General features: G+C 36.0%; 56 protein-coding genes and 2 CRISPR repeat arrays (2 of these 58 running past the window's edge). Of the genes, 28 read left to right on the top strand and 28 right to left on the bottom strand.

Going from position 1 to position 57,671, the window contains the following annotated elements; translation table 11 throughout:
- On the bottom strand, positions 1-2,915 hold the 5' portion of the coding sequence (locus CVT07_RS07995; protein ID WP_107937648.1) for a hypothetical protein. It extends 904 nt beyond the left edge of the window; 2,915 of the gene's 3,819 nt are visible here — the first part of the coding sequence; it begins with the start codon at positions 2,913-2,915; its stop codon lies beyond the left edge, outside the window.
- A 202-nt stretch (positions 2,916-3,117) separates the two neighbouring features.
- Here CVT07_RS07995 and CVT07_RS07990 point away from each other — a divergent pair, with 202 nt between their 5' ends.
- From CVT07_RS07990 to CVT07_RS10405, 3 genes are all read left to right on the top strand, one after another.
- The gene (locus tag CVT07_RS07990; RefSeq protein WP_107937646.1) at positions 3,118-3,387 is read left to right on the top strand and encodes a type II toxin-antitoxin system prevent-host-death family antitoxin; all 270 of its coding nucleotides are present in this window, start codon (positions 3,118-3,120) and stop codon (positions 3,385-3,387) included.
- The gene (locus CVT07_RS07985; RefSeq protein WP_107937644.1) at positions 3,374-3,676 is read left to right on the top strand and encodes a type II toxin-antitoxin system RelE/ParE family toxin; all 303 of its coding nucleotides are present in this window, start codon (positions 3,374-3,376) and stop codon (positions 3,674-3,676) included. The genes CVT07_RS07990 and CVT07_RS07985 overlap by 14 nt, the downstream gene beginning before the upstream one ends.
- 571 nt (positions 3,677-4,247) lie before the next feature.
- Positions 4,248-4,376, top strand: coding sequence for a type I restriction-modification system subunit M N-terminal domain-containing protein (locus tag CVT07_RS10405; RefSeq protein WP_223228536.1), 129 nt, complete (start codon positions 4,248-4,250; stop codon positions 4,374-4,376).
- Positions 4,377-4,577: 201 nt separating this feature from the next.
- Here the strand turns inward: CVT07_RS10405 and CVT07_RS07980 are convergent, their stop codons facing one another.
- The 13 genes from CVT07_RS07980 to CVT07_RS07920 all read right to left on the bottom strand — a co-directional run bounded on the left by CVT07_RS07980 (position 4,578) and on the right by CVT07_RS07920 (position 16,175).
- Positions 4,578-5,993 (bottom strand): hypothetical protein, encoded by a 1,416-nt coding sequence (locus tag CVT07_RS07980; protein ID WP_107937642.1) that lies wholly within the window; start codon positions 5,991-5,993, stop codon positions 4,578-4,580.
- Between the two features lie 280 nt (positions 5,994-6,273).
- The gene (locus CVT07_RS07975) at positions 6,274-6,981 is read right to left on the bottom strand and encodes a rhodanese-like domain-containing protein (protein WP_107937640.1); all 708 of its coding nucleotides are present in this window, start codon (positions 6,979-6,981) and stop codon (positions 6,274-6,276) included.
- 34 nt (positions 6,982-7,015) lie between these two features.
- Positions 7,016-7,936 (bottom strand): metallophosphoesterase family protein, encoded by a 921-nt coding sequence (locus CVT07_RS07970; RefSeq protein WP_107937638.1) that lies wholly within the window; start codon positions 7,934-7,936, stop codon positions 7,016-7,018.
- Entirely contained in the window at positions 7,933-9,321 is a 1,389-nt protein-coding gene (locus tag CVT07_RS07965) for a sodium:solute symporter family transporter (RefSeq protein ID WP_107937636.1), read from the bottom strand. The genes CVT07_RS07970 and CVT07_RS07965 overlap by 4 nt, the downstream gene beginning before the upstream one ends.
- A complete protein-coding gene (locus CVT07_RS07960) occupies positions 9,321-9,743 on the bottom strand; it encodes a C-GCAxxG-C-C family protein (RefSeq protein ID WP_107937634.1) in 423 nt (140 codons plus the stop codon). The genes CVT07_RS07965 and CVT07_RS07960 overlap by 1 nt, the downstream gene beginning before the upstream one ends.
- A gap of 16 nt (positions 9,744-9,759) precedes the next feature.
- On the bottom strand, positions 9,760-10,695 hold the full coding sequence (gene arsS / locus CVT07_RS07955) for an arsenosugar biosynthesis radical SAM (seleno)protein ArsS (protein WP_107937632.1): 936 nt from the start codon (positions 10,693-10,695) through the stop codon (positions 9,760-9,762).
- The gene (locus CVT07_RS07950; RefSeq protein WP_159071314.1) at positions 10,692-11,654 is read right to left on the bottom strand and encodes a heterodisulfide reductase-related iron-sulfur binding cluster; all 963 of its coding nucleotides are present in this window, start codon (positions 11,652-11,654) and stop codon (positions 10,692-10,694) included. Before CVT07_RS07950 ends, arsS begins: the two co-directional genes overlap by 4 nt.
- Positions 11,632-12,336 (bottom strand): TIGR04283 family arsenosugar biosynthesis glycosyltransferase, encoded by a 705-nt coding sequence (locus CVT07_RS07945; protein WP_107937628.1) that lies wholly within the window; start codon positions 12,334-12,336, stop codon positions 11,632-11,634. Before CVT07_RS07945 ends, CVT07_RS07950 begins: the two co-directional genes overlap by 23 nt.
- Entirely contained in the window at positions 12,305-12,967 is a 663-nt protein-coding gene (locus CVT07_RS07940; protein WP_159071313.1) for a TVP38/TMEM64 family protein, read from the bottom strand. The genes CVT07_RS07945 and CVT07_RS07940 overlap by 32 nt, the downstream gene beginning before the upstream one ends.
- Complete coding sequence (locus CVT07_RS07935) at positions 12,945-13,655, bottom strand: TVP38/TMEM64 family protein (protein ID WP_103569728.1); 711 nt, start codon at positions 13,653-13,655, stop codon at positions 12,945-12,947. The genes CVT07_RS07940 and CVT07_RS07935 overlap by 23 nt, the downstream gene beginning before the upstream one ends.
- Positions 13,652-15,163 (bottom strand): TIGR04282 family arsenosugar biosynthesis glycosyltransferase, encoded by a 1,512-nt coding sequence (locus CVT07_RS07930; RefSeq protein WP_107937624.1) that lies wholly within the window; start codon positions 15,161-15,163, stop codon positions 13,652-13,654. The genes CVT07_RS07935 and CVT07_RS07930 overlap by 4 nt, the downstream gene beginning before the upstream one ends.
- On the bottom strand, positions 15,160-15,537 hold the full coding sequence (locus tag CVT07_RS07925) for a hypothetical protein (protein WP_107937622.1): 378 nt from the start codon (positions 15,535-15,537) through the stop codon (positions 15,160-15,162). The genes CVT07_RS07930 and CVT07_RS07925 overlap by 4 nt, the downstream gene beginning before the upstream one ends.
- The gene (locus tag CVT07_RS07920) at positions 15,537-16,175 is read right to left on the bottom strand and encodes a YdjY domain-containing protein (RefSeq protein ID WP_021086498.1); all 639 of its coding nucleotides are present in this window, start codon (positions 16,173-16,175) and stop codon (positions 15,537-15,539) included. Before CVT07_RS07920 ends, CVT07_RS07925 begins: the two co-directional genes overlap by 1 nt.
- A 472-nt stretch (positions 16,176-16,647) precedes the next feature.
- On the opposite strand from CVT07_RS07920, the gene CVT07_RS07915 reads away from it, so the two are divergent.
- From CVT07_RS07915 to CVT07_RS07900, 4 genes are all read left to right on the top strand, one after another.
- The gene (locus CVT07_RS07915; protein ID WP_107937620.1) at positions 16,648-18,789 is read left to right on the top strand and encodes a site-specific integrase; all 2,142 of its coding nucleotides are present in this window, start codon (positions 16,648-16,650) and stop codon (positions 18,787-18,789) included.
- A 134-nt stretch (positions 18,790-18,923) separates the two neighbouring features.
- The gene (locus CVT07_RS07910) at positions 18,924-20,123 is read left to right on the top strand and encodes an ATP-binding protein (protein ID WP_103608022.1); all 1,200 of its coding nucleotides are present in this window, start codon (positions 18,924-18,926) and stop codon (positions 20,121-20,123) included.
- 23 nt (positions 20,124-20,146) lie between these two features.
- Positions 20,147-21,727, top strand: a complete 1,581-nt coding sequence (locus CVT07_RS07905) for a DUF4435 domain-containing protein (RefSeq protein WP_103608023.1) — start codon at positions 20,147-20,149, stop codon at positions 21,725-21,727.
- Between the two features lie 407 nt (positions 21,728-22,134).
- Positions 22,135-23,316, top strand: coding sequence for an ATP-binding protein (locus tag CVT07_RS07900; protein WP_103608008.1), 1,182 nt, complete (start codon positions 22,135-22,137; stop codon positions 23,314-23,316).
- Positions 23,317-23,560: 244 nt separating this feature from the next.
- On the opposite strand, the gene CVT07_RS07895 is transcribed toward CVT07_RS07900, so the two are convergent.
- Positions 23,561-23,698: a hypothetical protein gene (locus CVT07_RS07895; protein ID WP_159071312.1), complete on the bottom strand. Its 138-nt coding sequence runs from the start codon at positions 23,696-23,698 to the stop codon at positions 23,561-23,563.
- Positions 23,699-23,864: 166 nt separating this feature from the next.
- On the opposite strand from CVT07_RS07895, the gene csx20 (CVT07_RS07890) reads away from it, so the two are divergent.
- From csx20 (CVT07_RS07890) to CVT07_RS07875, 4 genes are all read left to right on the top strand, one after another.
- Positions 23,865-24,239, top strand: a complete 375-nt coding sequence (gene csx20 / locus CVT07_RS07890) for a CRISPR-associated protein Csx20 (RefSeq protein ID WP_103608007.1) — start codon at positions 23,865-23,867, stop codon at positions 24,237-24,239.
- A gap of 95 nt (positions 24,240-24,334) precedes the next feature.
- Entirely contained in the window at positions 24,335-25,657 is a 1,323-nt protein-coding gene (locus CVT07_RS07885) for a CRISPR-associated DxTHG motif protein (protein WP_103572444.1), read from the top strand.
- A 69-nt stretch (positions 25,658-25,726) separates the two neighbouring features.
- Entirely contained in the window at positions 25,727-26,347 is a 621-nt protein-coding gene (locus tag CVT07_RS07880; protein ID WP_159071311.1) for a DUF4433 domain-containing protein, read from the top strand.
- 8 nt (positions 26,348-26,355) lie between these two features.
- The gene (locus CVT07_RS07875) at positions 26,356-27,039 is read left to right on the top strand and encodes a macro domain-containing protein (RefSeq protein ID WP_103608004.1); all 684 of its coding nucleotides are present in this window, start codon (positions 26,356-26,358) and stop codon (positions 27,037-27,039) included.
- On the opposite strand, the gene CVT07_RS07870 is transcribed toward CVT07_RS07875, so the two are convergent.
- The 3 genes from CVT07_RS07870 to cas1 all read right to left on the bottom strand — a co-directional run bounded on the left by CVT07_RS07870 (position 27,036) and on the right by cas1 (position 32,400).
- Positions 27,036-27,995, bottom strand: coding sequence for a helix-turn-helix transcriptional regulator (locus CVT07_RS07870; protein ID WP_103608003.1), 960 nt, complete (start codon positions 27,993-27,995; stop codon positions 27,036-27,038). The two genes, CVT07_RS07875 and CVT07_RS07870, sit on opposite strands and share 4 nt — an antisense overlap.
- A gap of 438 nt (positions 27,996-28,433) precedes the next feature.
- A CRISPR array of direct repeats spans positions 28,434-29,446; the repeat unit is 37 nt; unit sequence GTTTCAATCCCCTTGATCGGGTCAAATTTGTTTAAAT.
- Between the two features lie 444 nt (positions 29,447-29,890).
- Positions 29,891-30,166 carry a CRISPR-associated endonuclease Cas2 gene (gene cas2 / locus CVT07_RS07865; protein ID WP_087578414.1) on the bottom strand — a complete coding sequence of 92 codons (276 nt, stop codon included), beginning with the start codon at positions 30,164-30,166 and terminating at the stop codon, positions 29,891-29,893.
- A complete protein-coding gene (cas1, locus tag CVT07_RS07860) occupies positions 30,166-32,400 on the bottom strand; it encodes a CRISPR-associated endonuclease Cas1 (RefSeq protein WP_103608002.1) in 2,235 nt (744 codons plus the stop codon). Before cas1 ends, cas2 begins: the two co-directional genes overlap by 1 nt.
- A 572-nt stretch (positions 32,401-32,972) precedes the next feature.
- Between cas1 and CVT07_RS07855 the strand changes: the two genes are divergently transcribed.
- The 8 genes from CVT07_RS07855 to CVT07_RS07820 all read left to right on the top strand — a co-directional run bounded on the left by CVT07_RS07855 (position 32,973) and on the right by CVT07_RS07820 (position 38,672).
- A complete protein-coding gene (locus tag CVT07_RS07855; protein WP_159071310.1) occupies positions 32,973-33,140 on the top strand; it encodes a hypothetical protein in 168 nt (55 codons plus the stop codon).
- Entirely contained in the window at positions 33,121-33,957 is an 837-nt protein-coding gene (gene cas6, locus CVT07_RS07850; protein WP_103608001.1) for a CRISPR system precrRNA processing endoribonuclease RAMP protein Cas6, read from the top strand. Before CVT07_RS07855 ends, cas6 (CVT07_RS07850) begins: the two co-directional genes overlap by 20 nt.
- Positions 33,944-35,452, top strand: a complete 1,509-nt coding sequence (gene cas10 / locus CVT07_RS07845) for a type III-A CRISPR-associated protein Cas10/Csm1 (protein ID WP_103608000.1) — start codon at positions 33,944-33,946, stop codon at positions 35,450-35,452. Before cas6 (CVT07_RS07850) ends, cas10 begins: the two co-directional genes overlap by 14 nt.
- Entirely contained in the window at positions 35,449-35,859 is a 411-nt protein-coding gene (csm2, locus tag CVT07_RS07840) for a type III-A CRISPR-associated protein Csm2 (protein WP_103607999.1), read from the top strand. Before cas10 ends, csm2 begins: the two co-directional genes overlap by 4 nt.
- Positions 35,860-35,868: 9 nt before the next feature.
- Positions 35,869-36,507, top strand: coding sequence for a type III-A CRISPR-associated RAMP protein Csm3 (gene csm3, locus CVT07_RS07835; protein WP_103607998.1), 639 nt, complete (start codon positions 35,869-35,871; stop codon positions 36,505-36,507).
- Entirely contained in the window at positions 36,507-37,394 is an 888-nt protein-coding gene (gene csm4 / locus CVT07_RS07830; RefSeq protein ID WP_103607997.1) for a type III-A CRISPR-associated RAMP protein Csm4, read from the top strand. Before csm3 ends, csm4 begins: the two co-directional genes overlap by 1 nt.
- The gene (locus CVT07_RS07825) at positions 37,384-38,421 is read left to right on the top strand and encodes an RAMP superfamily CRISPR-associated protein (protein WP_103607996.1); all 1,038 of its coding nucleotides are present in this window, start codon (positions 37,384-37,386) and stop codon (positions 38,419-38,421) included. Before csm4 ends, CVT07_RS07825 begins: the two co-directional genes overlap by 11 nt.
- A gap of 107 nt (positions 38,422-38,528) precedes the next feature.
- Positions 38,529-38,672 (top strand): hypothetical protein, encoded by a 144-nt coding sequence (locus tag CVT07_RS07820; RefSeq protein WP_223231349.1) that lies wholly within the window; start codon positions 38,529-38,531, stop codon positions 38,670-38,672.
- Between the two features lie 129 nt (positions 38,673-38,801).
- On the opposite strand, the gene CVT07_RS07815 is transcribed toward CVT07_RS07820, so the two are convergent.
- The 10 genes from CVT07_RS07815 to CVT07_RS10270 all read right to left on the bottom strand — a co-directional run bounded on the left by CVT07_RS07815 (position 38,802) and on the right by CVT07_RS10270 (position 48,078).
- Complete coding sequence (locus CVT07_RS07815) at positions 38,802-41,252, bottom strand: aminotransferase (protein ID WP_103607995.1); 2,451 nt, start codon at positions 41,250-41,252, stop codon at positions 38,802-38,804.
- Positions 41,242-41,604: an NUMOD1 domain-containing DNA-binding protein gene (locus tag CVT07_RS07810; RefSeq protein ID WP_103607994.1), complete on the bottom strand. Its 363-nt coding sequence runs from the start codon at positions 41,602-41,604 to the stop codon at positions 41,242-41,244. The genes CVT07_RS07815 and CVT07_RS07810 overlap by 11 nt, the downstream gene beginning before the upstream one ends.
- 152 nt (positions 41,605-41,756) lie before the next feature.
- On the bottom strand, positions 41,757-42,302 hold the full coding sequence (locus CVT07_RS07805) for a hypothetical protein (RefSeq protein WP_103607993.1): 546 nt from the start codon (positions 42,300-42,302) through the stop codon (positions 41,757-41,759).
- Positions 42,280-42,582 carry a hypothetical protein gene (locus CVT07_RS07800; RefSeq protein WP_012001271.1) on the bottom strand — a complete coding sequence of 101 codons (303 nt, stop codon included), beginning with the start codon at positions 42,580-42,582 and terminating at the stop codon, positions 42,280-42,282. The genes CVT07_RS07805 and CVT07_RS07800 overlap by 23 nt, the downstream gene beginning before the upstream one ends.
- A gap of 538 nt (positions 42,583-43,120) precedes the next feature.
- A complete protein-coding gene (locus CVT07_RS07795; protein WP_103607992.1) occupies positions 43,121-43,993 on the bottom strand; it encodes a helix-turn-helix transcriptional regulator in 873 nt (290 codons plus the stop codon).
- Between the two features lie 174 nt (positions 43,994-44,167).
- Entirely contained in the window at positions 44,168-44,980 is an 813-nt protein-coding gene (locus tag CVT07_RS07790) for a hypothetical protein (RefSeq protein ID WP_103607991.1), read from the bottom strand.
- A gap of 4 nt (positions 44,981-44,984) precedes the next feature.
- Positions 44,985-46,664: a hypothetical protein gene (locus tag CVT07_RS07785; RefSeq protein WP_230855696.1), complete on the bottom strand. Its 1,680-nt coding sequence runs from the start codon at positions 46,662-46,664 to the stop codon at positions 44,985-44,987.
- Positions 46,665-46,794: 130 nt separating this feature from the next.
- Positions 46,795-47,181: a hypothetical protein gene (locus tag CVT07_RS07780; protein WP_103607989.1), complete on the bottom strand. Its 387-nt coding sequence runs from the start codon at positions 47,179-47,181 to the stop codon at positions 46,795-46,797.
- 94 nt (positions 47,182-47,275) lie between these two features.
- Complete coding sequence (locus tag CVT07_RS07775; RefSeq protein WP_103607988.1) at positions 47,276-47,875, bottom strand: hypothetical protein; 600 nt, start codon at positions 47,873-47,875, stop codon at positions 47,276-47,278.
- 74 nt (positions 47,876-47,949) lie between these two features.
- A complete protein-coding gene (locus CVT07_RS10270; RefSeq protein WP_258030945.1) occupies positions 47,950-48,078 on the bottom strand; it encodes a hypothetical protein in 129 nt (42 codons plus the stop codon).
- A 153-nt stretch (positions 48,079-48,231) separates the two neighbouring features.
- Here CVT07_RS10270 and cas6 (CVT07_RS07770) point away from each other — a divergent pair, with 153 nt between their 5' ends.
- The 9 genes from cas6 (CVT07_RS07770) to CVT07_RS07730 all read left to right on the top strand — a co-directional run.
- Positions 48,232-49,044 (top strand): CRISPR system precrRNA processing endoribonuclease RAMP protein Cas6, encoded by an 813-nt coding sequence (cas6, locus tag CVT07_RS07770; RefSeq protein ID WP_103607987.1) that lies wholly within the window; start codon positions 48,232-48,234, stop codon positions 49,042-49,044.
- A gap of 62 nt (positions 49,045-49,106) precedes the next feature.
- A complete protein-coding gene (locus CVT07_RS07765) occupies positions 49,107-49,850 on the top strand; it encodes a reverse transcriptase domain-containing protein (protein WP_103607986.1) in 744 nt (247 codons plus the stop codon).
- 29 nt (positions 49,851-49,879) lie between these two features.
- Positions 49,880-50,065 carry a hypothetical protein gene (locus tag CVT07_RS07760; RefSeq protein WP_103607985.1) on the top strand — a complete coding sequence of 62 codons (186 nt, stop codon included), beginning with the start codon at positions 49,880-49,882 and terminating at the stop codon, positions 50,063-50,065.
- Between the two features lie 131 nt (positions 50,066-50,196).
- Positions 50,197-52,395: a CRISPR direct-repeat array (repeat unit 33 nt; unit sequence GATACAAATTTCCCCGATCTAGGGGATTGAAAC).
- A gap of 179 nt (positions 52,396-52,574) precedes the next feature.
- The gene (locus tag CVT07_RS07755) at positions 52,575-53,243 is read left to right on the top strand and encodes a hypothetical protein (RefSeq protein ID WP_103607984.1); all 669 of its coding nucleotides are present in this window, start codon (positions 52,575-52,577) and stop codon (positions 53,241-53,243) included.
- A 147-nt stretch (positions 53,244-53,390) separates the two neighbouring features.
- Entirely contained in the window at positions 53,391-54,185 is a 795-nt protein-coding gene (locus CVT07_RS07750; protein WP_103607983.1) for a hypothetical protein, read from the top strand.
- A 3-nt stretch (positions 54,186-54,188) separates the two neighbouring features.
- Positions 54,189-55,436, top strand: a complete 1,248-nt coding sequence (locus CVT07_RS07745; RefSeq protein ID WP_103607982.1) for a TM1812 family CRISPR-associated protein — start codon at positions 54,189-54,191, stop codon at positions 55,434-55,436.
- Complete coding sequence (csx20, locus tag CVT07_RS07740) at positions 55,433-55,813, top strand: CRISPR-associated protein Csx20 (protein WP_103607981.1); 381 nt, start codon at positions 55,433-55,435, stop codon at positions 55,811-55,813. Before CVT07_RS07745 ends, csx20 (CVT07_RS07740) begins: the two co-directional genes overlap by 4 nt.
- Complete coding sequence (locus tag CVT07_RS07735; RefSeq protein WP_180999475.1) at positions 55,813-56,814, top strand: helix-turn-helix transcriptional regulator; 1,002 nt, start codon at positions 55,813-55,815, stop codon at positions 56,812-56,814. The genes csx20 (CVT07_RS07740) and CVT07_RS07735 overlap by 1 nt, the downstream gene beginning before the upstream one ends.
- A 276-nt stretch (positions 56,815-57,090) precedes the next feature.
- Positions 57,091-57,671: the 5' portion of a tRNA 2-selenouridine synthase gene (locus CVT07_RS07730; RefSeq protein WP_103642957.1), read on the top strand. Its footprint extends 49 nt past the window's final position; only the first 581 of its 630 coding nucleotides appear in the window; it begins with the start codon at positions 57,091-57,093; the stop codon falls past the right edge of the window.

The raw sequence follows: 57,671 nt of genomic DNA, 5'->3' as shown, positions 1-57,671 counted from the left end.
TCTTGAAAATCTGTATAGCTAAATCTATGAGTATATCTCATAAAGGTATATGTTGTGATCTCTGTATAGGTTATACTTAGTTTATAATACTCCATCGCCATATGAAGCCTAAAAGCATTTGAAGCTTGAATGATTAGATTAAGCTTTGAATGTTGTAAAACTACGCTTGTAGTTTTTAGACTCGTTATTAGCAAGATATATCTATCTATCTCTTTAGTCTTTCTTGCACCAAGTAGGTTTTTTACTAAATTTAATACCCCAAGCTCATCAAGAAATGTTTCTCTTAGTGCCTTTGCGTCTTTATTAAATATATAAGAGCCAAGGGATTCATATATCTTAGATATGCCATCTTCACCAACAAATTTTGAAAGTGGAAATACCTCTTCTATAGTAGTTTTTACTAATAACGAGGTTACCTCTTTATTTATATCTCTATCATTGCTATATGCTATATCTTTTAAGTTTATAGCCTCTTTTAGAGTGTTTTTATTCTTAGCAGCTATAGCCTCTTTTATAGTAGCTTCATCTTTTTTATAGTTATCATCTATCTTGTCAGCTTGTTCTATAAGAAGTTTCATTAGATCTTTTTGCAAAGGATCTTTGATATCTGCATTTTTACCAACTTCATTTTCTGCTAAAAGCTCTTCAACGCTAACTATATCCTTGTTATTTACTCCATCCATATATTTAGACATTTCTTCTATACATAGATACTCGCCACTTTTTAGTCCGCTATTTTTTACTGAGTCTTTGTAGAAAAATAACTTTAAATCTCTATCAAAAACTCTTATTATAGAGTTTGAGTGTAGGGCTTTTATTTCATCATCTTCTATTACTATATATTCATCACCATCTTTAATGCTTTTCTTTATCATTTTTTTTGAATAGCTTTTAGTTATTATAAAGTAAGCTACGCCAAGAGATAGTGCCTCTATGAAAGAGTAGCGTTTTGGGAGGGTTTGTATTATACGTTGCATTTGTGATTGGTATTCATCTGCGGTTGATGAGCCATTTTTTATATCATCTATAAGTTGGCTTGAGATACTACTATTGTTATATGCTTCAGCCTCTCTTCTGTTTAAGGCGTTTTCATTTACCTTATCAAACACTGCTTTAAAAGAGAGAGTTACCTTTTTCATATACTCTTCTTCGCTTTTTTTGATCTTTTCCATATCGTTTGGCTGCTTAGCATAAGCATTTACATGAGAGAAATTTGTCTTAAATAACTCTTCGTATTTGGTGTAATTATCAAGATAGTTAGTGTCATCTTGATAGGCGATCTCTTTAAATTCTTCCCTCTTTTGCTCTATGTTGTCTATATATTTTTTATCTATCCTTGCAAATGGGGATAAATTTAAAACAAGGGTTGATCTATTGTTTTCCTTATTGATGTTTATGCTGTACTGGCTGTAGTCCTTAATAGGACTTAGGGTCTTTATATCGGTGAATTTTTGTTTTACAAGGTTGGATTTGTTGGGTCTATTTAGCTCGTCTTCTATCACTTGATCTAGGCATTTACTTATTACTTCTTCTCTTAGCCCTGCACTTGATCTAAAAGGTGAGTTTGAGAGAACTACATAGTTTTTATTTAAATTTGAAAAATCTTTGCTGTTCATCTCATCGTTTGCAGATGTGCCATTTTTGTCAGACTTGTTCGCTATTAGATTGGCTAGTTTTATAGAGTTGAAATTTGAAGCACAGATAAAATTTAAATTTGCATTTAGTCCTTTTATTTGATCCTTTAGTCTTTTAAAGAGCGTATCATCACTAGAGCCAAAGCCTAAGTTTTTATTTACTATATCATAAGAGCAAACATCCTTAGTGTGATCAAATACCGACAGATCATCTAAATGACCAAACACACTATATCCCTCATCTGCATTGCAATTAACCTCATTTAGGTTATTGTCGTCTCTAAAGTAGATATAGTCTAAATTTAGATGGGTAAAGTCTATAAAAAAGCCAGAGTTAGAGGATTTATCTTGCTTAAATACTAATACATTGCAACTTGAGTTTATATTTAGAGTATTTATAATAGAAGCAAATCTAGATGTGAAAAAACTAAGGATAGGTAAGGTTACGCCATAAAGAGATCTATTACTTTGATGCTCGACCATCTTGTAGGTTAATTTACTAAGCTCATAGAACAAAAAGCATCCGTTTGCCTTTTTAAGTGCAGCCTTTGGGTCACTTAGATCAACTATGCTTAGTATAAAAAGAAATATTTGTTTTAGTAAAAACTCTCCGCTTTCTTTATTTAACTCGCTTAAATTCTTATCTAACTCTCTAAAACACTCTTCAATGCTTTTTTCAAATTTAGCTCCATCTAGTCCTTCACTAGATATCAAAGAGTTAGCATCGCTTAGTAGATCATTTTTTAAGGTATTTAGGCACTCTTTTACGATATCTTTGGTGTCATCATAGTTGGATACTACGACCTCAAACATATCATAAAAGCTTATAGCTTCTGTCTTTGTTTCACCCATGCTTTTTAGCAAATTTCTCTCATGCTCATCCTGAGCAGCTTCAAGTTCAGCTTCATATCTTGCTTTGCTTTTTATGGGGCTTATCTTCTCTTTTAAATTTGCAAAAAACTTGTCAACTGCACTCTTTTTATGGACAATCTTTACTGGTATATCTCTATATTCAAATTCTCTTATTCTATTTAGCTTACTATCAGTAAAGCTCTCTTTATCTATGTAAAAGTCAGATATGATCGACACATCTTTTTTATCTCTCTTCTTAGAAAATATTAGATTAGATATGATCTCATTAGCTATGCCGTTAGAGTACGATGTGAGTGAATTCAAATTAGACGTATAAAGAGTTACACATTTTGCATCAGTCATATACTCTTTTATCTTTTTTAAAGTCTCTTCGCAAGAGTAGGTTATTTTTATTTCGTTGTTTTGCATATTAAGCCACCACTACTGTTTTAGATATTTTATTGTGATTGTATTTATAATATTATTAATTTATTATGGAATAAAGGAAGGTAGGAAATGTTTGATGCTTGGGCTTATATTTTTTAGCTTGACAAGTTAGTTAGATAAAGCCATCTAAATTTATATCATAATTATGCTATAATCATGTCATATTATTAAAAGGAAATAGCATATGCCTCAAATAATACCTATAAAAGAGCTTAGAAACACAAATGAAATTTCACAGCTATGCAATAGCAAGGATGAGCCAGTGTTTGTCACTAAAAATGGCTATGGTGATTTGGTTGTGATGAGTATAAAAACATATGATAAGCTAGTAGCCACAGCCGATATAGATAGCGCCATCGCATCATCTGAAGCTAAGATAACAGCAGATACAAAGATGCTAGAAGCAAAAGATGTTTTTGCTAGTTTAAAAGATAAGTATCTTGAGCAAGTATAAAGTCCTTATCTCACCACAAGCTTATGAAGAGCTTGAAGCGATTTATAAATATATTGCACTATCTTTGCTCTCGTCAGGTGCTGCAAACTCTACGCTAGAGGCTATCAAAAACACTATCCTTAGTCTAGATGAGATGCCAAATCGTGGTGCTATTAGAAAAGTTGGCAGATATGCTAATATGGGCTATAGACAGCTATTTGTTAAAAACTACACAGTGATTTATAGGATCAATGAAAAAGATAAGGCTGTTATAATCATCACTATTAGATATACACCAAGTGCTTTTTAGACATACAACTCTTTTTCAATAATATCTTTCTAGAGAAATATCCACCCATCCTAATACTCTCTCATCTGCGAAAATATACATAACATCACATACTATACGTTACGTCACCTACTGCATGTTACATCATGTACTATACATTACATCATGTACTGTATGTTACATCACATACTGAATGTTGCATCATGTACTGCACATTACATCACATGCAGTATGTTACATTATGAATTTATTTGTTATAATTCAAGAAAATTTAATGCCAGTTTCTAGCATATTTATCAACATTTTTAGTATGTTGATAAACTTACTTAGCAAGCTCGGACCGAGCTTGCTGTAAGGTCTTAGCCAGACGGGCAAAATTTTTATTTAGAAAGATACAACCTAAACAAAACTTTATCCATTCAAGATGACCTTTGTCGATAAAATGTCTAAGTTTTATTTAAGATAAATACTACTTTAAGATATGCAAAAACCTCTCTCAAAATTTTACTCATAAAATCTCTTTCTCCTAAAACAACAATCCCTATCCATAAAATGCTAAAAATAAACAAAATATAAATGGCTAAATTTACAAATGCTAGAGAGCGACCTTTGGGAGTCGGCGGATCTTTTACGCTCAGGCTCAAACCTCACATCATATCAATACTGCATGCCGGTACTTGGTCTTATCTTTTTGCGCTACTCACTAGGGAGAGTTACCTGAGTGCTATGATGATATGAGTATCTCGGCGTGCAGAGAGAAAATTTACGAGTATGTCTATATGAGATATAGGAGTGTTGCGTAGGATATACCGCAAGTTTGTAGGCAAGCCAGTGTAAATTTACTTAGTAAAATTTACACGACTAGCTTACTTTGGTGGCTTAAATTTATAGATTACGCATTGTAAAATTTAAAGGATGCTTGCTACCCCATCTCCATCAAAGCATCATCTTTTGTAAATTTACCCCTTAGCCCTGGAATTTCATTTGCTATCATATCTCTTAGCTCAGGGTTGATATTTGCTATTTCTAGCAAAAGACCTAAGCTTTTGTCATTAAAGTCTCTTAGTTTGAGATTTTCACTTTGTAAACTTTCGGTTTTACGTGTTAGAGATTGATTTTCTCTATCCTTGCTCTTTAACAATGCATTTTGTTCATCTATCTTTGTTTGCTGATTAGTATGTGCTTTTACTCTATTTTTAAGAAGCATTATCTCTTTGTCTTGCTCAGCTTTGGTCTCTTTTAAATCATCTAGCTCTTTTTCTAGCTGTTCTTTTTCTTTTAAGACTTCTATGCTTTTCTCTCTATCTTCCTCTATGATCTTGTTTTGTTCTGTTACTTGCCCAGCAAGAAGCTCTACCTTTTCTTTTAGCTGCTCATCAGATGTGATGGTTATGCTTTCTTGCATTTGTTCAAAAACAGAATTTCTAAGACCTACTATTAAAGCTCTTTTTTCATTTGGCTCTAACCTAAAGTACTCGTCGCCCAACAAAGGCTCTTTCTTTTGCATATACTTATTTGCTTCCGCTTCTATAAGCTTTTGAATTTTCTCTTTTAACTCTTGCTCACTCTTATATTCACTTGCTATTTGGTGCATTTGGGTTAAATTCTTGTGTCTATTTTTACTTGACTTACCACGAAGTACCTGACCTTCAAATGCCTCTGCACCCATATCTTGTAGCTCTTGGCCAAATTTTGCTGTTTTTGACCTGCCGCTAAATCTCAAATTTGCATGCTTCTCAAAGTTGTAGTTTGTAAAAAAGATATGAAAGTGCTTGGTCTTTTCGTCATTATGCTCAGCCACAAGCAGACACTTTGCGCCATACTTTGCGCAGTATGCATTTATAAATCTCATAACTCTATCCATCTGTATGTTTTCATTTATAAATTTCGACTCTTCTTCGTTTAGCCCTTCTTTTGGCTCCTTCTCTCTGTCTGTACCAAACGTGATGATAATCTCACAAAAGCTACGCATATCTTTGCGCCAAGACTTTTTTATAACAGTATCTTTGCCATTTCGCTTTTGCGTATAGGACTGCGCAGTATAGTCTTCTTTAAAGCTATCCTGAAAGCCTTTAAGTAATTTCTTTACAAAGGCCATATTATGTAGTTCATCATCTTTGCTGTTAGCATCTCTCATATTGCCATTGCCATTAAATTCACTTAGGAGCTTGTAGCGATTAATAGTGGTTGGATTCTTGTTAAGATACTTTATATGCTCAGTTTGATTTTTCTCACGGCACGCATGTGCAAACCTGCCTATGGCTCTACCATATGTTAAAAAACCTGACCTCACATTTATGACTAGGCTGTGATCGTTTATTGTATATGCATTAGCCATGGCAAATCACCTCACTACACAAACTTTCTTCCCTGCTAGCGGTGCTAGTTGCTATAAATGAAATTTTTTTCATTTTCTTCCTTTTGAAAAGATATTTATAGTAATTACACCAATTTTGGAAAAAATCTGCGCTAGAAATGCAAATTTTTGTGAAAAAAATCATAATTAGAAAAAGAATAAATTAAGAATAGTGAAAGGATATAGGGTGAAAGTAGGTATATTAAATTTGTATTATTAAAAACTTTGAGCTTTCAGGTTGCCCCAAAAGCTCATATAAATGTTATTTTACTAGCTCGTAGCTGTGTTCTTTTGTGCCGTCGAGTAGATTTAAGACTTTGTAGCCTTTGTCGCTTAGCGTTTGAGCTAGTTTAGCGCTGCGGTTGCCGCTGTAGCAGTGTGTGACGATAGTTTTGTCTTTGTTTGCTTCAAGCACGTCTTTGTAGTTATCCACTGGCTCGCCATCAGGTATGCTAATAGCGCCTTTCATATGTCCAGCGTCATAGTCTTTTTTCTCTCTAACATCGATGATTAGAACGTTTGGATCGTTTGCGATCTTCTTAAATTCCTCTGCGTTTATGCTGCCAAATTTAACTAGATCGTAGCTAAATTCTTTCACGCCCTCAGCGTTGCTAAGCTTGTTAAAGCCCTTTGCTTTTAGTATATCTAGTGCCTTGCCGCTGCGGTTGCCGCTGTTGCAGTAAAGCACGACGTTTTTATCTTTGTAGCCGTTAATCTCATCTAGTCTAGCCTCGATCTCTTCAAGTGGGATGTTTATAGCGTGTTTTAGGTGGCCAGCGTTATACTCCTCCACTTTTCTCACGTCGATGACCAGATAGTCCTCTTTTTTCTTGTTATCAGCTTGTATCGCAGCTAGGTCAGCGCCCTTAAATTTAGCGTCTGCTGGCGCTTTTGTATCGCTGCAAGCTGTGAGAAAACCAAGTGCAAAAAGCACGACTATACCTTTAACTATTTTACTTTTGACGAACATTTCGTCTCCTTTTGTTTTGATAAAATTTCACTATTTATTTTGCGTAAATTTGCCAAAATCCGCCAAGCATCGCCTCTTTTATCTCGCCCTCGCTACCATTTGCTATGCGGTCTCTGTATGAGACCTCGGCTGGACTTTGAGCCTCCCAAATTTGATCAAACCACTCTAAAAATTTCGCCGTGTCATATCGCACAGGAAGTGCCTCGATGTAAATTTCGCCCAGCCTAGCGCGGTATATCGCCTCTTTGCTAGGCTTAAGCGCGATGCGAGTTATGAGCCCATAAAGCTTGCCGGCGAAATTTGGCATGCCAGCCGCGCCGTTATTTATCACTACGCCATTTTCTAGCGCTATGGCGGCAGGGGCGCATGTGTGCGTGCAGGCTAGCACGTCAAATTTACGCTCTTTAAACCATAAATTTAACTCATCTTGCCTGACTTTTTGAGCCAAATTTTCACGAGAGCAGCCCCAGCCAGCTAGAAATTTCTCATCTCCGTGCGTGATAGCGATATTTGCGCCGCCGACGCTTACTAGCTCGCATTTGGCACGCTTTTTAAAAATTTCTATAAACTGCTCGCACCCCTCTTTTATAAGGCGGCTTAGGCGTGCATGGATCAAATTTGAGCGATTTATGGTGCCAGCGTCGGTGCATGAGGGATAGAAGCAGCCGCATCCGTTTTGTCCGCTTGCTTGCTCGAACTCTACATTGCCATTTATCGCCGTTAGAGCGCGTTTTTCTATCTCACGCTCTATCTGGCAAAAGCTCTTTGTCTCCGCGTCAAACCAGTGGATGTCGCCGTTAAAAACGACATCCGCACCCTCGGCGTCCGCCATAGCTAAAATTTCATTGAGCGCAAAGACGTTGCCGTAAAGTCCGCCTACGACATATAGGCAGCGGCTTTGAAATTTTGGCCCCGGAGGGAAATTGAGCGCGTAGCTAAGCGGGCAAGAGCTCATCTTTTATCTTTGCAGCCGCAAAGTAGCCCAGGCAGCGCATAGGCAAGCGTGCAAGCGATGAGTCCATATAAATTTATGCCCAAGAGCATTGCGTATTTGCCGCTGCCGATCGCTAAAAACTCAGGGAAAATTTTCGCGTCAAATGCAAATGCGACACCCAAAAATATCCCCAGCCAAAAGCTAAGATGAAAGCCAAGCTTTGTTGGGCTCACAAATCCATGCAACAAAAATACCGGCGCTAGGCCGATCACCATCGTGCCGCTAATCGTCGTAGCCTTTAAGATATCGGTGCCCACAATCATCGGTAAATTTCCAAAAATGGCAAAAAGTATCATCGAGATGATGCCGATTTTTATGGAAATTTTAGCGACGTCTTTGTTTAGCATCGCTGGGATATCGTAGCCAACTAGCTTTGAAAGGCTTGCAAAGGTCGAGTCCAGCGTCGATCCAGCAGCCGCTATCATGACGGCTGTCATCAGGATAGTTGAGCCAATCCCCATGGTTTTAGCTAGCTCGGCTGGGATGTTGCCCTTTGCGGCTATGCCCTCAAGCGAGCCGTAAATGCCGATAAAGCTAAAAATGACGATGGCTACAAAGCCTAAAATACCAGAGATCACAAAGCTTTTTAGCATCGTTTTTTCTTCGCAGATGAAGCCTCGATCGGTTAAAACAGGGTCGTGAAAAGGGTAGCTAACTAGCTGTAAAACAGCGACTAAAAGCAGATCCACGCCGCCACCTAAGCTCCAGCTGCCGGTGCTAACTAGCTCGCCCACGCCGTGCTTTGGCAAGATAGTCACGATGACCCAAAGCGTGGCGATGATAAAAACTAAAGCCTGGATGACGTCTGTCACGATAGAGCCCCTAAGTCCGCCGCGAACCGAATAAACTAGCGTAAAGAGCGTAAAAAGCGAGGCTGCGACGATAAAAGGCATGCTGCCGCTATCTCCGTAGTAGCCGCCCACGACTGCTGTGTTGCTCCAAACTTCGTTAAAAAGCCTAACCAAGATCGCCACGCAAAATGCGATGCTCGCCGCCGCGCCGTAGTTGCTAGTTAAAAACTGCACGAGTCCGGTTGCGCCAAATTTGCGCCTTAAGCGGTAGATGACGATGCCGGCTATTGGTATACAAAGCCAGTATGTTGCGTAGGCTACGCCTCCGACGATACCGTAGCTAGCGCCTAAATTTGCGGCGTTTGTGACTGATTTTGCAAATATCCAGCTGATAAAAATGCTAGTCGTTAGCAAAAATGGCGACACCTTTACGCCGCCTTCGTCCTCCCCTTTAAAAAACGAGCCGATACTGCGTGCCTTTGGTGAAAAAGCGTACATTATCACGCCGTAAACGATCAAAAAGCCCCAAAAAAAGAGCGACTGATACTCTTGCATTAATTCTCCTTAAACTCTAAAATTTGATCCAAAGCCCTCATGCTATCGCTTATAGCGCAGGGGCAAATTTTCGCAAAGAGCCCTTTTTGCATTATCGCTTCAAGTTCATCCGGCTTGCTTAGATCATGCCCCAAGACCTCTTTGCATATGCTAGATTTTTGCGTTTTAAAATATATCTCTTTAAAGCGCGCCAAATTTGCATTGTATTTTTCTTTATCATCGCCGTAAGCAAGCCCCAAAACTAGCACTGCCGCTAGATATGCGCCACATACCGAGCCCTCCTGCATGCCGCCTAAGAGCCCAAAGCTAAGCTTCATAAGCTGCGCCTCGTTTGCACCTAGGTGCTGTGCGTAGCGTGCTAATATCATCTGCGCGCAGTTTTGCTCGGCAAATTTTTGCGCTATCTCTTCATTGCTCATCATTTTTTATCCTTTAAATTTAGGCTAGTGCGCCGCAGCAGCTCGACCCAGCACCTGCTGTACAGGCGTAGCAGTAGTCTCGAAAGACAATCTGCCTACCAAGCTCGCCGCTTTTAGCTAGCTCAAAGATATCCTTTGCGCCGTGCGCCTTAAGCCCCTCCATCTGGTTAAAATCGCAATCATAAAGAGCTCCGTCATATCCCACTGAAATTTGCGCTCTACACATTATATTTTGCGCGGCATTTGGGTTAAAATTTGCTTCTAAAAGCTGCATATAAGGCTCAAATTTACCGCTTTTTTCAAGCGATCTTCTAAATCTGCCAATCGGCACGTTCGTGATCGTAAAAAGATGATCAAATTCCACGCCAAAAGCGCTTTTTAGCTCTCTTTTGTAGTCCGCTTCAAGCCCAGCTTGATCGCCTGGCAAAAACGCACCACCTGGGTTATAGACTAAATTTAGCACCAAATTTCCGCCCTTGCCGTATCCTAGTGCATTTAGCCTCTTTAGCGCCTCTATGGAGCCATCAAATACGCCTCGTCCACGCATGCCATCGACGTTTTCTTCGGTGTAGCAAGGTAGGCTCGCAACTAGCTCCACGCCGTGATCTGCGTAAAATTTAGGTAGATCCTCGTAGCCATTTTCAAGTAGTATGGTCAAATTTGTTCGCACGATGATGTGAGGCGTGATCTTAGCGGCCTCATCGATAAACCAGCGAAAGTGCGCGTTCATCTCAGGTGCGCCGCCAGTGACGTCAAGCGTGCTAAATTTATGCGCGCTAATCGCCTCCAAAACAGCCTGCAAAGTCTCCTTGCTCATCGTCTCCGTGCGCTTTGGTCCAGCCTCGACGTGGCAGTGCGAACAGGCGAGGTTGCATATCTTGCCTAGATTTACTTGGATAGTTGAAATTTTATCAGTATGCCTGATCTGCGGTGCTATACGCTCCGTGAAGTTCATTTTCTACTCCTTTTATAAAATTTTAAACTAAGTACGTTTTTTAGATAAGCGGTGTTTGGCGCTTCGTTTACGCCGCTCATCACCGTGGCGAAGTGTTTTATGTTTTGCACGCCGTTTTTGGCGAAATTTCCGCAGCAAGTGGCGCAGTAGGTGTAGAGATTTGACAAATTTTTATCCTTGACGGCTTGCGGATATCCTGCGGCAATTTGCGGTTCGCTACTTTTTGCTAGTCCGCCAAGCCCACAGCAGTTTACATCCTTAAAGCTATCTTTAAAATTTGGCACATACTTTTTAAAGGTCTCAAAAATAGGCTTATGTATGCGCTCAGGGCAGGGGTAAAAGATGTGCGCCTCCTCTGTGATCTCGTGGTTTAGGCCAAGCTCCTCAAATTTCTCGTATATGGTCTTTATCTTGACATCCACCTTGTCTTTTAAAAAATGGTAGCAGTTTGGACAGGCCAAAATGAGCGTCTCTACGCCCTTTGCGGCAAAGAGCTCGTTTAGATGTGCCTTTGTCTTGTTAAAATTTGCATTTGCTTCAAAAAGTGGCTTGCCGCAGCAGTCTATGCTAAAATCAACCCCTAATGGCTCTAAAATTTCGATGATTTTTCTCGTGGTTTTAGGCAAAAAGCCCGGGAAATTGCAGCCGAAAAAGACTAGCTCGCGGCTCTTTTTGGGCGAGTTGTTGGCGTAAAGATAGGGCGATTTTAAGAAATTTAGGTAGCGAAACGGCTTTTTTATCTGCTCTCTGTGTTTTAGCGCGATCTCGTTGCCGCTGATGTCTTTGGGGCAGACCTTGTAGCACTCGTCGCACAAAAAGCAGCTAAATGCGAGATCTTTTCGCTTTGAAAAATCAAGCAAATTTATATCGTATTTGGTCAAAAACTCGCAGTGTTTCGTACACGCTCCGCACTCTATGCAAAGCTCTGGCGGGTTTTTAATAACTTTTTGCGATCTCATCAGCGCTAGCTCCATTTCTAAATTTATACTGCAAAATTTGCATTTTTATGAGTGTTTTTATGACACCCTCGCACCTAAATTTACGCGCATTTGTCACTATATTTTGAGATAGCTGGCAAAATTTCACACCAGATCTTTTTAGCTTCATGCTTAGCTTATAATCCTCCATAATAGCTAAATTTTCAAAGCCGCCAAGTGCGTTAAAAAGGCCTTTTCGTATAAAAATCCCCTGATCGCCGAACGCGATATTTCTAAGCTTTACGCGTAAATTTGAGCAAAGCGCGATCAAATTTAAAAGCACTCCGCCCTCATCAAATTTAAGCCTAAAGCAGCCAGCCTTGCAGCGATCAAGCGCCCTCTCAGCGGCCAAAATCGCCCTCTCATCGCAAAACGCGCTATCAGCGTGCAAAAAGAGAAGCTTCTCAAATTTAGTTACACTCGCCCCAGCGTCTAGCTGCGTGCCTCTGCCTTTTTTGCAAGGCAGAATTTGAAATCTCTCAGGCGAGAAAAATTTGCTCAAATTTAGCGCTAAATCAAAATTTTTGCCCTCATAGAAATTTGGCTCGCTAGCATCAGCAAATATCACTTCAAATTCACCTTTTTGAGCTGCCAAAAGAGCACAAAAACGCTCCAAATTTTCGCACGGCTCGTTATAGATCGGCGTTATTACCGAGATCGCCACGTTTTGCTCTTATCTTTTTTGCGCCCCAGCTAGAAAGTACCACAAGCGCCGCCATCAAAACGCAGGCTATGATAAAGCCGTTTGAGCGCATATCAAGGGCTTTTTCACCCAAATTTACCATTATAAAAGTTGCCGGCACGATGCCTACAAAGGTCGCCACCACGTACTCACGCAGGCTCACGTTCATCACGCCACATGCGTAGTTTAGGGCATTATACGGCACTAGCGGCATTAGGCGAAGGATCAAAATCAGGCTAAATTTACCGCCAGGCTCGCCAAGTGTTTTTAAAATTTTGCTTTTTGAGTTTTGCGTGAAGTCGCTAACGGCGCGAAATCCCAAAAATCTTGCGATATAAAACATCAAAACGGAATTTATCATCGCGCCTATTATGGTGTATAAACTGCCGGCAAATAGCCCAAATACCGCACCTGCAACGACAGCCAAAACCGGCACTGGAAACAAAAATATCGGCAAGATAGCAAAGCATAGGACATAGATCATTGGAGCAAATAGTACATGCTCGCCGATGAGCTCACGAAGCTCGCTAACGCCGATATTTTGCATCAAAAATACAGCCACGAGCATGATCGCAGCGATGATAGTAAATTTAAGCAGTCTTGTTTGCTTCAAGCTGCGCCTTTTTCGCCTTTTTATCATCTAAAATTTTCTTTGCGACGTAGGCCACGATTGAGAAGGCAAATAGTATAGTAAGACCCACAAATAAAATTTTGCCACCGCCCATCAAACTGCCGCCAAAATACGAATATACAATCGTCGCAGGAAGCTGGCCGATACCAGTCGCCCAGAAAAATCCCCAAAATCTCATTGATGTAAGCCCTGCTGCGTAGCTTACTAGATCAAAGCTCACAAACGGCAGCAAACGGCAGACGATGATCGTGTGCTTGCCAAATCTCGTGAAAAACTCGTCCGTAGCTGCAAGCGCCTTTTTGCCAGTTAGCTTTTCAACGACGTCGCGACCTAAGATGCGCGCTATGTAAAAGCAAAGCGCAGCGCCCACCATAGCTGAGCTCCACGATAGCACAGCACCCCAGACCCAGCCAAATATCATCGCATTTGAAAGCGTGATGAGAAACGCTGGCACCGGCGCCATGATGCTTTGAAGCACCATCAAAAAAAAGCTCACGCAAGCTGCCGTAGTCTTGTCAAAGCTTTGCAAATATGCATAGACTTCATTTAGGTCAAATTTGCTAAGCATCACGACTGAGTCGGTAATCTGCTTGTTTACCGCAGGGATAAAAAAGTATGCCAACGCGACTATCGCGACGGCGACTAGGAGAAAAATTTGGGATTTTTTCATCTAAATTCCTTAAAATATTGTTGTAAATTCGACAAAAACTTGTCGCTAAGATAGGCTTTTATCTTGTTAAAAGTGTATTCGTTTTTAATGGCTCTAGCACCGTTATACTCGACAAATGCCATCGCGCACCAGCTAGTTCCTCGCAAGCAAGTCATCGTAAAATACTCTTTAAATTTTCGCCTATCTATCATTTTTTTCGAGTAGTTTTCATATAAATTTATAAATTTTTCTATCTCATCAGCACTAAATATCACGTCCGTCTTCCAAAACGTGGTCGTTGGCACACTAAAATGTGCCAGATCTTGCTCACGCTCGCCAATTATCGGCTTTTCCCAGTCGATGATGTATGAGCTCTCTTTACCGATGATGAAATTTGAAGAGTTTAGCTCGGTATTTATGATACAAGGCTCCTCTATATCGCGCTCAAGGTCAAATTTCTTTGCTATTTTTAAGAAAAATTCGATCATCTCAGCGGTTTTTGGCTGGGCTAAATTTGAGTCAAAATAGATGTTAGCCATCTTTTCGCACTCTTCAAACATCGCTTTTAATGGTTTTTGCGCAGTGATTAGGCTGTGATTTGACGGGATCTTGACTGTGTGCACGCTAGCTAGCAAACTAGCTGCCGTCTCAAGATCGCTCTCGTATCTTAGCGCACGCCCTTTTAAAAACTCCATGCTCATCGCCCCGCGCGGCAAAAATGGGCTTGGCTCGTAGTACTCTAGCGGCGCTGGCGTGACCTTTGAGCTTTGTAAAATTTTAAGCGCATCAAATTCATATTTTATTTGATTTTCAAGCGCCATTTGCGACTTTGTATTTATGCGAAATACCTTTTGGCCGCCTTTGCGAAATTTGTAGTTTATGTTGTATTCGCCGCTAGCAAGGGGTTTTATAGCGCTTGGTCGCACGCTCAAGACGTAAGCGAAAATGTCCTCTTTCGTATCGATGTCGCGAAGCGGTTTAAATTTGACGTAGCTTAAATTTAGCTCTTCAAATTTAGCGCAAACTCCATCGCACACGCTCTGCCTTAAAGAATAATCGCTTGAAAAAATCTCATCTTTTAGGCTGGCGCTTCTTAGAGCGATCGCGCAGTATCCACCATCAAGCGTTGGGGCGATAGCGGCGCCATTTTTGCTAAGCGCTTTAAAATAGCTATTAAAGCCTTGGGTAGTGAAATTTACAATGTCGCTGCCGATTAGTAAAATTTGCTCATATCCAAGCGCCTTTACATGTTTAAATGCTTTAAGCATTCGCTCGCTTAGTGAGCCCTCACTTTGGGCAATAAATTCATACTCATCGCCTAAAATTTGCTCTAAAATTTTAGCCTTATCGCTTGGCGTAAAAAAGATGAAAATTTTGACGTTTTTTAGTTTTTGAAGCTTGGTGTTTATATCTTTTAGTAAAAATTTATGTAAATTTGCTGCTTGCTGTGGCGTCAAAAAGTCAAGCAGTCTGGTTTTGGTCTTACCAGCGATCGGAGCTCTGGTAAAAAGTATCAGCGCTTTTTTCAAATTTTGCCCCTAAAGAGGGTAAATTTAAATAAAAAAAAGATATTTAGAAAGGTTAAAATGCCTAAAAATAGGTACTTTACTTGAGTTAGAGTTAAAATTTCTAAATAGCTCTCTTTGATGAGATAAAAGAGTAGCTCTTGCTTGCCAAGCCAAAGCGTGACTAAAAATAGCAAACTTTGGCTAAAAACTAGCGCAAAAATAGTCGTGCGCTTTTGAAAGAGCCCGTAAAGTAGCCCAGCCACGAAAAATCCAGCCACGATATAGCGGTTGTGCACGCGCATCTCGAGCCAAACTGATAGCGAGACTAAAAGCGCCGCGCTAAGCCCTAAAAGCAAAGCGCAAAATGCGTAGTATAGGGCTCTAAGGGCGTGCATCAGTTTGCAACCCTAAAGCTTATAGCTACAAATGTGCCATCAGGCGGTAAAACGTCTTTGTTGCCGTGAAATACGACTTCGTTGCGTTTTTCAACTGCGCCGTGAGTGTAGGTGTGGTTTGAGATGATGCCGACTGAGCAGCTATCTAGGCACGCGATGCAGCCGGTATTAAAGCTCTTTGCGGTCGCTTCATTGCCGCCAAAACGCATGTCGATTTGTTTGCCGTTACTATCTGTGATGACTTCGTTGATGTCGTAGCTTTTTGGTGCGCCGTTCCATGTTACTTCGATCTTGATCTTGTCGCCTTCGACGTGTGTTTCAGGGCCATTTTTTAGAGTCATATTGTTGCCTGGTTTGGCGCCTATTTTTTTCATAGCTTGGTAGAAATCGTTTTGATTTGCAAGTGCGATAAACACAGGCTTATCGCCAAATCTTCCATCTTTGAAAACTACTGCGTGGCGAGTGTTTTCAGTAAAATACTTGCCATTTACCTTGGCTAAAACAGTGATAGTTTTGGCGCTTTCATCTACTACCATCGGATTTTGAGCGCTTACTACGCCAACTTGATCGTCGCTAGCTTGAACGCTTGCGGTAAAAAACAGACTAAAAATAGCCATAAAAATAGCTTTTTTAAACATATTAGTGCCTTTCTGTGAAGAAAATTTGAAATTTGATTTACGAAAACTTTAGAGAATTTGTAAATGTTGCAGGCGAACCTCGCCTAAAAAATATTTTTGAATTATATTTTGTTTAAAATAAAAAATTGTTTAAATGACATTTTGTTCATAATGCGCAAAAATTAGTATTTTTCATTGTTTTAGAAGTGTAAATGAGATATAATTTTGGGATTTTTAAGAGGCTGTCCCACTTTAGTAACTAAGTGTTCCACTCTTAAAGGAAATTTTAAAGAAAGGGAAAGAACGAAAGCATCACTGCTAGTGCCTAAAATAGGGTGTTTTGGTGTCAAGGGGGAGAATTGAACTCCCGACCTCCGGCTTATGAGGGTTTAAAATAAACCTTATGTAAGCACCAAAAAGACGGCACACAGCCAGTTTCACACTAGGTATCTGCTACATTTTGCTACAAAGTTATATTGCATAGGTAACAAAGATGCAATATCTAGTCAAACGAAATGGCATATACTACTTTAGAGTAGCCATTCCACTATATTTGAGGCCTTATTTTGGTAATAAAACCGAATACATAACCTCCTTCCTCACAAAACGCTTTGATACAGCAAAAAATCGTGCTAAGATCTACTCTATAATTTTTAACGCGATCAAAAAGGCATGGAAGATGAATTTGAGCAGCGAACTTATAGAGCACTTGGTGCTTTTGCTTTTAAAAGCCAAGGAGGCCAAAAGTATCAAAGAGCATGATATGCTTGGCAGATATATAAATTTAGATGGATTACTATCACTAAATTTGTTTTTAAAACAGAGTTTAAAAGAAGATAGCTTGCCCGGCGTCATATCAAAAGAGGTTGATGAGATCTGCAAAAAGCTATCTTGCACTGATCCTCAAACCAAAAAGCTTCTTGGAAAAAGAGTGCTTGAGGTAACGATAGATAACATAAATCACATATCATATAAGATGTGCAAAAACCAAAAGTTATTAAATTATAAGCAACAGACATTTGTACCACTTGGTAAAAAGCACAATAGTGCAAATTTAGATGATAATACTAAAGACAAGATAGCAAAAGGTGTTAAAGAGGCTAACATAGATAGCTATCAAGACGACATAGAAACTTTAAAAAAACAGGACTTGGTGCTGCCTTTTACTAAAAAGTCCTTAAAGCACTCTGTTTGTGAGCTAAGAGATGCTATAAATGAGCTAGCAAAACAAAAGGGTGCACTCACACAAAACGATATCCTAAGAATATTTGGTTGTGAGCTATCACCAGATGGAGACAATGAGCTAAGTGATGATCTAAAATTTGGATATGGAAATTTAAATGATCCTAGCTTTGGTGGTCAGGTAAAGCTATATAAGGCAGATAAATATGAAGATAAGGGCATAGTTTTAAGTGACATTGAGGCTAAAGACCTTGCGATAGATGATACAAGTGATGCTAGTGGCATGACTTTCAATGAAGCTATAAATTTCTTCCAAAAGCTCTTCTCAAGTAGAGCTAAAAGCTTTAAATCGCAGCTAGACTCAACTGCTAAAAACGAAAGCAAAGCTGACATCGTCACGCTAAAGAGCGCATTTGAAAACTATGTATCAAACACAAGCATTTCAAACAACTGGAGTGATAGCACATTTGGTCTTGTTAGACATGTAGGACGGCTAATGTCTATGAAATTTGGCGACGAGCTAGACATCAAAAAGATAAAAAGAGATGACTTACTAAATTTTAGAAATGTTTTACTACAACTACCAACCAAGCTCTCTCAAAATAGTCTCTATAAAGATAAGAGCATAGATGAGATCATAGCTTTAGCAAAAGATAGACCAAAAATTTCTAAATCAACCATTAAGAAGTATATTGTTAGAGTTAGTGAGTTTTTTAAATACTGCTACGATAGCGACTATATAGATAAGAACCCAGCGGTGGATCTACAAATAGATTTAAACCAAGATGACGTTACAAATAAAAATCCTTATGAAGATAGTGACGTAAACGCACTTTTGGATATTGTTAGTAAGATTAGATCAAGTGGTGATACCAAAAGTCAAAGAATTAGCAAAGATGAGCTATTTTTCGTTACTCATATAGCAGCTTATTCTGGCATGAGACTAAATGAGATAATACAGCTAAACACAGATGATATAGTTGAAAAATATAACATAGTATGCTTTAGTTTAAATACAAAAATAGATGTAAAAACTGGTAAGAGCAAGACTTTAAAGACTAGAAACTCTGCAAGGATTGTTCCTATACACTCTAAGTTAAGTAGAATTGGGCTGTTTGAATTTATAGAGAGTAAAAAGAAGCTAGCTAGGAAATGTGGTAAAGCAGTTAGGCTATTTAGCTGTGATAATAAAGACTTCTCTGAATATTTTAGAAAAAAGATCAATACTAAAGTTATAAAAGATGGTGATAAAACAAGAACATTTCACTCATTTAGGCACACTTTCATAAACAAGCTCATCCAAAGTGGCCAAAGGGTTGAGCATATAGCTGCCCTGGTAGGACATGAACAACAATATAAAATCACTATGAATACTTATGGGGAGCCAGTAACTCCTAAAATTCTAAAGGATCTAGTTGAAGAGGTAAAATTTAATCAAGGAGGGGAAGGGTGAGTACTTTTTATTGTAAATGTATATAGCCATTTACAATAAAGAAGCGTTTAGGCTTTTAAGATCAACTATATTTGTAGTCTATTACATACCCTTTTATGATATAATTGTATTACATTACATAATAAAGGGATAATATGCTAGATCAACTTTTTTTAAAGAGCAATGACCTTATAAGGTTAAACAACCATAAATTTAAAAGATACTTTATAGACTCCAAGGACTTATCTCATAGACTTATCGTTATCCTGGGACAAAGAGGAATAGGTAAAACAACTACACTAGCTCAGCTAGCTAGTAAAAACAAAGATAGTCTTTACCTAAGCTTAGATGATATAGAGATATCAAACGATATAACCTCGATTATAAGAGAGTTTGTATTAAATGGCGGAAAAAATCTATATCTGGATGAAATTCATAAGAGTAAGGATATATCTGCTGTATTAAAATTTGCCTATGATAATTTTAAAGATCTAAACATAGTAGCTACAGGCTCGTCTGCTCTTGAAGTGCTAAAAAGCTCCCATGATCTAAGTAGAAGAGCGATAGTATACAAGATGAGTGGAATGAGCTTTAGGGAGTATGCAGGGCTAAGGTATGGTATAAATTTAGAAGCTATTGAGCTTGAAAATTTACTTGCAAACCATCAGGAAATAGCTGTTAATATCAATAACGTCTTAAAGCAAAAAGATCTAGCAGTTATTAAACTTTTTAGAGAATATCTAAAGGCGGGTTACTACCCATACTATAATGATATGCCAAATGATACCGCCTTTTATCAGACTCTAAGGCAAAGCATAGAATCTACGATAGATAGCGATCTTTTAAGCATATATCCAAATTTAAACGGCAATACGGCAAGAAAACTAAAGATTTTAACTCATGCTATAAGCACAAACGTCCCATACCAGCCAAACTACTCAAGCCTAAAATCGCTTGTTGATATAAGAGACGATAGAACCCTAAAAGAGTATCTTGCTATGCTTGATAGTGCTGGGCTTATAAGGCTTTTAATGAAAAACGAGCTTGCTATAAAAAATATGGATAAGGCAGATAAAATTTACCTTGAAAATACAAATTTAATGTATATAAATAGCCCTGATATAGGAAATGTGAGAGAGACATTTTTTGCCAATCAGCTTGGAAATATCACTGAAATTTACTCTGGCAAAAATGGTGACTTTATAGTGGATGATAAATTCACCTTTGAAATAGGTGGAGCCAAAAAGAGCTTTGAACAGATAAAAGATATGCCAAATTCATTTATAGCAGCAGATGATATCGAAGTTGGGGTCGGTAATAAGATCCCATTATGGTTGTTTGGGTTTTTGTATTAATAATTTAAAACTAGGAGTATGCTGTGTTTGAATATAAAATACCAAAAGAAGATGGTGGGTTTGATCTAAAATCAACAGAAAGTAATAGTGTAATAATTATAGGTGCCAATGGTTCTGGCAAAAGCAGACTTGGAGCATGGATGGAGCAGCAGGATCTAGATAAAATTCACAGAATAGGTGGTCAAAGAAAATTAAATTTTCATGAGGAGGTCCCTTTAAAAAGTGAAAAGGCTTCGGTTAATGGTTTCATGTATGCACGTGAAGATGCATCCGATAGCTACTCGTTGAATAAAAATTTTCGTTGGTCGGATGGTAAAGAATATGTGACAAAACTTATTGATGATTTTGATTATGTATTATCTGCTTTATTGGCCAATAAAAATACTACCAATTCAAAGTTTGTCGAAAACTGTAAAAAGGCTGAATGCGAAGGTAAAGAAAAGCCAAATGTTCCACTTAATTCGCTAGATAAACTAAAGTCTATTTGGAGTGCCATTTTTCCGCATAGAGCCATTATAGAAGAGGATAGCAAGTTTTATGCTATTTGCAATTGCAATGGTGAAAGATATTCTGCAACGCAGATGAGCGATGGTGAACGTTCGGTACTTTATTTGGCGGCACAGGTTTTATGCATACCTGAAAATAAAACTATAATAATAGATGAGCCAGAGTTACACTTGCATGGTTCAATAATGAATAAGCTTTGGAGTGAGTTAGAAAAAATTAGAAACGATTGTTTGTTTATATACATAACTCATGACACAAAATTTGCAGCCAATCACTCAGGATCAGACATTGTCTGGGTAAAAGAATATAATAGTGGGATGTGGAAATATGAGTACGTAAATGACGATATATTTCCAGAGGATATGCTTTTTGATATATTAGGAAGCAGAAAAAGAATAATTTTTGTAGAAGGAAATGGTAATAGTTTAGACGCGCGTTTATACGCATTAATCTACAATAATCATAAAATAATACCTTGCGGATGTTGTGAAAAGGTTATTGAATACACAAAAGCTTTTAATGCCATAAAGAATATGCACAATAATGAGGCGTTTGGTTTGATAGATAGAGATTTTAGGTCAGAATACGAGATATCTAAATATAAAAAAGATAATGTATTTGCAATAGAAGTTGCGGAAGTTGAGAATTTATTTATAGTGAAAGAGCTTATAGAGTTTATGTCAAACAAAATGGCATATGATAAATTTGACTTTCTAGAATTAGAAAGACAAATTAGAGATAGATTTTTAAAACAAAAACAGCAACAGATCAATAATGCAGTGATTTCGGAATTAAAATTTCAACTATCAATGCTAGAAATATGTGATTTGCAAACAATATACGAAGACATACGTACAAAAATTAAAATAGATGATATACAAAAAGAAAAATTAACAATATATGATAATGCTAAAGACTATGTAGAAATATTAAAAATTTTCAATGAAAAAGGAATTGTAGAAAGCGTAGGGCATTATTTCAATTTAAAAAATAAAGAATACTGCAATCAAGTGTTGCGCTTCCTGGAGAGAGAAGATAAAAATACGGTAGTTAAAATTTTTTCTAACTATTTGCCAAGAGATATTGATTTAAGTTGATCTTTCATTACGGTCTTTTTCGCATCTCGCAAGCAAGATTGCTTTATTGTAGAAAAGTAAGGCTTGATAAATTTTGCTTTTACTAATACTAATAAGCATATCAAATAAACTCACAAATATGAGATTATTCTATTACAGTCCTAAATATCTAAGGATTGTAATATAAGTATTTGAAATAAGCCCGTAGATAATGACAGAAAAAGAAGTATATCTAAAGTTTCATAGTGGCTTTAATAAACCGACAGATAAAATAATTGTCGTCCAACTTCAAGTTTGCTAAACTACATAAATTTTTGAAAATACTATATGAAAGTATAATCGTTTATAGACATTGACAATTAAAAAATTTCATGTTAGTATGCCTCAATATTGTTTACGTTTATAGACAATTACATAAAGGAATAAAAATGTTAAATTTAATAGAGCAGTATCAAGAAAGATTTCTTAAAAATTTTAATACAACATACAAGCGTTATTTATACAATGAAATAAATTTTAGTGAGAAGCTTATCGGTATAGTGGGAGCTCGTGGCGCTGGTAAGACTACAATGCTATTTCAAAAGCTGCTTGAATTAAAAGCTCAAAATAAAAAGGCTCTATACATAAGTCTTGATTATCCATTTTTGGGTTCTACCAGTCTTAGCGAACTTGCTTTTGAATTTGTAGATAATGGTGGCGAATATCTGTTACTAGATGAAGTTCATAAATACGAAGATTTTGCTGCACATCTAAAAACCATATATGACATGAGCCCTTTAAATGTAATTTTTACGGGCTCATCGGCGGTAAGCATACTAAATGCAAAGAGCGATTTATCGCGTAGAGTTAGCGTATTTAGCCTAGAGGGGCTTAGTTTTAGAGAGTTTTTAGAGCTTGAAAACAGTATGACGATAGATAAATTTGCCCTAGAAACAATACTAAAAGACCACCAGGCAATAGCAAATGACTTAAAAATAAAGCAAAATCTATTTAAAAAATATCTCAAATTTGGCTACTATCCATTCTACTTTAATAAGCAAAGCTCATACTACGAAAGCTTGCTAAATACTATTAATTTAAGTATAGACGTAGATCTAACGTCTCTTGGGTTAGTTGAGCAAAAATATACATATAAGCTTAAAAAACTGCTTGAAGTAGTTTGCCAAAGCGAGCCGTTTGAGGTGAATTATACTAAAATTGCGGCTCTTGCCGAGATAAGTAGAGCCAAACTGTATGATTACATTGCCTATTTAAACGATGCAAGGCTAGTAAGCATGATAGATGAGCAAAGCAGAGGACTTAGTAAGCTAGTAAAGCCGGCAAAAATATATATGAATAATACAAATTTAATTTACGCTTACGGCAATGATTGCAAGGCGGGTACCATAAGAGAGACTTTTTTTGCCAATCAGCTAAGGGTAAAACATAGGCTAAATATCCCAAAACAAGGCGACTTTATAGTGGATGATAAATTTACATTTGAAATAGGTGGAGCAAAAAAGAGTTTTGAGCAGATTAAGGATATGCCAAATTCATTTATAGCAGCAGATGATATTGAAGTAGGAGTTGGAAATAAAATTCCACTTTGGCTGTTTGGGTTTTTGTATTAGGATTTATATATGAGTAAAATAAACCAAATAGAACAAGAGTTGCCAAAGGGCGGTGAGATAATATTTTTTAGAATATACAACACAAAATTGGAAATAGTGTCTAAAATTTCAAAAGATTTGAAAAAATGATTTAACGAAGAAAAAACTGGCTCTACTTTAAAATCCTATGCTAATGCTACTGGATATAGGCTGGATGTAAATTTTGTGCAATAGCCTTGGAGCGATTTGCATTTATATAAATCTACTATGTTGACCTTCTAACATCCTTTGGGTGCTTTTGCTTTCTTGTGTAGGTCTTTTTAGATCTCACGACTCTTACATGCAGGCTGATGCTTCCTTTGATAGACGCTACTATAGCCACGTCTCTTGCTTTTGTTTTCATTTTTATCCTTATTTTATAGAAGTACAGCAATTATAAAGCCCAAAAACGACAGCATGTGTCATAAAAATTAAAAACTAAGCAATTTTTCTATTTTGCTCCTTTTTTGCCACAATGTGTCCAACTTGCTAGATACTATCCCGTCTTGTTTATTTAAAAAGGAATAATAATGAAAAAAATGTTTGTTCTAATAAACCATGATTTAACACAAGAGCAAAAAGATCAAGCTATAAAATCATTTGATATCGACTCTATAATAAACATTACCGACGATACGTGGTCAAATATCGACCCAGCAGATGAAAATATATTATATGCTTTAAACACATATAAAAAGGAGTTGATGCTTGAAGCTGAAGCTGGTGATATATTGCTGGTGCAAGGTGACTTTGGCGCTACTTATAACATGATAAATTTTGCTAAAAATATCGGGATAAAAACCATCTATGCTACTACTAAACGCATCGTTAAAGAGCTTGCTATAGATGGTAAATTGGTAACTAGGCGTGAATTTAAGCATGAAAAATTTAGGGAGTATTTATAAAACCTACCTTTTTTTATTAAGTAAAACACAAGTTGCAAAACGAGATAATCTCCTATACTTCAAAAATATAAGTTGTTAAATTCAAAGGAAGCAAAATGCCGCTAACTATAGTCAAAAAAGCAAATCCACCCCAGAGTGAAGAGATCAACAACAAAACAGCCGTTATCACCATCCTTGGTATACAAGGACAAAAAGACAACATCAAAACCAAAGGCTGTGCTAAGTACTATTTTGCTGGTGAGAGCCCTGATAACTCGCAAGAATTTTTTAACACCTTACCTCTTCTAGCAGATAAATTTGGTGCTGAAAATATAGTGCCCATATATACTGCCGATGCTAGAGAGTTTAACGAAGAGGTAATGGCACACTATGTAAATTTTAGGATAAATTTTAACGATAGCTACAAGATCACAGATGAGAAAAATTTTGAAGCTATATTTGAGATATTTGAAAGAGCTGTAGATGACCTAGTTAAAGGTGGTGTTGGCAAGATCGTCTTTGACGTGACGCATGGTTTTAGGCATCTGCCTTTGTTAGCGCTAGTTGATCTACTCATACAAAATTTCTCAAATGTCTCTCAAATAGATCAAATCTTATTTGCAAAAGAGATAGAAAAATCCAAGCTATACGAGATAATAGATCTAAGACAATACTTAGATATTGCCAACATTGCTTTTGTGATCGCAGCTTTTTCTCAAAACTATACTTTGGCTCAACACATAAGAGCAAAGAAATTTGAGTCGCTAGTAAATGCTTTAAACGATTTTTCAAATAATATACTAAGCCTAAATATTGCAAAGTTAAAAAGCTCGCATAAAGAGTTGATCAAAGAACTTGACAAGATAGATGATATCGCACTGATATCAAGAGCTAGGGATCTAAAAGATAGGCTAAATAAAATATGTGACTGGAGCGATAGCGCATATATTTTTAGGTATAAATTAGCCAAAGATATGTTTAAAAAGGGTTATTTGCTGCAGTCGTTGGTGCTGCTGTTTGAAAGTGTGAATAGTTACATAGTTGGAGTTTTTGAAAGAAATATCCCTATCGTGTATAAGAAAATTTTAGATGAATGCTCTACTATGGGCGTTAGAAAAAATTATCTGATAAGCAATTTCTTTATTCAGTCGTTAAAAACTAGAGCTTATGAAACTGATGATGACTTTGTTGGCAGGACTATGAAAAATTTAAAGTATCTTGAACTTTCAAAAGAAGATATAAAAGAGATTAGACGGATTATAAATACAAAATTTGGCTCTAGCAATGAACTGGCAAAATATCACAAGCAGTTAGACGACCTACGCAACGACTTTGCACATGGCAATATCAGCGAAGAAGAATTTAGCCATATTAAACAAGAGATAAAAAAGCTGTTTGATAGATACCATAATTTTATAAATATACAACAAAGCCTATAATTTAATATTTTTAGACACTATATGTCTATAATACCCCTTATAATCTCCGAAAAAATAACGGAGGTTATAATGAGCAACCAAGCTTTCTTAGACGGCATGAGAGAAATTTTCCATATGACAGACCGAAATAATTTACAAAACATTTTACTACATGGCTTGCAAAATCACTACAACACTTATAAACAAGTAGATATCAGCAACCAAGAGGTAAATGCAAGGCGCGAAAAGGTTGAGCGCATATATGGACATAAAATTCACGACTATGTTCCTTTTTATTTTAATCCACGCAATGCCATGCTCTATAGAAATAGAAGCAATGCTCGCGTTATCATTCTAGGACTTGACGTTCGGGTTATCAAAGATCATCGCAATGGTTTTTTGATCTCAAATCGCAATGCGTCTGCAGATGAGGCTAAATTTAGTAAAAATTTGCCCGATTTACAAGATCCAAATTTTATAAATTTTGATGATGTCTTTTCTTCAAGATGGTGCAACAATGGCATTGCAAACAATGATATCAAACAAAAAATGATGGCAGAAATTTTGATCAATGATGTAGTTTATAGCCGTTACATACGCTCTATATATGTTAAAGATCAAGCTAGTAAAAAAGCTATCGAAGAGCAACTAGCTGGTGATCTTAAAATGTATAATATCAACGTCATAGTTGATCTGGCTAAATTTTTCTAAGGATAAAAATGGTAACACTAAAATATGGAAATATATTTAACACCAAAGCAGACACTATCGTAAATACTATTAACTGCGTAGGCGTCATGGGCGCTGGTATAGCCTATGAGTTTAGGCTGCGCTATCCTGAGATGTTTGCGCGGTATGTCGAGCTTTGCGGTGAGAACAACCCAAATAAAATAGATATAGGAAAGCTATGGCTATATAAAGCAGCTGACGGGCGACAGGTGCTAAATTTCCCTACCAAAAAGCACTGGAAAGATCCATCAAAAATGAGCTACATAAAAGCAGGCCTTGAAAAATTTGTAAATACATATGCTAGCAAAAATATCAACCACATCGCATTTCCGCTTCTTGGCGCCGCAAATGGCGGACTTGATAAAGACGAAGTTATAAATTTGATGATGGAATTTCTGGAGTCTTTAGAAATAGAGTGTGAAATTTGGGAATTTGATGAAAATGCAAGCGATGATCTATACGATGAATTTGCACTAAATTTTGATATCGATGAGCTAAAAAGGCAGACCAAGATCTTGGGTATAAAAAATATAAGATTTCAATCTATCAAAGATGCGATAGATAGCGGACTATATCACTCGCTAAGCTCTTTGCTAAAAGCTCCTGGCATAGGCGATAAGTCCCTTGAGGCATGTTTTAGACTGGTTAAAAGCATGCCTCAAAGGCTATTTTAGAGTAAATTTTTACCTTCTTCTATCTTTTTTATGATCTTTTGTTTTAGCTCCACTGGGGCTAAAATTTTAACGTATCCCAAAAACTCCATTATAAAAAACTCTATCTCTTTAAGATCCGTAAAATGATAACTAACCACGATCGCCCCGTCTGACTTGTGCTCTATGATCTTTTGTGATCGAAAAAATTTTTTTCTCTCAAACAAAAAGGCCTTTTTTGGGCTGATCTCGAGCTGTACTTCTACAAGCGAGCTTCTCCACTCATGAGAAAAGACCGCAAACGGCGTCTGGATATTTTTTATAAAGTCGTCGATGTTGTAGTCGTGGTTAAATGTTTCGCCTTTGATAGCCTCTAAATTTACTATCCCAGCTATCCTAAAAAGTGAAAAATCATACTCGTTGTTGCTATTTGCCAGATATAAATTTTCATTGATTAGCAAAATTTTATATGGCTTCACCTCTTTAAATTTTTTGCTATTGGATCTGCTTGTAGGTGTATACTCAATTGCGAGCTTTTTTCTATAGCGTATTGCATCTTCTAGTGTTTTTATGACGCTTTTGTCTAGCTCTGTCTCGATCGGACTCGTGATAAAGTCATAAACGTCCAAAGACTCGTTTATAGCTTGAGATATAGCCGTTTTCTTACTGGTTTCATTAAATTTTTGAGAGTTTTTGGCAAGCATTGTGTAGATTATCTTTAAGACATTCCTCTTTCTCTCATCAAGTAGATCATCAAGTAAATTTGTATTGATAGCCTGGTAGCAGCCAGGATCTGTGCGCTTTATCTCTATCTCACCAAATACACTTTTTATAGCATCAAAGTCTCGTCTTATGGTTTTGTAGTTTAGTCTTGGGGTTTCATCTTTTTCATTTATCCATAGCTCGTCTTGTGCAGTGTCGATTATTTCGCCACGATTTAGCTTTTTAAGTAGCCATAGTATCCTAGTTTGAGCGTCCATTACTTTATCCTTTATATTCTAAAGTTTTTTATGAATTATACACAATATGTCCATACACTCTTTTATAATTCTCCCAACAAAACAAAATAATTCAACACAAGGGGGCCAAAATGGCAAAAGGTTATTCACGTTCTTATTCTTCATCATCTTCAAGCAGATCTTACTCATCTGCTCGTGCTAGTCAAAAAGTGGGTCAAAGCTTTGGTGGCTATACCAAAGTCCAAACGACTAAGGGCACGTTTCGCATGAAGCCAACTTCTAAATAGTTGGCCCATGCAAGCCATGAAGTAAAATTCATGGCTCGTTTTCGTAGCTTTTATTTATCTACGCAAATCACAAAAACCTATCATCTCACATCTTCTTATCTAAATTTATTCAACAAGCATATAAGCACTACACATTTTTTTATAACATAAAGCGCCTACGCTTTGTCATTTTTTATTAATCCCCTTGATCGGGTCAAATTTGTTTAAATTCCAAGTAAAGATAGCGGCTATCAACTGAATTACATAAAGTTTCAATCCCCTTGATCGGGTCAAATTTGTTTAAATTAGCTAATGCTGCTAAAGAAGAAGCTGTAAAAGAGAAATCTTTGTTTCAATCCCCTTGATCGGGTCAAATTTGTTTAAATGCAACTGAAGAGTTGCGTCATTTTCCATCAATCCTAATGTTTCAATCCCCTTGATCGGGTCAAATTTGTTTAAATAAGATGAGATAAAGGATCTCGCCGATAAGTATTCCCCAGCGTTTCAATCCCCTTGATCGGGTCAAATTTGTTTAAATAAGCAGACTCAGCCTATGAGTCTGGTTCATGCGACGGTGTTTCAATCCCCTTGATCGGGTCAAATTTGTTTAAATGTATATCATTAGTTTCATCTACAGTATATACTCTTACGTTTCAATCCCCTTGATCGGGTCAAATTTGTTTAAATTCAGATGGAATGGCTTATTGCTATTGCTATCTTCTACGTGTTTCAATCCCCTTGATCGGGTCAAATTTGTTTAAATTCTCTAGAAAACCAGACAGAGAAAAGCTATTAAGTATAGTTTCAATCCCCTTGATCGGGTCAAATTTGTTTAAATTCTAAGCAAGAATGTCTAGAAGAAGGCGCAACTGAGAAATGTTTCAATCCCCTTGATCGGGTCAAATTTGTTTAAATGAAACATTAGAGATAATTGGTGACAAGGAAATCAAGTTTCAATCCCCTTGATCGGGTCAAATTTGTTTAAATTTGGTCTCATTGGGATGAGTCAATGGAGTGGGTTTGGGGTTTCAATCCCCTTGATCGGGTCAAATTTGTTTAAATTTGGAGAAAAAGAGGTTAAAGAATTCGATCTAGAATGTTTCAATCCCCTTGATCGGGTCAAATTTGTTTAAATAAAAAACCAGTGTTTTTCAATTCGATGGTCTAGTGTTTCAATCCCCTTGATCGGGTCAAATTTGTTTAAATAGCCTAAAAGACTATTTTTGCAAAGAAAAAATTAGTAAAATTATTTAAGAAACTGGCTTTAAAGATACCTAAAATTCGTGAAAATCTCAAAAAAGTTCGCAAATGTATAGGTATTTAAAAATACTAACTCCATAAAATTAACAATGATAAGTGAAAGAACCCCTAAATTTAGGCATTTGTCATCTCAAAAAAGTTCGCAAGTCTCTTTTAAAAATTTCAAATTTTATAGGTTTGCGAACTTTAAGCGGTATATAAGTTTCGCAAGGTCCTAAAATAGGCTATCCTAAACTTAGCCATAACTAAAAGTTCGCAAATGTATGAGAGATATTTTGAAAAAACTAGATTTGCGAACCTATTTCGCGAGATTTTAGCTAAAAAGGGTCAAATTTCAGCTAAAAAAGTTCGCAAATCAAAAATCCAAAAGAAATTTAAGAATGACATAAGCTAGACAAAGAGCTCTTGCATCTCAAAGATACCTTTTTTATCGCATAGCTCAAAGCTTTTTCCCACGCAGTTTTCGCATAGTCTATAAAATCTCAAGCTATCTGTTTTGACATTTAGTAAAGCCTTGGCGGACTTTATCAGTTTTTTGAGCTTGGCTTCATTGAGCTCGCACTCAAAGACGCTAAAATTTACACGGTAGCCGATGCCTTCAAGGATGTCTGAGAGCTTTTTGCGATTTTTATCGCTTTGTATGTCGTAGGCTATTACAAATTTCATTAGAATTTCCCTACAAAAGGTCTATAGCTTTTGCTCTCGCCGTTTACGAAGCGAGCTAGTTCGTAGCACTCTTGCATGATTATGTTTTCGCATTTGCATGACTCCTTTTTCCACATAGTGTAGCTGCCGAGTTTTTCTTTCATGTTTTGGGCTATGAGCTTTTTAGAGGCGTCGGTGAGAAGCCCCTCTTTGTTTAGTGAGATGGGCTCATCTTTGTTTAGCATCGAGACTATGACTCTATCTACCATAAATGTCCTAAACTGCTCTATCATGTCAAAGACTAGGGTCGGCTTTGTGCTGTCAAGCGCATGTAAAAATGAGATATGTAGGCTAAGGCCTGCTAGATATAGGCACTCTTGAACCTTGGAGTAGAGTATGGCGTAGGCGTAGTTTAGTGAGGAATTTACGATGTCTTTGGCGCCAAATGTTATGCGCTTTTCAAATTCTAGCGGCAGTATGCTCTTTATGCCGTCCCAGTAAATGGCGGCTGCCGAGCCCTCAAAGCCCATGAGCTCGTTTGTGTTTTTGACGTATTTTAGCTTTCTAGCCAGGATATTTTCTAGTTTTAGGATGTTTGGAGTTAGAAATTTATGGTATTTGTTTAGGTATTTTAGATAGTTGGTTTGGTTTCTTATCTTTGCCTCGACAAAAGAGGTGGCGAGATATAGCTGGGCCGGTGTGTTTAGGAGCATGGCTTGTTTGTGTGCTGTCTGCGTAGAGGTGCTGTTGTAGGCTAGCACGGTAGCGTATGGGACATAGTGCTTGTCTATGAAATCGATGTGGATCTTTTCTCTTGTGCAGCGCCAGATCACCGCAGAAGATAGCGAGATGTGTTCGCTATCAACGATGATGCGGGAAATTTTAGAGATGGGAAATTCTTTATAAATTTTGCCGTATTGTTTTATGACAAATTTGTTTTTGCTAAGACCTAGATGGACTCCGATCTGATTGATATGAAGCGTAGAGTCGGTGGCGATCTTGGTGGCGTAGAAATTTCTCTTTTGGTTTATCTTGCGGGGCTCGTTTTCGTAGCTTTTTTGAGATAGGTATTTGTCATAGCCTTTTGTTATGGCTAGTGTTATCTTGTCTTTTATCTCGTTTTGACCAAACAATACTCCAAAGTCGATCTTTTCAAGATAGAGGGTGAACTCTTTTTTTGAATTTATACTTTTGTTTCGTTTGTATAGGGCGATCTTTTGGGCTAAAGAGTCTATGAGATGCTCTTTTATCTGCATTATCTGCGGTGAGTTTGGCGGTATGATCTTTAGATAGTAGTTTTTAAGCGTAAATAAAATGGCGTTTATCTCATCAATATAGTCTATGAAATTTGACTTTTCTTTGCTTGCAGAGTGTAAATTTGAGATGATCTTTTGAATTTTGTCGTTATCTACGCAGCGGTTTTTACCAAAGAAACGAACGCCTAGGAAGACAAAACCGTCGTTTATGTTTACGACTTTTGTTTTTTCTTTGTTGAGAGATAAATTTAGTAGTTTTAAAAAGTCATCTAGCTTTTTCTCAAATTCTAAAGCTTCGTCTTTTTCTGCAAAGCATACGATAAAGTCATCTGCGTATCTTATAAATTTATCAGTAGTCTTGTTTATAAACCTATCCATCAAATCAAGATAGATGTTTGATAGCATTGGAGATAGTATATCGCCTTGGTTTACGCCGATTTTATGCTCTTTAAAATCGCGCTTTAAAAATCCGCCGGTTTTTAAAAAGAGTGAGATAAGGTTTATGATCTTTGTGTCTTTTATGTGTTTTTGTAAAATTTGCAGTAGCTTTGAGTGGTCTATCGACTCGAAAAAGTCTTTTACGTCGGCTTTTAGTATCCAGCAGTCATTTTCGTTTATGAAGCTACTGGCTCTGTTTATGGCTTTGTAGGTGGATTTGTGCGGGCGGTAGGCGTAGGAATTTGATAAAAATGTCTCGTCGAAGTATGGATTTAACTCCGAGTATAAAACCCTTTGAACTAACTTATCTTTTATAGAGGATATGCCTATGGGTCTTACGCCATTGCGATTTTCTTTTGGGATGTTTATCTTTCTTAGCGGCTCTGGTGTGTAGGTGCCATTTAATAATGAACGTATGAGATGGTCTACGTTTTCGTCGAAGTTCTTTTTAAAATCAGCATATGAGATCTCGTCTAAACCCAAAGAATTTGCAGAAATTTCGTCAAATGCGGAGCTTAAAGTAGCTTTTGTAAATATGTGTTCTAGGTTTTTAGTAAACATTTTGAATTTACCTTTTTAAGTGTGGTATGGGTCGCCATATCCCCTGGAGCGGGTCAGAGTTGTTTAAATAATGACTTTAACGAGAGTATGCTTCACTACGATGCGTTTCAATCCCCTTGATCGGGTCAAATTTGTTTAAATAGCAAGAGAAGTTAAACACGCTGACTATTACGAGTTTCAATCCCCTTGATCGGGTCAAATTTGTTTAAATTTATGTCGGATGGAAACTACTCGACGTGGCAGAGATGAAGTTTCAATCCCCTAGAACGGGTCGAATTTGTTTAAATAAGATGAGCAAGCTGGAGGACAAACAGAGCCAAAAGCTTCGTTTCAATCCCTTAAATCGGGTCAAATTTAACAATGATAAGTAAAAAGAACCTATCTTAAATATCTTTAAAATCACGAATTTTCGAAATTTTAGCCAAAAAGATAGAAATTTAAATTAAAAATAAGAGCGATAAAGGTATGCACAAATATATAAAAAATAATAATTTTTAAATAAAAATCTAAAAAATATAAACATTTGCCTTTAAATCATATATAATAAGATAATTTGAAAATTGAGCATTGAAGTGAATAATGAAACTAATATGATTTTGACCTTTTCTAGCGATATAAGGGCGATAAGAGATAGTCTTGGCGTGCTGATAAAACTACTAGATGCTCTAAAAAAGAGCATGGTGGGTGCGGTTTTAGACTATGTGAAGATAAGGAGTTTTGATGAGGTATGCCGAGCTTAGAGTGAAATTTGAGCCGTCACAAAAGCCGCCATTTTTTATCGGCTCGCAGGTGCGAGGAGCCTTTGGGTATGCGCTAAAAAGCGTAAGCTGTATAAATCACGCCCATAAGTGCGATGAGTGCTTTGCAAATGAGAGCTGTTTATACTACGACTTTTATGAGAAGAAAAATAGCTACCATAGATATAGGCTGGACTTTAAGTTAGGGGCTAAAGTGTATGACTTTGGCATAGTTTTACTAGAGAGTGCGTGTGAAAAACTACCATATATCACCTCTGCGGCATATATGATGCTAAAGAAATATGGACTTGGTAAAGATAGGGTTAGGTATGAGAAATTTGATATGTTTGTAAATGGTGAGGCGTGCTTGGCGGAGGATAAAATAAGCCTGCCTAAAGAGTATATAAGAGAATTTAGCTTTGATGGTGACGTGGGCGATGTCAGGGTCAAATTTATAACTCCGCTTAGGATAAAAAAAGATAATGTTTTTTTAAAAAATGACAATATAAGTCTAAAAGAGATACTAAACTCCATTTACCAAAGAAGGCTTGGCCTCTTTGGACAAGCTCACGAGGCGCTAGAGTGCGAGATAAGGGGTGAGATAACCAAAAAAGACCTAAAATACGTGGAGCTAACTAGGCGTAGCAATAGACAAAACACTACTATGAATTTTGGCGGCTTGACGGGGTCTTTAGAGATGAGGGGCATTAGCAAAGAGTGTATGGAGCTACTAAAGCTAGGCGAGATAATAGGCGTAGGCAAGCAGACTGTTTTTGGACTAGGGAAAATAGAAACGGAGGATATGAATGAGCAAATTTAGCAGTTATTTTAGCGACGGGTTTGTCTCTTTGGAGCAAGGATCTAAGAGTATAGATGAGATATTGCAAGATAGGATGTTTTTAATAGGCGGAGACTTTTATGGGATACAAAAATTTATATTTGATAATCTAGGCTCAAAAAACGCAGCCAAAGTACTAAGAGCAAAGTCTGCATTCTGCGAGCTTTTTATGATGGTCTTAGCTAAATTTATCTGCCAAAAACTGGGCATAGATGAAAAATGTATCTTATCATGCACGGCTGGTAAATTTGAGATACTATCCCCCAAATTTGATGAAGCTGCTTTTAAAGAGATAAAAGGCGTTATAAATGCTTATTTTATAAAAAATTTCTTTGGCGTTAGCGGTGTTAGCCTATCTTGCGTGGAGTGCGAAAGGGCTGACTTTACGGAGCCTAAGCGATATAAAGAGCTAAGGGATAAGATCAGCAAGGCTGTGGAGCTAGAGAAATTTAAAAAGTTAAATTTAAAAGAGCAAGAACCGGTGCTTTCATACGACAAGGGCATAACAAATCAAACTCTTTGCAGGATCTGCAATATAAGAAAGATAGCTCACGACAAAGATAAATGCGAAATTTGTGCCGCCTTTGTACGTCTTGGCGAAAAGCTAGCTGGCGATAGTAAGAAGATAAATAGCAAAGATATAGGCATAGACTTTATGGATGTGGATCTTGAGATAAGTGAAAATATAAGATCATACGTCGCTAAAAATGCGGGCAGCATAGTGGATTTTGAAGATCTGGCTAAAAAATCGTGCGGAGATAATGCGATCGCCGTGATAAAAGCTGACGTAGATAATATGGGAAATTTCATAAAACATAGCGATGTTACGCAAAACTTTGCAAATTTTGACACCTTTTCAAAGGGGATAAATAACTTTTTTTCTTTATATGTGCCAAGAAAGATGAAAGAGAAATTTGAAAATAGCTACACGGTCTTTGCGGGTGGAGATGATCTGCTGATAGTTGGTAGCTATGACCAGATGATAGAGCTCGCCGTTTTTGTAAGGCAAGAGTTTATGAAATTTATAAAAACAAAAGATCTAAGTATCTCTTTTGGCATCGTTTTAGCAAAACCATCTACGCCTATAAGCTTTCTAGCGCAAACTAGCGAAAAGTGGCTGGAGAGCTCAAAAGAGATGAGTGGAAAAGATGCGATCAGCATCTTTGGAGAGACTGCTAAGTGGGATAGCTATCTAAATGTCAGAAGTCAAATTTTAGATGAATTTACTAAATTTAATATAGACAATACGGCGTTTTTATATAGACTGCTTGAGCTTTGCGAGATGAGTAAAAAAGTATGTGAGGATGTGAAAAATACGATGTGGAAGTCAAAGCTAAGCTATAGCTTTACTAGAAATATGCAAGGTGGTGGTGAGATGAACGAGCTGCTTCTTATGCTAAATAATGTGATAGAAAACAATCCAAAGGAGAGTAAGATGGCTATTTGTGAATACATATATAAAAGGAGAGAACGATGAGTGGATACAATAGAAGTGGTGGTGGCAACTATAATGCCGGCAATAAACCGCAAGCTGACTTTTTACCGCCTATAGTTTTGGACTACAAGAAAAATCCAAATTTGTTTGATGAAACAGCAAAGATCGTCGCTGATCTAGTCTCTGCTAGAACAAAAGCTACTCAGATAAGAGCATTTTATGACTATATAATCGAGCTAGAGCAAAAGTCAAATAGTGAAGACTTCAGCGAAGTTTTGCCATTTGTAAAGATGCTAAATTCAAAAGCGGCTTACTCTAAGTCAAGAAAATGCTCAAGCGATGAATTTGTCGAGATGATAAATAAATGTGTGGCTCAGGTAAAGACAAAAGATGATCTAAGGGTATTTAAACTCTTTTTTGAGGCCGTTATAGGCTTTGCTAAAAAATAAGGAGAGAATATGAAAATTTTAACTTTAAAGGGACAAATAGAGCTTTTAAGCGGACTTCATATAGGTGGCGGCGATGATACTATGAAGATAGGTGGCATAGACTCGCAGGTGATAAAAGATATAAACACAAGTAAGCCTTACATCCCTGGAAGCTCGCTAAAAGGTAAAATGAGAAGCTTACTAGAGTGGAATAATAGGCTAGTTGGATATGGTGAAGGAGAGGTCTTTAACTCTAAAATTTTAGAAAAAGTACCAGAGCCAGATAAAAAAGCGGCGCAAAATTTACTAAAAATTTTTGGCGATAAAGAGAATAAATTTGGCATTACTAGGATAAGTGTTGGGGATTGTTTGTTATCTAAAGAGTGCGAAGGGCTAAAACTAAGCGAAGCAAAATATGAAAACGTGATCAATAGAGAAAGCGGAACTGCCGAGCATCCTCGCCAGATCGAGCGTGTGCCAGCTGGAGTGAAATTTGACCTTGTTATTAGACTAAAAGTTTTTGATGAAAAAGAGCCTTATAACGACAACGAAAACGAGCTAAAAGAGATGGTTGATAGCGGACTTAAGCTAATACAAAACGACTATCTAGGCGGTAGCGGCTCAAGAGGTTACGGAAGGGTTGAATTTAAAAATTTAAGGTGGGAATAATGACACTTTGTAAAACTACCATAACACCCAAGTCAAATTTCACAACGCCTCTAAAGGGTGATACTTTGTTTGGACAAATTTGCTGGGCGATCAGATATAGGCTTGGAGAAGATAGGCTAAATGAGCTACTAAGTGACTATGACAAAAAGCCATTTTTGATAGTATCTGATGGCTTTGCTAGTGGATATCTGCCAAAGCCTAGCATGCCAAGTCATCTTTTGGGCGAAAATTTGGAGCTAAAAAAAGAAAATAGGAAAAAAATTTGGCTTAGCATGGAGGATCTGCAAGGTGGAAATTTCAAAAATGCTAAAACAAGTGACGAGGCTGGCTATGAACTAACAAAAAACGCAACGATAAAAAACTCCATAAACTACCATACGTTTACGACCGATGAGAGCGGTAAATTTGCGCCTTATGCTTTAATGGAGATGAAATTTAGCAAGCAAGATATCTACTTTTTGCTAGATGATAAATTTAAACTTGACGAACTAGAAAAAGTGCTTGAAGTTGTATCTAAAAGTGGATATGGCAAGAGAGCTAGCATAGGCAAAGGAGCGTTTGAGTACAGAGCGTTTGAGAAGGTGTCTGTAAAAAAGAACTCAAATGCCTTTATGACGCTTAGTCCAGTCGTGATAGATGATGAAAATTTAAAAGAATTTTACTATGAGCCATTTACTAGATTTGGCAAACATGGTGGAGGGCTTGCAAGCACAAATCCTTTTAAAAGCCCACTCCTAATGGCAGATAGCGGTAGCGTGGTGATATATGATGAAATTTGCGAAAAAGAGTATATAGGAAAGGCTATAAGCGGACACTCTACAAACGCAAACACAGTGCACCAAGGATATAGCATACTAATAGCTACGGAGATAAAAAATGCACAATGAAACTAAAAACTATAAGATCAAACTAAACCCTATAAGCCCTATACATATAGGTACTGGAGAGGCCTATGAGCCTATGAACTACGTCATAGATAGAGGCGCGGATGATAAATACTATATGTATGTTTTTGATGAATTTGAGTTTTTTAAAAAACTTGACGATAAGTTTAAAGATGAATTTATGAAAATAGCCTCAGACACTACTAGTGATGGCATATTGAAGCTGCAAAAATTTATAAAAGAGAAGAGTTCTTTGGCAAAAAAGGTCTCTTACTACAAAATGCAGGCACTAAAAAACATCGCAGAAGACTATAATGACAAAATAGGCAAGGTAGTTCAAAGAGAAGGTGGCGGTAAAAAAGTTATAAACCAACTAGTGGTCGAAAAGACACTTATATCTCCAAATTTAAAAAAAGCCATAATCCCAGGAAGCTCACTAAAAGGCGCTATAGCTACAGCTTTTGGTGAAATGCTTTATAAAAAGAGTAAAAGCTATGATACAAAAGAGTATTTTGGTGATTTTCTAGTGGCTGATAGTGAGGTGATAGAGTCACATACTTTTGCTTCTGTTGCTACAAATATAAAAAGAAATAGGGCCTCAAGAGACCAAAATGCAAGTCAAGGCATACCAGTAAGATATGAGGCAATAAATTCAAAAAGTGAATTTAAAACAACATTTACGATAAAAAATAATAAATTTGGCATAGACGAGCTAATAAAAGCTTGCAACTCTCACTATATGCCGATATTTGCCTCTCAGTTTAGCTATGAAACGGACGAATTTACACGCGAAGGACTATCTGATAAATTTATTGAGAAATACGAGCATTTAAAACTTGAGGATAATCAATTTTTATTGAGAGTTGGAAAGCATAGTGGTGCAAGAGCCGTTACGGTAGATGGCGCGAGAAGGATAAAAATAATGAGAGGCAGGGAAAAACCATCTATCCAAGAGGAGGAGACCACAGCTTGGCTTATCAATAAACAGCCGTTTGGTTGGCTACTTTGTGAAATTTTAGAAGAGGATTGATCTTTTAAAAACAATGCAACCTAGTTTTTAATGCAGTCAGAGCTAAAAAGTTTTGAGTAGAACTATATCCACTTTCTCAAAAAGAGTTAAGCCATAGTGATGAAAATTTGATAGATATTTTAAGTGATGATATAGACTATTTGGTGCTAAAAAAAGATGATAACGACGGCTTATCTGAAAAGATCATAAACAGCGGGCTATTCAGAGATCGCAAAGATAATCTTGGAGAAATCAAAAATATCTTTGGTTAGCTCATATTTTAACAACACCCTAAAAATTTTTGCTACTGGTGCCTAGATGATGATATGTTTGCATTGCCGTTTGGATTTATAGGGTGAGAGATGGCTAATAATTTGGCTTCTATAATAGCTTACGATAATCTACCTTCTCAAACCATCATATCCTAACTTTACATTTTGCTCTTTGCCCTCTATCTCATTTGATTGTTGTGTTGATTGCTCCACCCCAAAGTCCTTATCAAGTCCTTGATTATATAGCTCTTGCTTTATTATTTTTAGTGAATCAAATGATATATGATCCTCTGCTAGACATATCTTATCTGTTTTATAATGCTCCTTTAGATTATTAAAACCTTGCATATCTTGCCAATCTTTCATATATGTTTTTATATTATAAATTAAGCCTTTATAGTTAATCTTAGCTATATCTGATAGATATTTTTTAAAGTTTTCGGTTCTATTTATAAAAGCTAAATAGTATCTATTTATATCTAGATGGTTATCGATATCTTTTACGAAGCCTTCATATTCATTTTTTGTAATACTTAGCTTTTGAATGAGATCATCATCATAAAATCCAGTTTTTATCTTTCTGGCTGCTTCATAAAATTTATCTCTAATATAGATATATGGAGTATAGTGTCTATTTTGACTAAAAGAATAGGCTGTATTTTCTTCTGACAAGTATAGATATCTACTGTTATTATTAAAAAGTATTTGATAATCTTTATATTTTTTAACCATAGTACTCTCGTCAAAGTATTCTATTAACTCTTTTATTGGAATCTTTGATGATATAGCCTGATAGCTTGCTCTTTTAATATGCAAGTTGCTATCTTTTGGTTCATGGCTAAGCTCATATTTTCTTTGATTTTGTAAATCTTCATATATGGCTCTAATATCCATATTATTAATGTCTGTTTTTAGGCTGGCATCTTCAATGGCTCTTGTATTATCAAAAGTTTTTCCACTAATGCTTATAACTTCAGATCCTGGCACTGGAGTGTAGTGAAATTTACTAGGATGCAAGCTGGAGTTATTTACTATGTTATATAACCCAAGCTCTCTTGTTATCTCTTTTATGTATTCATTATATTCATTTAAGCTTGGAGCATCTGTTGTGGGTATGATGAGTTTAAATTTCTCTACTTTTGCGTCTAGCGCTTGATAGGTGGTTGGGTATATGAAGCCTTTTATTCCTTTACTTTGTAGTAAATTTTGAGCATTATTTGCACTAAATTTAGAGTTATCTATATCATATATAAGCGTAGGAGTTATGCCATCAATACTGCTAGCTTCTTTACTTTTATCTTTAAAACTTGCCACTGATATAGCTGAATAGTTTTTAAGTATTGGTTTTAGGTTGTATGGCTCTATTTGTATCGTTTTCCAGCTATTTAGCACTTGAGTTTTTGGCTCTTGATTTTGTATGTTAAAGTCACTACTTACACTTAATGTTATCTTTGGCTCATTTTTATTAGCTTGAAGCTCTATAAGCATTTGCTCTAGCTCATTAACTACGTGAAACAACGCTCCTTTTCTGCCATTGTAGACTATCTTACACATTAGATCAGTTAGATTATAAGTTCCATTAAAACCATCCACTCTTACTTTATATTTGTCATTTACCATTTCAGGTTTTGCAGTGATGTTAAATTTTGCATTGATCATAGGCAAAAATTCTCTTATATCCACTGCATTAAGCCTCTTTGCTCTATCATAATAGTCTTTTTTGAAACTCTCATCTTCTTCTATCATTCTTAACAGATAATCAGCTGTAGAATTTTTAGCGTCAGCTAGCAGCTCTTCAACACTTATATTTTGCTCTTTTGTATTAGCTTTTGGCTCGATCACCACATCTGTTTCTATCTTTATCCGTGTATCTTTTTCTTTGCCTTTCTTAACCTTTTGTGCTGCACTTTTAAAGCTTTCATATTGTTTTTTTAGTTGGTCTTCATCCATACTTAAAGGCTCTATATTATTTAATCCATACTTGTTAGATAAGATGTCATTAACTACTCTTTTAAATTTCTCTGCTGATTTAGCCATAATAGCTTTTACTTGTTGCTTGGCTGCACCTTTTGTATATATAACTCCACCAGTTTTTACGCTATGAGTAAATTTCATATTTTCAAAAGAGACTATTAGATGAATATGAGGCTCTCTTTTTAGTGGTTCACCGTTTTTATGTTTCTTGTTTAATGTTCTATTTTCTAGCGCCCCTTCTGGACGAGGAATATATGGTTCTTCTTTGATTATAGGCAAATGAGCTTCAGCATAAAAAAGTAGCTCATCTATGTCGTGATTTGGGAAAGTTAGCCTTAAAAAGTCCATTATAAACTCATATATATTGCCACTTTCATATAGTCTGCTCCACTCCTCTGAAGTAAATGACAAGGATATATGATAGTAGTTATATTTTTTGTTCTTTTTCTTTATCTGGTGCTTTTCAGACATCTCTATAAGATCTAAATTTCCAGCCAGTGGCAATCTATCATCTTTTTCATCTCTAGTTAGCTTTGAATCTCTTTTCTTGCCAGTTTTTAGATAATCAGCTACGCCTTTTTCTCCCTTTGAGATCTTAACTATCATAGTTATTCCTTATTAGGCTTAAAATTTCAGTTAGGACTGATTGAACTTTGTACAATTCTTCTTGTGTTTGCAGTATCGTTTTTAAATCTATATTGCCACTAGTCTTATAAGCTATATTTAGTTTCTTTGCCATTTGATTGATATTGTTAAAAGGTCTAGCAAAATATGTAATGATTGTTGGATATAGCTCTTTCTTTTTTATGGATTCAGAATTTATAGTGCCATTATCTATAAGATAGGAAATGATTTCTGATCTTGATATTTTTAGTTCTCTAGTCATATCAGATAATTTGCTATTTTGCTGAGAAGTGATCCTTATAGAGAGCACCTTATCCTTGATATTTTTTGGCATATGATATCCTTTCATAAAATGTGATAGCGAGATGAAGCGTTTTAACGCTTCTTATATCTCGCATTGTAGCCCTCGGCAGAGCAAGATTATACAAGGTATGAAAACGAAGTGTCATACATTGTATGTGTCTTGCTATTAGAAAAATTTGCTTACTACTGAACATTGCTGTCGCCATTTTTGTTTAGCCATTTAGTAAAATCCTCTCTAGCTTTTTGACCATCTTGATTGTAAATATGGATGATAAAGCCTTGAAGGTTGGACACGTTATTAAGTGCTTTATCTAGGCTGCTTTGTAGTGCAGATTTGGCTTCATTTGTCTTATGGCTATCATAAAACAAGTAGCCGAGAAAGAAGATCGCTTCTATAAATACAAAGGCAATTAATGCAGATACTATCTTCTTCATCAAAGAGCTAAAAGATGAGTTGATCTTCGATATAGTTTTGTCTGCACCTTTTAGAGTATTTTTAAAGTTGTTTTGAATCTCTTCTGTCGCGTTCATAAGTTCAGCACCTCCTTGCTCTATAAGCTCTATTTTTTCTTTAAAACTTTTATCAAAGCTATCTGTGGCTTGATTAAAAAGTTCAATATTATTTCTAATATTTTCACTAGCCTTATTGCCCATTTCAATATGTTCTTGCAGGGCAATTACGGCGTTTGCCGTAATTGCTGTATCGCTACTCTTGATTGTTAGTGCCATTGCTTAGCTCCTCATCTTCTTTTTTGTTTTCGTTGGGTACGAGAATATGATATGCATCAGAGGATTGATTGGCATTTGTTGCCTCATACTCTTTCCTCCATTTGGAAAACTCCTTATTTGATAGCTTTACGCTAAAACTTTTTTCGATTAGTAACTTGCACTCTTTGAGTGTTGCTTGTTGTGGAAACAATACTTCAATACATGCTTGTCTAATCTCCTCTTTTTTCTTATTCTTTCTAATGGTTTTTAAATCATTTAAAAGTGTATTTTTGCTTGCCATATTTTCCTCCTATGGCTTTTAAAATTTTACAAAGACAGCAATAGCCATCTCACCAAATTGGCATACCTATAGTGTGCCCATTGCTTTCATATAGTAATTGTTGATAAGGTTTTTATTTAAGTAGTTTGAAAGTAGATAACGATTACAATAGGAGTCCCAACAACCTATCGTAAGGGTTATCTTTTTCAAACATTTAAAAGAAATCCTTACTCTTAATTGATTTTAGTCATCTTAACCTCCTTTAAGTTAAAATTTTTTAAATTTGCGTGTATTATAAGATATTTTGGTGGCTAGGTTGTTTAAAGTGGTAAAAAATTTTTGACTTTTATTTCAGAAGCACGATATATCAGGGTATTTCTAGTTCTATAACATAGTAATACTTATAAATTACTTAATGCTAGTATCTATATTAGAAATCGAAACAAATATCTTAAAATTATAGACCAAGAATGACCTTATTTTTAATCAGAAAGATAAAAATGTTTTATTAATAACATGTATTTCTTTAAAAAGATAAACGAAAAATATTACATAATTATCAACTGCATTCTAGATACTCTTCAAGCAATTTCTCAAATTTCACCCTTAGATATTCAGGCTCTTTTATCTTGATAAATGGCAACCAGTATTTGACCACGCGCAGGACCTCATCGTCATAGGCTACCTCTGTGCTTAGGATGATCCTATCTTTATCCTCGCTTATTATTTTAAAATTTGGCAAGAATTTCTTTCTTTTAAAGTAGCTCATCGCCTCGCTTTTTATCTCCAGTATCACTTCAAATTTCACATCTGAAAACCAGTTTGTATCGTTTTGCTTGATGCGGTTTATAAATTCTTCATTTGGCTTAAATGTGCTATCTTTTATCTTTATATTTTCAAGCTTTGAAAGGGTGAAATTTTTAAGCCTACCACTATCATCTGCTAGCAGGTACCAGACGCCATTGTTGTTTATCAGTTTGTATGGTTTTAGTGACCTAAATTTAGCGTTATAAGAGCACTCAACTATCTTATTTTTAATGATAGCAGCGCTTATCTCTTCAAACTCGGCTCTTGAAATTTGCAGATCCTCAAAGCCTTGATTTTTGATGAGATAGGCCTTGTTTAGCTTCTCGTTTAAGATGTCGCTTATAAATTTATCGTCTAGGTCCGGAAACAAAGACTTCACTCCACTCAGTATGGCAAATGCATGGATATCTTTATAGCTAAGCTTACCAAGTGCATAATCAGCCAAAAAGTATTTGCCATTTGCTTTTTCTATGGGCAGTATATTTAGGCGCTCAAAGTCCCTTAGAATGGTTCTTTTATTGACACTAAATTCCTCTGTGAGCTCATCTATGCTAAGCCTTGCTCCGTCATTTAGCTTTATTAAAATTTGAGCGAGCCTAAAGGCTATCTTGTCGTGTGAGTGCATCTTAAATCCTTTTAAAATTTTCGCTATTTTATCCTATAAGCACATTAGAATGAATTTGTGTTGAAAATTAATCGATGCTTAAATTAAATTTAAAATCGTATATATGTTTTATGCATAGTATTTACATTACATATTTTAAATAAAATTTAGTTACGCTAATAAGATTTTTTATCACTATCTTATAAAGTGTAAAACGATACTAATCACTGAAAGCAATAGCGAAGCTATGGCTATGATATAAATTTTTGTATCCTTTCTTGTTTGTAGGTTGCGTAAAATTTCAGTATTGGCCATTATGGCTTGTGCATTTTTGGCTATTAGCTTTTCTTGCTCTTGATCTAGTTGCCCCTTTTCATCCATATGCAAAAGTAGCTCACTTATCTTATTAGAATTGCTTTGTATAATTTGGCTTTGTTTCTCGTCTATCTGATGGTTTTTATCTAAGTTAGAGTAAATTTGATCTATTTTATAATCAAGTCTTGCTTGACTTGCAGCAAATTGATCGGCTGCCTCTAAAATATCGCAAAATGCTCTCGCACTCTCATTGCTAAGCTTTGTGATGTTGCCATCTGCATCCTTTAGACCATTTTTAAAAAGAAAAGACATAGCTTGTTGTAGAGAACTTGAAAATTTACTTGTAAGCTGAGTAAATTTAATTGAATCCTGAATAATCTTTGACAGTTCAAAAATTGCTTCATTTTGGCTGATTTGAGCTTTATTTGTTAAATTTATTCTATCTGATAACTTATCTTCCCTGCTTTTACCTGCAAAGCCAAATGTTGCAAAATTTATTCCATCTGATCCGTCAGTCTCTACTGTGCTTGCTCTAACGGATAGCTTTTTGGCCTCCTTTATTTTTTCATTGGCATTATGGATATTTAAAAATATCTCCCTAGCTTTTTCTCTTGCTAGCTCCTCTAGTTTGCTTTGTGACATACTTTCTAAAATTTCAATAGAAAGTGGTTCGTCTTTCACCATATCCGTCATCTTTTTACTCCTTTGTGATTTGTTTTAATTTAGATCTCAAATTTGCCATAGTTTTAGAAAAATTTTCTACAGACTCGCTTGCTTGTTTTGTGCTTTGATTGATTTCCAGTTTTGCTTGTTCAAACTTAGCATAGCTTTGTTTGGCGTCGTTAAAAAACTCATCATACGCTTCGCCAAGCACAACCCAAGTTTGAGCAGCTTTCATATGAACTATCTCCCCGCTTTTAGCCATAAGTTGGATTTGGATCTTACTTTCTTTTGTTTCTCTCTGAGCCTTGTCCATAAAATATAGCGCAACCGTAGTTAGCAGCCCTCCACACATTGCACTAAGCGTTACAGCTATCGCATCGCCGATGGTTTGATCTCCAAAAGGCAAAGGAAGGCTCATGATCGGAGTAAGCACTGGCACTGACAATAAGAGCTTTTCTATTCCTTCTGTTAATCCAAGCGATAGTGCCCCGATTAGTCCAGCAGTTAAAACTTTAAGGGCTTGATAGTTTATTTCATCTTTTGGCATATCAGCTGGTGGATTTGCTAAAATTTTGATAGCTTGAACTAACGAAACAAATCCTGCTCGTATTATTGCTACAAATCTTTTAAGCGTAGTTGCAAATAAATTTATAGCAAACACTACGATATTTGATAAAAAGGCAGTGATACCAGCTTCTAATGAGCCTGTAAGTATATCTTTCCATTTTGATTTTATTTCAACTAGAATTTTGCTCACTCTATCTTTAAAGCGATTAAAAATTTCTCTTAATGTTTCATTACCTCTTTTTTCAAAAGTCAAGCGAAGTTCTATCATTATTCCTTGCACTAAATCTTTAAGAATAATGCCGATTGCTGAATAAGCTGCTATTTTTGCCGCATCTTTTGTGCCAGTTTGAAGTAGCTCTTTTGAATTTTTCTTTAGAGCCTCAATAGTTCTTTTTTTATTTTCATTTTTTTTCGCATCATTATATTTTTTCATTGCTACTTTTTTGTCTACCTTTGAGGTGTACTCGGGATTTCCATCTTCAAGCCACTCTTTTAAGCTATTATCTTTTTTTGAACGATTTACCCCGCGATCAGCATATATTAAATTCTTGTCACTCGACGCTATTTCGGCTCTTTGTTCTACGCTAAGATAGAGATGATTTGATGCATTTGACTCTATTTCTTTGACAGACACAATATGCTCTACATCGGTATATGATTTTGGTATCTTTTTGTTAGTATATCCATCTACCACGATCTGATCCGTATTATCATACATTGCCTTATAGTTGTTGTGTTGATCATAATTATCATGACGATATTTTTGCCAGTCTTCGCCTTTTAGCTCTTGTACTTTTTTAAATTCTTGATATTTACTTGCATCTGAAGCATTTGATGTTATCCCTTTTTCAAAGTTATGAGTTGTCGTCACACTACCACCATCACGTGCATCTATAAATAAGCTAGCCAATCCAAATTGTGAGGTAATAGTATCTAAAACATTATCCTTACATAGTTCAAGAAGCGTTGCGGTTTGTTCTTTTGGCAGTTGTGATTTTAAATTTTCAAATTCGTTTAAAGCCTGTGCCAAATCATCATTTAACTCTATTTTTTGGGCTTCAAATTCAAATTTTTCATCTAGTTGCATAAGTTCATTTTCAATGAACGATGTATTTTCATCAAGATAGTTAATAGTATTTTCTTGCAACATTTCTTACCTCTCTTTTTATATATGATCCGCAAAAGTATTATTTCTCTATATCGTCAAACCACTCTAAAAGTTTAATAAAAATTAAATAGTAATAAATTCATAAACAACTAGACTTCCTCTTTTGCCACTATGCACTCTTTCCGCCATAGTAGTTTTTATAAAACCTAGCTACATCTTTAAAAGTGAAGGCTAACTCTTGTATAGAGCTGGCACCCTTTAGCAAAATACTAGCTGTAAAAAACAAATCTTTAAGCTCCTCTTTATCTTTAGCCTGCTCGCCAGCCATATTTGCAGGCATATATCTAAGCATAAACGAAAGGTCGCTTAAAATTTGTAAATCATCATCTGTTTTTACAAACCTATAAACATCCAATCCTTGAGCGCTAAATTTAATGATATTTCTTGTGATAAACTCATCTTTAAAAAGCACAAGAGAAAGTTCATTTATAGCTTGATCTAGCTCATAAGACTTACCAAAAGCTTTTGCTCTTAAAAATTTATCAGTAGTGCTCATCTTGTCCGTCTCAGCCTATTTTTGATTGATATTTTTAAAAGCATTTGAGCTATTTCTTGCAAAATGCAAAAAAAGAGCTTGATATTAAAACCGCTCACGCAAAGGCCTTTTTAAAGTAGTCATTCTCATAAATTTCCTTCCACTCATGCAAAATGTCCAAAACCACATCGATATCTTTCATCTCGTTTATCCGGCGAAGCATGGTTACAAATTTATTATTTGCTTCAACTAATGCGTATATAAGTCCCGCTTGATGTGCATCTACTTTTAAAAAGCTATCTTCCTCTTTTGTATCATCCCTTTTTTGCGTTATCTTTAGCAAGATATTGCTTAAGACGTTGCTTAGGCTATCTAAAAAGCTAGTATCTCTTTTGCTGTTATTTACTAGGCAGATGAGAGCAAATTTATACTTTTCGTCATCTTTGCTAAATTCTATGACCTTAGCATTCTCAGCACCTATAAATTTCCTAAGACCACTTTCTTCAAGTATAGTAGGCAGTGCTCTTTGTAAATTTTCTATACCTGCATAAATTTCTAAAAATTTATCTTGCAAGGTGCTTTTATCTATCTCGTCATTTGTATTTTGTGCGGATTTATTTAAATAATCACAATAATGCTCACTCTCACTAAAATATTTACCAAGCCCAAAACCAATAGCTCCAAGCGCCACGCCACCTATGATATATCTTAACATCCATACTCCTTTGATTTAATTTATGATGAAAATTTAACCTAGTGGCGTGACAGGTTGTGTCGCAGATGATAAATTTACTCAAAACCCACCGCGCACTTATTCTTTAGCTTCCTGCTATACCTACTTTTATCTTTTTTGACCCTTGTTGAAAGAGAAATTTCTCGCCTTATATGAGACAATATATTTTGATCTCGCTTTTGCATTTTTTATCCTTTAAATTTAACTTTTTTAGAAAATAGGCGAAATCCTACAAATTTGCAGCGTCAAATACTGACATTTAAGTGCCCATTTTGCGTGCCCCAGCTAGCTAAAGCTTCTTTTAGAGTATAATTTTAAAAAATCTCTCAAAGGCAACCATGCTAAAGTATTTAGAGTTAGCCGTTTGCGGCACAAATTTAAAGCCCACCTACCCATTTATAGGCTCTACTATTAGAGGCACCTTCGGACACGCACTAAGGTACGCAAGCTGCCCTTTCGTCAGACAAGAGTGCGGCACATGCGATATTTCTGGTAGCTGTATTTATGATGAATTTTTTGAAAACATCTCTGATACGCCAAATTTTAGGCTAGATATCGAGCTTGGCCAAACGAGCTTTGACTTTAAAATTTTGCTTTTCGAGCATGCCGTTAGCTACCTGCCATATGTAGCTATCGCTGTTAAAAATATGCAAGAGATCGGCCTTGGCGCAAGTAGAGATAAATTTAAGCTCAGCCACTTCGCGCTAAATGGCAAAATGGTTGAAACTAAATTTTTACTAAACTCCGAGCCAGAAACTCTAAATTTCACACCAAATTTCACCGCAGGCGACTACGAGATCCGCCTTCAAACCCCACTTCGCATAAAACAAAAGAACACCCTTGTTAAAAGTGAGATAGATTTTAGGTTATTTATCCGCCAGATCGCCATGCGATTTGATGGCATTTCAGGCACGAAGATGGATAAATTTGAAGTTAAATTTGAGCGTTTCGAGCAAGAGCTTAGCTTTTACGACCTTGAGCGCTACTCAAACCGCCAGCACACCAAGATGCAATTTGGTGGCGTTATAGGCAAGATGCGAGTTTATGGCCTTGATGAGCGCTCAGCAGGGCTTTTACAGCTAGCCACTATCACAGGCGTTGGCAAAAGCACCGTTTTTGGACTAGGCAAGATAGATGTGACGCAGATCTAGCCTTTCATAAGTGGCACTGGCTAGCTTTTGCACCAAGCACTAAAGCACTAAAAGGATAGCCTATGTTTGATCTAAATTTAGAGGATATTTTTACAAAAAGCTCATTTGAGTACGCATTAAAAAGGCTCAAGCACACAGCCTTAGGGCTTGACGGACTTAGCATAGATGATCTCTGCTCAGAGGCATTTTTTGCCGAGCTAAAGGATGAAATTTTAAACCTCTCTTATTCGCCCCAGCCCTTAAAACGAGCCTTCATCCCCAAAGAGAACAAAGACGAGCTTCGCAAACTAGCCATCCCATCTTTAAAAGATAAATTTGCGCAAAATATCCTTATTAGCGAGCTTTCAAGCTATTTTGACAAGAGCTTTTCAAACCGCTCCTACGCCTACCGAAGTGGCAAATCATACTCAAACGCCATCTTTCGAGCCAGAGATTTTTGCTTGACGCACGACTTTGTCTTAAAAACCGACATAAAAGACTTTTTTGAAAACATAAACCACGCAAAACTGCTTGAAATTTTACGCTCAAATATCAAAGACACTCGCATTATTAGACTCATCGAGCTTTGGATAAAAAATGGTATTTTCGAGCATTTTGACTATACTTCTCACACAAAAGGCGTCCATCAAGGAGACGTCTTAAGCCCACTTCTTTCAAACATCTACCTTGATCAAATGGATAAATTTCTCGAGCATAGCAGTATAGAGTTTGTAAGATACGCAGATGATTTTGTTCTATTTTTTGGCTCACGTGAAACCTGCGAGCAAGGGCTTGCCAGACTAAAAGACTTTCTAGTAACCACATAAATTTATCCCTAAACGAAGCCAAAACATCCTTGCACGACAAAGATAGCGAATTCACCTTTCTTGGCGTAAATTTCAAAGCTCACGAGCTAAGCATAGGCGAGGATAAATTTGCACGCATCTTAGCAAAACTCACAGCCTCGTCCAAAAAGCCAGAGATCGCCCAAAGCGTAGAGAACATAAATGCCCTTAAATTCGCTATCTTAAGCTATCTATAAGCAAAAGAGTGCGAATTTGAAAAATTTTTTTAGCCACATTTTCGAACATTTTGCCATTTGTGATATAATGCGGCCTATCAATAGTTCTTTTAAAACTCATTGTTAATTCACAATCGTTTTTTAGGCTATTAGATACAAATTTCCCCGATCTAGGGGATTGAAACTCAGCAGAAGCTAGGTGATTTTGAGCGTTATAACATTAGATACAAATTTCCCAGATCTAGGGGATTGAAACGTGAAACACACCGTCAATATTGTAGTAAGTCATCTTTTGCATTAGATACAAATTTCCCCGATCTAGGGGATTGAAACACAATGGAGTGTTCATTTTTATCTCCTTTATAAAAAATAAAAACAGATTAGATACAAATTTCCCCGATCTAGGGGATTGAAACATTACTGTCACTCTCTTCAGGAAAGACAAAATAGTTTTATCTGATACAAATTTCCCCGATCTAGGGGATTGAAACGGTAATACTGATGCCGATGCATCTTCACCGCAGAATTTAATTAGATACAAATTTCCCCGGTCTAGGGGATTGAAACTAATGATGTTCTCATTGTAAATCCTTTAAAAAAAATAATATAATTAGATACAAATTTCCCCGGTCTAGGGGATTGAAACAAGACCCGGCGTCATAAGCCGAATCTGCGTTGAAATAAATTAGATACAAATTTCCCCGGTCTAGGGGATTGAAACATCTCCGTTTGAATAAGTGCTAGTGGAGCATTTATAAAAATCCGATACAAATTTCCCTGATCTAGGGGATTGAAACTTAGGTCTAGTCTGGACTACATCAGTGAACTCGTCGTCATCAATGTAATCCGATACAAATTTCCCCGATCTAGGGGATTGAAACAAAGGAACAAGTTGGCGGCAACACTTTCTGCCCAAGCCATTTAGAATTAGATACAAATTTCCCCGATCTAGGGGATTGAAACTATCTGTGCGTACCATAATGTACTCCTTGTGTTAAAATTTTGGTATTAGATACAAATTTCCCCGATCTAGGGGATTGAAACAAAAGCTCGGCTAAGTCGAACTTTTTTGTTTGCTCTTCATCAGTAGCATTAGATACAAATTTCCCCGATCTAGGGGATTGAAACTGAGAAAAAAGGATATTTTTAAATTTTCCATTTTGATCTGATACAAATTTCCCCGATCTAGGGGATTGAAACGCTTACTAGCAATAAGCTAGCTATTAATACTCTTTTCATTATCATTAGATACAAATTTCCCCGGTCTAGGGGATTGAAACATAAAGCATGTCTCTTCACGTTTTTCGCCATTGACATTAAAATCCGATACAAATTTCCCCGATCTAGGGGATTGAAACTACCTCTTTCGAAAAAATTTCTTCTGCAGCAATTGATCTTATTAGATACAATTTTCCCCGATCTAGGGGATTGAAATCTTATCAAGGAATTTCTTGAGATAAAGTCTTCTTTGCATTAGATACAAATTTCCCCGATCTAGGGGATTGAAACGTATTTATCTCTTCAGATTGTTTATCAAAGAAACTCTCTAATCTGATACAAATTTCCCCGGTCTAAGGGATTGAAGCCTAAAAGCAGGAAAAAAATAGAAATAATCAACTAGCACGAGATCTGATACAAATTTCCCCGATCTAGGGGATTGAAACATTATATCGTTTGCTCTGCTGAAGGCATCTTTTTGGGACATCTGATACAAATTTTCCCGATCTAGGGGATTGAAACGCAATTCTCAGCGTAAAACTGATAATCTTTTTCATAATCGTATTAGATACAAATTTCCCCGATCTAGGGGATTGAAACTCGAAAGAAACGATTGGACATTGTGGGATGAGGGACCAATTAGATACAAATTTCCCCGATCTAGGGGATTGAAACAGCTAAAGACAGATAAAGCCTATTCATATCTTGCATATCGCATTAGATACAAATTTCCCCGATCTAGGGGATTGAAACAGGAGCAGCTTTTTCTGTCCCAAAACAATTCAACATTGAATCTGATACAAATTTCCCCGATCTAGGGGATTGAAACAACTATTCTCTTAACTATGTCTTCTGTTAACGTACTCATATCTGATACAAATTTCCCCGATCTAGGGGATTGAAACACAGATGGTGCTTCTTGTCCGTTGTTTTGCTCTGCTTATCTGATACAAATTTCCCCGATCTAGGGGATTGAAACGCGTAGCACCAATATTTGCCGTCAATCAGTGCCATGTCATATTAGATAGAAATTTCCCCGATCTAGGGGATTGAAACAACATCCCAGTCGTCAAAAGCTTAATCGAAAAAGCTGAAAATCTGATACAAATTTCCCCGATCTAGGGGATTGAAGCGGGCAGATCTATTGAGCATAGTTCCCAAGTATTAATTCATAGATATATTTCATTTTAGTTATTTTTTAGTTGGTATATAAAAAAATAATCGTCATATTGACCATATCTGACAACGAAACTTTTTATAATTGCCTCCGAAGTTGATGCTAAAGCGTCAATAAAAAAATTAAGGAGTTTTTATGAAAAAGATCGCATTATCTTTAATGGTTGCAGGAGTTGTAAGCTCTGCTTTTGCTAGTGAGGCTGCTAATCTAGCTAATATAGCACCTACTAATCACGACAAAGTTGCCATCGCGCTAGACACTTACTACAAAGGTACTGACATATGGGGCGCTTCATCTTTCGCTCTTGGCTTTGATGGTAAATATGGCTTAGTGCAAGCTGCTAATGGCGAGCTATACTTCCGCTTAGCAGGCCATGCTGGCGTTAGAAGCAAGGATGTGCATAGATTTCTCGAGATAGGTGGCGGACTTGGCTGGTCTCAAAAGCTATCTGAAAATCAGTTTGTAGCACTTGAGACAAACTACAAATACGGCCTTGTTACTGGTGATGTCGGCAGTGATCTTAAAAACTGGCGAGAATACGGCGTGCAAGCAACATACGGCTATAGAGTGGCTGAGTGGTTAAGTGTCGGTGTGAGTGGATCTTACGATAAAACTAAGTATGATCTATATGCCATCAAAAATATCAAAGGCTCTACATACGGCTTTGGCGTGCCTATATCTATAAGTATCTCAAAGGGAGCAAACCTTAATATATATGGTGGCTATCAAAGCCAAAGACTAGATGGTAGCGACCTAAAAAAGGGACAGCCTATAGTGACTTTGGGTATTACGGCGAAATTTTAGTTCATAGTAGCCAAGGTGTATGCTTTGGCTAAATGTTTCTTTTTAGAAATATTTTTAACTAAATTTGCAAGCCTTAACTCTTTTTAAGTAAATGAAATATGAATTTAAATAAAATGTCAAACTTATTAATTTTAATAAAGGTAAAAAATGAATAAGTACCAAAACAGAGAACTTCAAAAAATAATTGTTTCGCTTCTAGGAAGCTCGCTTTTGGGAGTTAAGGCGTTTTTGATAATAACTGGGGTAGCTGTCTTTTTTGCATGGCTACCCGATGGTATGTCTGCATTGCTAGATAAAATTTTTGGAGGAGAAATTTTTACTTGGAGTGCAAAAGATGGAACTATGCTAGTTCAAATTTTAGGCTCTATCGCAATATTCTTGCTAGTTAAGCAAATAATCCCAAAAAATGTTGCTAATGTAGAGATAAGCATAAATAACGAACCTAAAAAAGCAAAAGCATTGGTGCTATTTTTAAGTCCGAATAAAGAAAAAGAAGAGGATTTGATAAGACTAAAAACACTTGAGGATATGAAACCTTTTAAATATTTTATGCCTTTTAGGGCGATAGACTATCACAAAGATACACTTACTAAAATAATCATTTCTTGTTCTGATCAATCCTTTAACGATAAGGATAAATTTTCAAAATGTGTGCAAAATATTTTTGGTAGCAAGATCGCAAAAATCATAGAGATAAAGAATGCTGGTGACTTCGAAAAAGCTAAAAATGTCTATGATTTTTTAGAAAATACATATGAAGAGCTTAAAAAAGACGGGTTTAAAGAGAATGATATCGTATTTGACGTTACTGGTGGCCAAAAAGTAATAGCCATAGCTGGAGCAATGTTTGCGATACCAAATGATAGGCATTTACAGTATGTTTCTACAAATGATTATAGTGTTAGACACTATGATTTGACCTATATAAAAAATGAGGAGTAAGATATGAAAGTCGTAACATTTTTGGGAACTATAAAAAAAGCAGAAGATCATGACGTACCTATTTATAGATATGATAACAAACTAAAAGAGTTATATTCTTTAAAAAGAGAGAGATATGTAAATATGCTTCCTCTATTGATAGACAATTTTGAAGCAAAAAATATTGTTCCAATATTTACAGAAACAGCTCTAAAGATTCAGTCTAAAGTTTTAAAAGATGAACTAGGAAATAGCTATGATGAGATATTTAATAATGAAAATTTAATAGAAGGCGAAAAAAACTTTTACGATATCTTGCGTATCATAAATAATGCAACATCAGGCGATAAAGAATACATAATAGACCTAACTCATGGATTTAGACATATCCCGATCTTGGCAACTATTTCACTTATCTCTCAAAGTTTAAATAATACAGACAAAATTAAACATATATTTTTTGCAAAAGAAATGAAGCCCAGAGAAGAATATGAAATAATCGACTTAAAAGAGTATCTGGAGCTTGCAAATATCTCATATATACTTGAAAGCTTCAATCACAACTACACAGTAGCTTTAGCCTCTAAATTTAAAAATAAAAATTTTCATGATCTTGCAAGTCAGTTATCAACTATTTCAAACCATATACTATCTAATTCATTAAAAGCACTTAGTAACGATACTGATAAAATTTTAAATAATATAGAGTTGATTTTAAAAAATGAGCAGATCGAAACATTTAAAAGTAGCCTTAATGACATACAGCAACATATAAAAGAGCTTCAAGACATAGGCAAGCAAAAGGATTCTATGAAATTTTATAGAATGTCTAGGTTGTTAAGCTCGAAAGGGTACTTATTAAATTCTATAACCCTGTTATTTGAAGCTATTGGGTATTACTGTGCAGAAAGCTTTGAATGTTTTGGCAATAATGTAAAAATGCATATTGATGCCTTTAGAAAAAGTAAAAATTTCAATGCCTATGATCTAACACACGAGTCTAGAACTTTTGTAAAATGGATGGAACTAAGAGATGAAAAGTACCTAAAAAAAAGTGGTGCGGCATACTATGATATAAAAAATAAGCTGGAGAGCATAAGAACCCTTGGTAATTTTAGAGATTTTATAAAAGAGGCCGAAAAACTAAGAAATAATCTAGCTCACGGTAACGCAAGTGAAAAAATAGAAGATTCAAAAAAAGAGCTCACAAAAATGTTAGATAAATATAATTCATTTTGTATAGTACAAAACATACTGGGAAATAAAAAATGAAAACTCTTTTTATTCTAATGAATCACGCTCTAACTCCAGAACAAGAGGAGGATGCTAGGGATAATCTAAAAATTGAGAAATTTGTAAATATAGCTGATGCAAAGTGGAGTGACATAGATCCGTTTGAAAAAAGTGTAGTAAATGTCATAAATATCTACAAAGATAGACTTACGCAGCAGGCTAGTGCCGGCGATGTACTGTTAGTTCAAGGTGACTTTGGAGCAACATATAACATGATAAAATTCGCAAAAAATATAGGCTTAACCGTCATATATGCGACTACAAAGCGTATAGTAAGCGAATATATAGAAAATGGAAAAGTTGTAACAAAACGAGAATTTAAACATGCAAGATTTAGAGAATATGAGGATTTATAATGGCAGAGTTAAACAATAAAACATTAATTATTTTTGAAATTTTAAAAAAGTTAGTAAAAAAACGAGAAATTTATCCATCAGATGCAGAGCTTTTAGATGAATTTGGCATACAAGAAAGAACTCTAAGAAGATATATAGAAGAGATCAAAATTTTATTCCCAAATTCATTTATAATAGAAAATAAGCTTGTAAAAAATGCCAAAAGACCTATGGGTGTATTAAGAGTAGCTGATAAGAATAAAGACATAATCATCGTTTTAGAGTATCTTTTAAAAAATAGCGACAATCTAGGCTGGCTAATCACCTTACTAAACGAAAACGACCCTAGCTTATTGAATGATTTAGATAAATATGAAAAAGAGGTATCTAGGCAGCTACAAGAAGACTCTGATATATTTTTATTTAAGACAAATCCTTTAGAAAATTTACAAGATGAGCCTAGTAAAAGGTATTTGAGCGAGCTTCGTAATGCAGTTGCAAACAGAGAATACCGAGACATTAAGTATAAATATATCGGTGAAGTCGAGAATTTAACCGATGCAAAATGCCTAAAAATAGTCTTTACTGATGGAAATTGGTATTTGGCTATAGAGGATGCTAACGAAAATTTTAGGCTTTTAAGAGTGGCTTTTATAGTATCTTTAACCAAAAGTTCAAAAAACTATCAAAAAAAGATTTTGTCAAAGTACAAAACGTATTTTAATAAAATACAAAATGCCATGAGCTTGCCATCAAATATGCCACAAAGAGCCCTACTTAAAGCCTCTCCTAAGGTAGCTATATATTTTCGTAAAGGCATGAAGAGCTTTTTCCCATCTCAAAGATTTGAAAAGACTTTAGAGGATGGCAGTGTTACGTTTAGTATAGATTTTACTCAGGATATAGAAATTTTGCCTTTTATAAAGAGATGGCTCCCAGATATTGAGATATTAGAGCCAAAAAGCCTAAGGGATAAATTTAAAGAGGATCTAAAAATTGCTCTTGATTTATTAGATAAATAATAAAGTGTAAATAATACAAAAGAATAAACTATGTTTGCAGGCATTCTGATGTTTAAGCACTAACAGCATCTTCAATTAAGTATTGTGTAATAATTTTTCTTTGATGCAGCGAGTTTCTTTGCCTATCTTCTCATAATGTAAATTGTATTTACTAATAATAAAATCATAGCAGAGATCATAAGAACGGTGCGTATTATTGAGCGTGTAATAAATTAATAATATTATAATTTCAAAGACAATAAAATAAGCAAAATAAAATTTCTAAAAGAATATAGGATGAAATTTATAGGCATTATACTTCTACTATTAACAAGCATATTTTTAATAGCTTGCTCTGCAAATCAAGCAAGTAATAAGATAAGTAACTCTGAGCTAGAGAATTTGGCTAGTAAATATGGCGGAGTTTATGTATTTAATCAAAAATTTGTTGATGAGATAGATAGAAGAGAAGCTGAGAGAAAAGAACTAAGAAAGAATATAAAGGGAAAAGATTTAGGTGGCGGACTATATGCTGTTAATACGAAAGTTATTGATGAGAAATTGCCCCAAATTCTCTCAAACGGTAAAAAATACTATACACGTTGGATAGATTATAAAAAAGAGATGAAAAGAGATGCAAAAATTCCAAAGAACTTTATAGATATGATCATAAATTTTATAGGTTTGGAAAATTTCAATAAACAAAAACCTTATTTGGATTTAGGAAAATTATATGTAGATGATAATGGAGAAGTGGTACCTATAAGCATAGATGTTTACTATGAAATTTATAATACTAAATATGGGCTATTTGGCGATGAAGGAATGGGTGTTAGCTTTAGTAAAAAAAGCGTAGTCCCTTTAAGTGGTGGTAATAA

The organism is Campylobacter concisus (genome assembly GCF_003048875.2).
In the GTDB taxonomy this organism is placed as follows: domain Bacteria; phylum Campylobacterota; class Campylobacteria; order Campylobacterales; family Campylobacteraceae; genus Campylobacter_A; species Campylobacter_A concisus_AU.
This window is presented reverse-complemented; position numbering and strand designations above follow the sequence as displayed.

Bases quoted from the DNA above. Each gene is read 5' to 3' on its own strand.
- CVT07_RS07910 (WP_103608022.1), top strand. From the start codon at position 18,924: ATGCTAGATCAACTTTTTTTAAAGAGCAATGACCTTATAAGGTTAAAC.
- CVT07_RS07980 (WP_107937642.1), bottom strand. From the start codon at position 5,993: ATGGCTAATGCATATACAATAAACGATCACAGCCTAGTCATAAATGTG.
- CVT07_RS07950 (WP_159071314.1), bottom strand. From the start codon at position 11,654: ATGAGATCGCAAAAAGTTATTAAAAACCCGCCAGAGCTTTGCATAGAG.
- CVT07_RS07795 (WP_103607992.1), bottom strand. From the start codon at position 43,993: ATGCACTCACACGACAAGATAGCCTTTAGGCTCGCTCAAATTTTAATA.
- cas2 (WP_087578414.1), bottom strand. From the start codon at position 30,166: ATGAAATTTGTAATAGCCTACGACATACAAAGCGATAAAAATCGCAAA.
- cas6 (WP_103607987.1), top strand. From the start codon at position 48,232: ATGCTAAAGTATTTAGAGTTAGCCGTTTGCGGCACAAATTTAAAGCCC.
- CVT07_RS07735 (WP_180999475.1), top strand. From the start codon at position 55,813: ATGGCAGAGTTAAACAATAAAACATTAATTATTTTTGAAATTTTAAAA.
- CVT07_RS07900 (WP_103608008.1), top strand. From the start codon at position 22,135: ATGTTAAATTTAATAGAGCAGTATCAAGAAAGATTTCTTAAAAATTTT.
- CVT07_RS07825 (WP_103607996.1), top strand. From the start codon at position 37,384: ATGCACAATGAAACTAAAAACTATAAGATCAAACTAAACCCTATAAGC.
- arsS (WP_107937632.1), bottom strand. From the start codon at position 10,695: ATGAACTTCACGGAGCGTATAGCACCGCAGATCAGGCATACTGATAAA.
- CVT07_RS07915 (WP_107937620.1), top strand. From the start codon at position 16,648: ATGCAATATCTAGTCAAACGAAATGGCATATACTACTTTAGAGTAGCC.
- cas6 (WP_103608001.1), top strand. From the start codon at position 33,121: ATGAGGTATGCCGAGCTTAGAGTGAAATTTGAGCCGTCACAAAAGCCG.
- csx20 (WP_103607981.1), top strand. From the start codon at position 55,433: ATGAAAACTCTTTTTATTCTAATGAATCACGCTCTAACTCCAGAACAA.
- CVT07_RS07925 (WP_107937622.1), bottom strand. From the start codon at position 15,537: ATGCACGCCCTTAGAGCCCTATACTACGCATTTTGCGCTTTGCTTTTA.
- CVT07_RS07975 (WP_107937640.1), bottom strand. From the start codon at position 6,981: ATGTTCGTCAAAAGTAAAATAGTTAAAGGTATAGTCGTGCTTTTTGCA.
- CVT07_RS07920 (WP_021086498.1), bottom strand. From the start codon at position 16,175: ATGTTTAAAAAAGCTATTTTTATGGCTATTTTTAGTCTGTTTTTTACC.
- CVT07_RS07775 (WP_103607988.1), bottom strand. From the start codon at position 47,875: ATGTTAAGATATATCATAGGTGGCGTGGCGCTTGGAGCTATTGGTTTT.
- CVT07_RS07885 (WP_103572444.1), top strand. From the start codon at position 24,335: ATGCCGCTAACTATAGTCAAAAAAGCAAATCCACCCCAGAGTGAAGAG.
- csm2 (WP_103607999.1), top strand. From the start codon at position 35,449: ATGAGTGGATACAATAGAAGTGGTGGTGGCAACTATAATGCCGGCAAT.
- CVT07_RS07965 (WP_107937636.1), bottom strand. From the start codon at position 9,321: ATGCAAGAGTATCAGTCGCTCTTTTTTTGGGGCTTTTTGATCGTTTAC.
- CVT07_RS07990 (WP_107937646.1), top strand. From the start codon at position 3,118: ATGCCTCAAATAATACCTATAAAAGAGCTTAGAAACACAAATGAAATT.
- CVT07_RS07895 (WP_159071312.1), bottom strand. From the start codon at position 23,698: ATGAAAACAAAAGCAAGAGACGTGGCTATAGTAGCGTCTATCAAAGGA.
- CVT07_RS07780 (WP_103607989.1), bottom strand. From the start codon at position 47,181: ATGAGCACTACTGATAAATTTTTAAGAGCAAAAGCTTTTGGTAAGTCT.
- CVT07_RS07755 (WP_103607984.1), top strand. From the start codon at position 52,575: ATGAAAAAGATCGCATTATCTTTAATGGTTGCAGGAGTTGTAAGCTCT.
- CVT07_RS10270 (WP_258030945.1), bottom strand. From the start codon at position 48,078: ATGCAAAAGCGAGATCAAAATATATTGTCTCATATAAGGCGAGAAATT.
- CVT07_RS07810 (WP_103607994.1), bottom strand. From the start codon at position 41,604: ATGCCAAAAAATATCAAGGATAAGGTGCTCTCTATAAGGATCACTTCT.
- CVT07_RS07790 (WP_103607991.1), bottom strand. From the start codon at position 44,980: ATGACGGATATGGTGAAAGACGAACCACTTTCTATTGAAATTTTAGAA.
- CVT07_RS07745 (WP_103607982.1), top strand. From the start codon at position 54,189: ATGAAAGTCGTAACATTTTTGGGAACTATAAAAAAAGCAGAAGATCAT.
- cas1 (WP_103608002.1), bottom strand. From the start codon at position 32,400: ATGTTTACTAAAAACCTAGAACACATATTTACAAAAGCTACTTTAAGC.
- CVT07_RS07750 (WP_103607983.1), top strand. From the start codon at position 53,391: ATGAATAAGTACCAAAACAGAGAACTTCAAAAAATAATTGTTTCGCTT.
- CVT07_RS07875 (WP_103608004.1), top strand. From the start codon at position 26,356: ATGGTAACACTAAAATATGGAAATATATTTAACACCAAAGCAGACACT.
- CVT07_RS07815 (WP_103607995.1), bottom strand. From the start codon at position 41,252: ATGATAGTTAAGATCTCAAAGGGAGAAAAAGGCGTAGCTGATTATCTA.
- csx20 (WP_103608007.1), top strand. From the start codon at position 23,865: ATGAAAAAAATGTTTGTTCTAATAAACCATGATTTAACACAAGAGCAA.
- CVT07_RS07870 (WP_103608003.1), bottom strand. From the start codon at position 27,995: ATGGACGCTCAAACTAGGATACTATGGCTACTTAAAAAGCTAAATCGT.
- CVT07_RS10405 (WP_223228536.1), top strand. From the start codon at position 4,248: ATGCTAGAGAGCGACCTTTGGGAGTCGGCGGATCTTTTACGCTCAGGC.
- CVT07_RS07960 (WP_107937634.1), bottom strand. From the start codon at position 9,743: ATGATGAGCAATGAAGAGATAGCGCAAAAATTTGCCGAGCAAAACTGC.
- CVT07_RS07800 (WP_012001271.1), bottom strand. From the start codon at position 42,582: ATGGCAAGCAAAAATACACTTTTAAATGATTTAAAAACCATTAGAAAG.
- csm3 (WP_103607998.1), top strand. From the start codon at position 35,869: ATGAAAATTTTAACTTTAAAGGGACAAATAGAGCTTTTAAGCGGACTT.
- cas10 (WP_103608000.1), top strand. From the start codon at position 33,944: ATGAGCAAATTTAGCAGTTATTTTAGCGACGGGTTTGTCTCTTTGGAG.
- CVT07_RS07880 (WP_159071311.1), top strand. From the start codon at position 25,727: ATGAGCAACCAAGCTTTCTTAGACGGCATGAGAGAAATTTTCCATATG.
- CVT07_RS07970 (WP_107937638.1), bottom strand. From the start codon at position 7,936: ATGAGCTCTTGCCCGCTTAGCTACGCGCTCAATTTCCCTCCGGGGCCA.
- CVT07_RS07765 (WP_103607986.1), top strand. From the start codon at position 49,107: ATGTTTGATCTAAATTTAGAGGATATTTTTACAAAAAGCTCATTTGAG.
- CVT07_RS07805 (WP_103607993.1), bottom strand. From the start codon at position 42,302: ATGGCACTAACAATCAAGAGTAGCGATACAGCAATTACGGCAAACGCC.
- CVT07_RS07935 (WP_103569728.1), bottom strand. From the start codon at position 13,655: ATGAAAAAATCCCAAATTTTTCTCCTAGTCGCCGTCGCGATAGTCGCG.
- csm4 (WP_103607997.1), top strand. From the start codon at position 36,507: ATGACACTTTGTAAAACTACCATAACACCCAAGTCAAATTTCACAACG.